The organism is Kouleothrix sp. (genome assembly GCF_046328425.1).
In the GTDB taxonomy this organism is placed as follows: Bacteria; Chloroflexota; Chloroflexia; order Chloroflexales; family Roseiflexaceae; genus Kouleothrix.
Window position 1 is genome coordinate 115,343 of sequence record NZ_JAXLWP010000014.1, and the last position, 57,671, is coordinate 173,013.

47 protein-coding genes (2 of these 47 running past the window's edge) are annotated in these 57,671 nt (G+C 65.8%); 11 read left to right on the plus strand and 36 right to left on the minus strand.

Annotation, left to right across the window (positions count from 1 at the left end; genetic code table 11):
* Positions 1–709, minus strand: the beginning of a protein-coding gene (locus tag U0177_RS14570; protein WP_409571369.1) for a protein kinase domain-containing protein. Its footprint begins 1,196 nt before the window's first position; only the first 709 of its 1,905 coding nucleotides appear in the window; it begins with the start codon at positions 707–709; its stop codon lies beyond the left edge, outside the window.
* A gap of 163 nt (positions 710–872) precedes the next feature.
* Here U0177_RS14570 and efp point away from each other — a divergent pair, with 163 nt between their 5' ends.
* The 6 genes from efp (at position 873) to U0177_RS14600 (ending at position 6,771) form a co-directional block, all read left to right on the plus strand.
* Positions 873–1,430 (plus strand): elongation factor P, encoded by a 558-nt coding sequence (gene efp / locus U0177_RS14575; protein ID WP_409571370.1) that lies wholly within the window; start codon positions 873–875, stop codon positions 1,428–1,430.
* 126 nt (positions 1,431–1,556) lie between these two features.
* A complete protein-coding gene (accB, locus tag U0177_RS14580) occupies positions 1,557–2,132 on the plus strand; it encodes an acetyl-CoA carboxylase biotin carboxyl carrier protein (RefSeq protein WP_409571371.1) in 576 nt (191 codons plus the stop codon).
* Positions 2,133–2,276: 144 nt separating this feature from the next.
* The gene (gene xseA / locus U0177_RS14585) at positions 2,277–3,488 is read left to right on the plus strand and encodes an exodeoxyribonuclease VII large subunit (RefSeq protein ID WP_409571372.1); all 1,212 of its coding nucleotides are present in this window, start codon (positions 2,277–2,279) and stop codon (positions 3,486–3,488) included.
* Between the two features lie 416 nt (positions 3,489–3,904).
* The gene (gene xseB, locus U0177_RS14590) at positions 3,905–4,129 is read left to right on the plus strand and encodes an exodeoxyribonuclease VII small subunit (RefSeq protein ID WP_409571373.1); all 225 of its coding nucleotides are present in this window, start codon (positions 3,905–3,907) and stop codon (positions 4,127–4,129) included.
* Positions 4,130–4,132: 3 nt separating this feature from the next.
* Complete coding sequence (locus tag U0177_RS14595; RefSeq protein WP_409571374.1) at positions 4,133–6,061, plus strand: hypothetical protein; 1,929 nt, start codon at positions 4,133–4,135, stop codon at positions 6,059–6,061.
* A gap of 125 nt (positions 6,062–6,186) precedes the next feature.
* Positions 6,187–6,771, plus strand: coding sequence for a hypothetical protein (locus U0177_RS14600; protein WP_409571375.1), 585 nt, complete (start codon positions 6,187–6,189; stop codon positions 6,769–6,771).
* 119 nt (positions 6,772–6,890) lie between these two features.
* On the opposite strand, the gene U0177_RS14605 is transcribed toward U0177_RS14600, so the two are convergent.
* From U0177_RS14605 to U0177_RS14650, 10 genes are all read right to left on the minus strand, one after another.
* Complete coding sequence (locus U0177_RS14605) at positions 6,891–7,274, minus strand: hypothetical protein (RefSeq protein ID WP_409571376.1); 384 nt, start codon at positions 7,272–7,274, stop codon at positions 6,891–6,893.
* A gap of 258 nt (positions 7,275–7,532) precedes the next feature.
* On the minus strand, positions 7,533–8,342 hold the full coding sequence (locus U0177_RS14610) for a hypothetical protein (RefSeq protein ID WP_409571377.1): 810 nt from the start codon (positions 8,340–8,342) through the stop codon (positions 7,533–7,535).
* A gap of 98 nt (positions 8,343–8,440) precedes the next feature.
* Positions 8,441–9,370, minus strand: a complete 930-nt coding sequence (locus U0177_RS14615) for an AEC family transporter (RefSeq protein ID WP_409571378.1) — start codon at positions 9,368–9,370, stop codon at positions 8,441–8,443.
* A gap of 192 nt (positions 9,371–9,562) precedes the next feature.
* Complete coding sequence (locus tag U0177_RS14620) at positions 9,563–11,236, minus strand: spermidine synthase (protein WP_409571379.1); 1,674 nt, start codon at positions 11,234–11,236, stop codon at positions 9,563–9,565.
* A gap of 178 nt (positions 11,237–11,414) precedes the next feature.
* Positions 11,415–11,681 carry a YggT family protein gene (locus U0177_RS14625; protein WP_409571380.1) on the minus strand — a complete coding sequence of 89 codons (267 nt, stop codon included), beginning with the start codon at positions 11,679–11,681 and terminating at the stop codon, positions 11,415–11,417.
* A 225-nt stretch (positions 11,682–11,906) separates the two neighbouring features.
* Positions 11,907–13,247 carry a histidinol dehydrogenase gene (gene hisD, locus U0177_RS14630; protein ID WP_409571381.1) on the minus strand — a complete coding sequence of 447 codons (1,341 nt, stop codon included), beginning with the start codon at positions 13,245–13,247 and terminating at the stop codon, positions 11,907–11,909.
* Between the two features lie 238 nt (positions 13,248–13,485).
* Positions 13,486–14,193 carry a lactate utilization protein C gene (locus tag U0177_RS14635; RefSeq protein ID WP_409571382.1) on the minus strand — a complete coding sequence of 236 codons (708 nt, stop codon included), beginning with the start codon at positions 14,191–14,193 and terminating at the stop codon, positions 13,486–13,488.
* Positions 14,183–14,959 (minus strand): TerC family protein, encoded by a 777-nt coding sequence (locus U0177_RS14640; RefSeq protein WP_409571383.1) that lies wholly within the window; start codon positions 14,957–14,959, stop codon positions 14,183–14,185. Before U0177_RS14640 ends, U0177_RS14635 begins: the two co-directional genes overlap by 11 nt.
* 8 nt (positions 14,960–14,967) lie before the next feature.
* Entirely contained in the window at positions 14,968–16,386 is a 1,419-nt protein-coding gene (locus tag U0177_RS14645; RefSeq protein WP_409571384.1) for a LutB/LldF family L-lactate oxidation iron-sulfur protein, read from the minus strand.
* Between the two features lie 131 nt (positions 16,387–16,517).
* Entirely contained in the window at positions 16,518–17,264 is a 747-nt protein-coding gene (locus U0177_RS14650) for a (Fe-S)-binding protein (RefSeq protein WP_409571385.1), read from the minus strand.
* 305 nt (positions 17,265–17,569) lie between these two features.
* Between U0177_RS14650 and U0177_RS14655 the strand changes: the two genes are divergently transcribed.
* Complete coding sequence (locus U0177_RS14655; RefSeq protein ID WP_409571386.1) at positions 17,570–18,499, plus strand: ABC transporter permease; 930 nt, start codon at positions 17,570–17,572, stop codon at positions 18,497–18,499.
* 139 nt (positions 18,500–18,638) lie between these two features.
* Here U0177_RS14655 and U0177_RS14660 read toward each other — a convergent pair whose 3' ends face one another.
* From U0177_RS14660 to U0177_RS14755, 20 genes are all read right to left on the minus strand, one after another.
* The gene (locus tag U0177_RS14660) at positions 18,639–19,706 is read right to left on the minus strand and encodes a HEAT repeat domain-containing protein (RefSeq protein WP_409571387.1); all 1,068 of its coding nucleotides are present in this window, start codon (positions 19,704–19,706) and stop codon (positions 18,639–18,641) included.
* 403 nt (positions 19,707–20,109) lie between these two features.
* The gene (locus U0177_RS14665; protein WP_409571388.1) at positions 20,110–21,894 is read right to left on the minus strand and encodes a glycosyl hydrolase; all 1,785 of its coding nucleotides are present in this window, start codon (positions 21,892–21,894) and stop codon (positions 20,110–20,112) included.
* A gap of 95 nt (positions 21,895–21,989) precedes the next feature.
* A complete protein-coding gene (locus tag U0177_RS14670; protein ID WP_409571389.1) occupies positions 21,990–23,045 on the minus strand; it encodes a Gfo/Idh/MocA family protein in 1,056 nt (351 codons plus the stop codon).
* 15 nt (positions 23,046–23,060) lie between these two features.
* Positions 23,061–24,260 carry a vWA domain-containing protein gene (locus U0177_RS14675; RefSeq protein WP_409571390.1) on the minus strand — a complete coding sequence of 400 codons (1,200 nt, stop codon included), beginning with the start codon at positions 24,258–24,260 and terminating at the stop codon, positions 23,061–23,063.
* A 69-nt stretch (positions 24,261–24,329) separates the two neighbouring features.
* Positions 24,330–25,220 (minus strand): AAA family ATPase, encoded by an 891-nt coding sequence (locus U0177_RS14680; RefSeq protein WP_409571391.1) that lies wholly within the window; start codon positions 25,218–25,220, stop codon positions 24,330–24,332.
* Between the two features lie 258 nt (positions 25,221–25,478).
* Positions 25,479–26,234 (minus strand): hypothetical protein, encoded by a 756-nt coding sequence (locus U0177_RS14685; protein ID WP_409571392.1) that lies wholly within the window; start codon positions 26,232–26,234, stop codon positions 25,479–25,481.
* A 355-nt stretch (positions 26,235–26,589) separates the two neighbouring features.
* Positions 26,590–28,566 carry a glycosyl hydrolase gene (locus tag U0177_RS14690; protein ID WP_409571393.1) on the minus strand — a complete coding sequence of 659 codons (1,977 nt, stop codon included), beginning with the start codon at positions 28,564–28,566 and terminating at the stop codon, positions 26,590–26,592.
* A gap of 141 nt (positions 28,567–28,707) precedes the next feature.
* Positions 28,708–29,649, minus strand: coding sequence for a glycosyltransferase family 2 protein (locus U0177_RS14695; protein ID WP_409571394.1), 942 nt, complete (start codon positions 29,647–29,649; stop codon positions 28,708–28,710).
* Positions 29,633–30,601, minus strand: coding sequence for an NAD-dependent epimerase/dehydratase family protein (locus U0177_RS14700; protein WP_409571395.1), 969 nt, complete (start codon positions 30,599–30,601; stop codon positions 29,633–29,635). The genes U0177_RS14695 and U0177_RS14700 overlap by 17 nt, the downstream gene beginning before the upstream one ends.
* A 3-nt stretch (positions 30,602–30,604) precedes the next feature.
* On the minus strand, positions 30,605–31,591 hold the full coding sequence (locus tag U0177_RS14705; protein ID WP_409571396.1) for a glycosyltransferase: 987 nt from the start codon (positions 31,589–31,591) through the stop codon (positions 30,605–30,607).
* Positions 31,579–33,786 carry a glycosyltransferase gene (locus U0177_RS14710; RefSeq protein ID WP_409571397.1) on the minus strand — a complete coding sequence of 736 codons (2,208 nt, stop codon included), beginning with the start codon at positions 33,784–33,786 and terminating at the stop codon, positions 31,579–31,581. Before U0177_RS14710 ends, U0177_RS14705 begins: the two co-directional genes overlap by 13 nt.
* Before the next feature lie 38 nt (positions 33,787–33,824).
* Entirely contained in the window at positions 33,825–35,150 is a 1,326-nt protein-coding gene (locus tag U0177_RS14715; protein ID WP_409571398.1) for a glycosyltransferase family 4 protein, read from the minus strand.
* 24 nt (positions 35,151–35,174) lie between these two features.
* Complete coding sequence (locus U0177_RS14720) at positions 35,175–36,326, minus strand: methyltransferase domain-containing protein (RefSeq protein ID WP_409571399.1); 1,152 nt, start codon at positions 36,324–36,326, stop codon at positions 35,175–35,177.
* Between the two features lie 77 nt (positions 36,327–36,403).
* On the minus strand, positions 36,404–37,552 hold the full coding sequence (locus U0177_RS14725) for an acyltransferase family protein (RefSeq protein WP_409571400.1): 1,149 nt from the start codon (positions 37,550–37,552) through the stop codon (positions 36,404–36,406).
* Positions 37,553–37,759: 207 nt separating this feature from the next.
* Positions 37,760–41,662: a glycosyltransferase gene (locus tag U0177_RS14730; RefSeq protein WP_409571401.1), complete on the minus strand. Its 3,903-nt coding sequence runs from the start codon at positions 41,660–41,662 to the stop codon at positions 37,760–37,762.
* A gap of 82 nt (positions 41,663–41,744) precedes the next feature.
* Positions 41,745–43,010, minus strand: coding sequence for a glycosyltransferase (locus U0177_RS14735; protein ID WP_409571402.1), 1,266 nt, complete (start codon positions 43,008–43,010; stop codon positions 41,745–41,747).
* Entirely contained in the window at positions 43,007–44,203 is a 1,197-nt protein-coding gene (locus U0177_RS14740) for a DegT/DnrJ/EryC1/StrS family aminotransferase (protein WP_409571428.1), read from the minus strand. Before U0177_RS14740 ends, U0177_RS14735 begins: the two co-directional genes overlap by 4 nt.
* Positions 44,187–44,777, minus strand: a complete 591-nt coding sequence (locus tag U0177_RS14745) for an acyltransferase (protein ID WP_409571403.1) — start codon at positions 44,775–44,777, stop codon at positions 44,187–44,189. The genes U0177_RS14740 and U0177_RS14745 overlap by 17 nt, the downstream gene beginning before the upstream one ends.
* Before the next feature lie 6 nt (positions 44,778–44,783).
* Entirely contained in the window at positions 44,784–45,221 is a 438-nt protein-coding gene (locus U0177_RS14750; protein ID WP_409571404.1) for a class I SAM-dependent methyltransferase, read from the minus strand.
* Positions 45,222–45,316: 95 nt separating this feature from the next.
* Positions 45,317–46,591, minus strand: a complete 1,275-nt coding sequence (locus tag U0177_RS14755) for an ABC transporter ATP-binding protein (RefSeq protein WP_409571405.1) — start codon at positions 46,589–46,591, stop codon at positions 45,317–45,319.
* A gap of 538 nt (positions 46,592–47,129) precedes the next feature.
* Here U0177_RS14755 and U0177_RS14760 point away from each other — a divergent pair.
* Positions 47,130–48,131, plus strand: coding sequence for an epimerase (locus U0177_RS14760; protein WP_409571406.1), 1,002 nt, complete (start codon positions 47,130–47,132; stop codon positions 48,129–48,131).
* Positions 48,132–48,366: 235 nt separating this feature from the next.
* On the opposite strand, the gene U0177_RS14765 is transcribed toward U0177_RS14760, so the two are convergent.
* Positions 48,367–48,795, minus strand: a complete 429-nt coding sequence (locus U0177_RS14765; RefSeq protein WP_409571407.1) for a YjdF family protein — start codon at positions 48,793–48,795, stop codon at positions 48,367–48,369.
* Positions 48,796–49,272: 477 nt separating this feature from the next.
* Here U0177_RS14765 and U0177_RS14770 point away from each other — a divergent pair, with 477 nt between their 5' ends.
* A complete protein-coding gene (locus tag U0177_RS14770; RefSeq protein WP_409571408.1) occupies positions 49,273–50,235 on the plus strand; it encodes a universal stress protein in 963 nt (320 codons plus the stop codon).
* A gap of 162 nt (positions 50,236–50,397) precedes the next feature.
* Positions 50,398–51,336: a cation diffusion facilitator family transporter gene (locus U0177_RS14775; RefSeq protein ID WP_409571409.1), complete on the plus strand. Its 939-nt coding sequence runs from the start codon at positions 50,398–50,400 to the stop codon at positions 51,334–51,336.
* Between the two features lie 172 nt (positions 51,337–51,508).
* On the opposite strand, the gene U0177_RS14780 is transcribed toward U0177_RS14775, so the two are convergent.
* Complete coding sequence (locus tag U0177_RS14780) at positions 51,509–52,408, minus strand: universal stress protein (protein WP_409571410.1); 900 nt, start codon at positions 52,406–52,408, stop codon at positions 51,509–51,511.
* Positions 52,409–52,411: 3 nt separating this feature from the next.
* Entirely contained in the window at positions 52,412–54,949 is a 2,538-nt protein-coding gene (mgtA, locus tag U0177_RS14785; RefSeq protein WP_409571411.1) for a magnesium-translocating P-type ATPase, read from the minus strand.
* A 267-nt stretch (positions 54,950–55,216) separates the two neighbouring features.
* Here mgtA and U0177_RS14790 point away from each other — a divergent pair, with 267 nt between their 5' ends.
* Positions 55,217–55,738 carry a universal stress protein gene (locus U0177_RS14790; protein ID WP_409571412.1) on the plus strand — a complete coding sequence of 174 codons (522 nt, stop codon included), beginning with the start codon at positions 55,217–55,219 and terminating at the stop codon, positions 55,736–55,738.
* Between the two features lie 71 nt (positions 55,739–55,809).
* Here U0177_RS14790 and U0177_RS14795 read toward each other — a convergent pair whose 3' ends face one another.
* Positions 55,810–56,268, minus strand: coding sequence for a ubiquinol-cytochrome c reductase iron-sulfur subunit (locus tag U0177_RS14795; RefSeq protein ID WP_409571413.1), 459 nt, complete (start codon positions 56,266–56,268; stop codon positions 55,810–55,812).
* A 316-nt stretch (positions 56,269–56,584) separates the two neighbouring features.
* Positions 56,585–57,671 carry the 3' portion of a regulatory iron-sulfur-containing complex subunit RicT gene (gene ricT, locus U0177_RS14800; RefSeq protein ID WP_409571414.1) on the minus strand. The gene runs 227 nt beyond the window's last position, so only the last 1,087 of its 1,314 coding nucleotides appear in the window; the start codon falls outside the window, past its right edge — the gene reads right to left on this strand; the stop codon is at positions 56,585–56,587.

Here is a 57,671-nt window from a genome sequence, read left to right on the forward strand (position 1 = left end):
GCTCGGCGCCTGCTGGCGGCGGCTCCTCGCCCAGCAGCGTGTGGTACAGCACCGCGCCGAGGCTGTAGAGATCGTTGGCCGCGCTCGGCTCGCCCGACACCAAGCTCTGCTCCGGCGCCGCGTAGGGCGTCAGGTAGTCGGCCTCTTCGATGCTCGAAAGGTCGGGCGTGTCGGGCGCGGCAGCCAGGCTGAAGTTGGTGAGGTAGGCATTGCCCTGTGGCGTCAGCAGAATATTTGCCGGCTGCACATCGCGGTGGATGATGCCCTGCCCGTGCAGGTAATCGAGCGCGGCGCCGATCTGCGTGAACACCTTCAGCGCCGTCAGCACGTCGAGCGGGCCGGATTTCAACACCTCGCTCAGCGGCCGCGTGTCGAGCCGCGGCGTCACCATATAATCGCCGTAGTGCTCGTCGTGCCCGGCGTCGACAACCGGCAGTATGTTTGGGTGGCTCAGGCGCGCGGCCAGCTTGGCGGCCAGCTGAAACCGGCTCGACGAGATCCAGTCGGTGCGGCGCAGCATGTGCACCTCGACCGGCCGGTCGAGCGTCAGGTGCGTCGCACGGTACACCGTCGCCAGCTCTTCCTGGCCGATCCGCTCGATCAGGCGGTAGTTCAGCAGCTCGTGCAGCTCGGCGGGCTTGCGCGTGGCGCCGCCAGCGCTGCCGCCGGTTGCCGCCCGCGCGCGCGCATTGGGCGTTGGCGTTGGCATTCGACCGTCCTTGTCTGAGCACGAATGCGAGCAGTATAGCGTCGAGCGCGACAGCGCGCAAGCGCCGGCGGGGAAATGAAAGTCATTTTAGCACATTTGTTCACATTTTGCAAGCTATGTTATAATGCCTGCTTGGTGTAGTTCAAAAGGAGCGTCCAGCAGCATGATTTCCACCGGCGAGCTGAAAAAAGGGCTGACGATCATCTACGACAACAACCTGATGCGGATTGTCGATTTTCAGCATGTCAAGCAGGGGCGCGGCAGCGCCTACGTGCGCCTGACGCTGCGCAACGTGCGCAGCGGCGCCACGGTGAACACCACCATTCAGGCTGGCGAGAAGTTCGCGGTAGCGCAGCTCGAAAAGCAGACTGTGCAGTTTCTATATCGCGAAGACGATACCTTCTACTTCATGAACACCGCGACCTACGACCAGCCGGTGGTTGGGATAGACATCATCGGCAGCGCCGCGAGCTTCCTCAAGGAAAGCGCCGAGATCGACCTGCTGACCTACAAGGGCGAGGTGCTCGACGTAGCCATGCCGCCGAATGTGGTGCTGCGCGTAGCGCAGACCGAGCCTGGCTACAAAGGCGATACCGCGTCGGGCGCGGTGAAGCCGGCGATCATGGAGACGGGCCTGCGCGTGATGGTGCCGCTGTTCATCAGCGAAGGCGACGACCTGCGAGTCGATACGCGCGACGGCAGCTATATCGAGCGAGCGTGACACAAGCCAGGGCCAGGGCTGTGCTATTGCCGCAATCGGCACGATGGCGCAGAGCCAGCGCACTCTGCATTACGGCCCCTGGCTTCTGCATGGTAAGCCCTAATTCTCACAAGGGAGACCAGCGACATGACCAATGGTGTAGGCGATCGCGGCGAGCATGCAAGCGACGATGAGTTCGGGCTTGGCGCACTGCGCGAGGTTCTGCGCCTGATTAGCGAGACAGACATCACCGAGATCAAGATCGAGCGCGGCGGCTCGAAGCTGCACATTCGCCGCGGCCAGTCGCAGGCGCCACACGCTGCCGCCGCGCCATTTCTCGTTACGCCCTCGCTCGCGGCGGCAATGCCACAGCACCACCTGCACTCGCCGCTGCCGCCGGTCGCGCCATTCCACCAGCACGGCACGATCGCGCACGCCGCCAGCGATGCCCCCGCGCCCGAGCTTGGCGAAAGCTTGCCGGCCGGCGAGCCAATCACCGCGCCGATGGTCGGCACCTTCTACAACGCACCATCGCCCAAAGACCCGGCGTATATCCAAGAGGGCGACATCATCCAGCCCGGCGACCGCGTCGGTATCGTCGAGGCGATGAAAATGATGAACGAGATCGAAGCCGAGATCGGCGGCCGGGTTGCGCGTATTCTGGTGAAAAACGGCCAGCCGGTTGAGTATGGCCAGCCGCTGATGATCGTCGAGCCTCTATAAGTTACACGAGCTACGCGGTGGGGTTCGGGGGCGGCTTTGCCGCCCCCGAAAACTTCCTTTTTGGCGGTCGCGGCCAGCCAAAAGAGTGATTTTGGAGGGCCGGCGCCCTCCAAGCCTCCCACGCGGGAGGACACCGCGTAAGTCGTGTCAAAACTTGCTATGCTGAATATCCTCACAGTCTCCCAGCTCAACACCTACCTGCGCGAGCTGCTCGACGCCGACGAGATCGTGCGCGATATCTGGATCGAGGGCGAGGTCTCGAACTTCGTGCGCGCCAGCTCGGGCCACTGCTACTTCACACTCAAGGAGGGCGAGGCGCAGATCCGCTCGGCCTGCTGGCGCTCGTCGGTGGCGCGTATCCCCAGCATGCCCGGCAACGGCGACGCAGTGCTGGCGCACGGGCGGGTCGCATTCTACGAGGCCAACGGCCAGGTGCAGCTGTACGTCGACATGATCCGCCCCGCCGGAGTCGGCCTGCTGTTCGCGCGCTTCGAGCTGCTCAAGGCCAAGCTCGACGCCGAGGGCCTATTCGACCAATCGCGCAAGCGCGCACTGCCGCCGCTGCCCCGCCGGATCGGCGTGGCCACCTCGCCCACCGGCGCGGCCCTGCAAGACATCCTCAAGGTGCTGCGGCGGCGCTACCCGCTGGCCGAAGTGCTGCTGGCGCCGTGCCGCGTCCAGGGCGACGGCGCGGCTGAGTCGGTGGTCGAGGCGCTCTACGCGCTCTACGAGCAGCCGCTCGACCTGATCATCGTGGCGCGCGGCGGCGGCTCGGCCGAAGACCTGTGGACTTTCAACGAAGAGATCGTGGCGCGCGCCGCCTTCGCCAGCCCGGTGCCGCTGATCAGCGGCGTCGGCCACGAGACCGACACCACGATCATCGACTACGTCGCCGATGTGCGCGCGCCGACGCCTTCGGTCGCCGCCGAGCTCGCCACGCCCGACGTGGCCGAGCTGGCCGGCGGCGTGGCTTTGCTGGCCGAGCGCCTCGACGCCAGCATGCGCCGCCGGCTCGACGACGCGTTCGGCGGGCTCGACAGCCTGCAGCGCCGGCTGGCACAGCAATCGCCGGCCGCGCGGATCGGCCGCGACCGCCAGGCAATCGACGACCTGACGCGGCGCGCGGCCACGCGCATGGCGCACAGCACCGCCCTGCGGCGCGCGCAGCTGGCCGGCGCCGGCGCGCAGCTGGCCGCGCTCAGCCCGCTCGCCACGCTTGGCCGCGGCTACGCGGTGGTGCGCCAGGCCGGCAGCGGCCAGATCGTCAGCGATCCTGGCCAGCTCGCCGATGATGCCGAGCTGAGGGTGACCGTGCGCGGCGGCGAGTTCACCGCCGTTGCGCGCACCGAAACGTGACTTTTGGGCCATTGCAGTGCGCTGCGCGCGTGCATACAGTATGAGCAGCGGTTTGAAAAGGGTGGTCTGGCGGGGCGACGTCCCGCATACTCACCTCTTCAGACAGGCGCTAGTAGAGCGATCTTTCAGAAGATCAACAAGTAACCTGCTGCCGCAGGCTCAATCTCCTCCCGTGAGGAAGCCGAGTCACGCAAGTGAATAACTTCTAAGAGGCTGTTTGAAAAGCCAGTTTACCACCAAGGCACCAAGCGCTCATTCGCTGAAAAAGCACCAACACGACATACTGGATCTTGGTGTCTTCGTGTCTTGGTGGTTACTTCTCAGACAATCTCCAAGATGATCATCGTGCCTACGCCAACGATCGGTGTGGATGGTACAGCCTGTATCTGATCGCTCTATAAGCATATGGGAGTCGCATGACGAAACCAACCGAGCCGGCAACCTACGAGGCGCTCTACGCCCGCTTGCAGGCGATTGTCGCCCGGCTCGATGCCGGCGAGCTGCCGCTCGACGAGGCGCTGGCGCTGTACGAAGAAGGCGTCGCCACGGCGGCGGCCTGCCAGCGCCTGCTCGACGACGCCGATCTGCGCATCCAGGAACTTCAGGCCGGCGGAGCGCGCGGGGAGGCATGGGAGGACTAGCCCATGGTTGCCGAGCAGATCCACCGCTACCCACGCTGGATCATCTGGCTGTTCGAAAGCCTGAGCGCGCTGGCCGTCGGCGTCGCCGCGCTTCAGCTTGGCCGCGGCCTGCTGCTGCTGATCTGGAGCGCCCTCGGCATCGACACCTCGCTGCTTGGGCGCGTGCCCTACCTGCCCGAGCTGGTGCTTGCCATCAGCAACGGCACGACCCTACCACGCCGCGAGGCCTCGCTCGGGCTGGCCGGCGTGCTGATCGGCGCGCCCGCGCTGCTGCCCGCCCTGGGCTGGCTGGCGCTGGCGCTGCTGCTGGCGCTGCTGCTGCGCAATAGCCTGCCAACCGTGCGAACCAGCCCGCGCGGCATGCTGGTGGAGTTCGCCGGCGGCTGGCTGCCCATCCCCTGGGAGTCGGTGCGCGCGATCAAAGTGACCGAAGACGTGGCCGCCGAGCGCTTCGTGCTGCTGGCCGAAACCGACGCGCAGCAGCTGACCGGCTGGCACCGCTGCTACAGCCTGCTCTACCGCTTTGGCTTCCGCCGCAGCTTTCTGATCACCTCGGCGATCAGCGACTTCCAGGCGCTGATCAAGACGCTGCTGGCCGAGACCGACCGCGTCGCCAAGGTGCTCGACAATATCAAGCCGGCCCGGCTGCAGGAAGAAGCGTCGTCGCCGCTGTTCCGGCTGGTGCTGAGCCCAGCCTCGTTCTTCAGCCGCCGCAGCAAAACCGAAGACGCCAGCCAGCTCGCGGCCGAGCCGCCGCCCAGCGTCGCCGGGAAAGCCCCGCTCGGCGGCACCTACCCGCGCCGCATCCAGCTGGTGTTTATCTGGGCAGGCCGCCTGCTGGCGCTGGCGCTGCTGCTGCGCTACGCGGTGTACTGGCTTAAATTCCTGGCGCTCACCTTCCCGGCCCTGCAAACTCAGCCGCTGTTCGACCGGCTGGCCCTGCGCCAGCTGCCGGCCAACTGGTGGCTGCTGGTGGCGGCGCACGTGCTGCTGCTGCTGCTCGGCTGGCTGATCGCCGGCGTGTGGAACCTGCTGCCGGCGGTCGAGGCGCGCGCCGATGGGCTGGCGGTGAAACACTTCGGCAGGTGGCAGGTGGTGCCCTGGAATGCGATCAAGGCGATCAAGGTCACCGAGTTTTCCGAGCAAAGCCGCGTGGTGCTCATCCAGGCCAGCCGCGGGCTGGCCAGCTCGAAGCGCCTCAGCAGCCTGCTCTACGAGGGCAGCGCCACCCCCGGCGTGCTGCTGACATCGGCGCTCGCGAACTTCGAGCAGGTGCTCCAACGCGTGGTGCTCGAGGTCACACGCCAGTCGGAGGGCCAGCCGCAGGCCAACCAGCCCATCCTTCAGAGCGACGCGCGCTCGCGGCTGCTGCTGTTGAGCTTCCGCTCGAGCGCAACGATCGACCAGCTCGTGGCCGAGGCGCGCGACAACTCGGACACCAAGCGGATCGACGCCCGGCGGCTGCTCGGCCTCGCCGGCACCGTGGCCTGCCTGGCGCTGCCGCCGGCGCTGCTGCTGCTCTTCGACCGGGCCATCCAGCAGGGCGTCCTGCCCGGCCCGACGCTGCTCGTCAGCGTGGTGGTGCTGTTTGTGCTCGGCCTGGTCGAGTGGCCGCTGGTTGGTATTGTGCTGACGACCATCGACGAGATGAGCGGCGGCGGCGAAGAGGGGAATCGCGCGCTGTACCTCTACCCGATCAGCCAGCTGCCGCGGCTGCTGCCGCAGGTGGGCGCGCTGGTGCTGGTGCTGCTGGGCGTGCCGTTCCTGCCAGTGCTGCTGTGGCTCGGCGCAATCGTCTGGTCGTTTCTGCTGGCCGCGGCGCTGTGCGGCGAGCTTTACGATTGGCGCGGCGCCCAGCTGATCGGCGGCGGCCTTATCCCCGTGGTGCTGCAGCTGCTGACATTACTGGTGTACCTGTTCGTCAGCCGCTAAGGGCTGCCCGAAACGCTAGACCCGCGCATTGCCGAAAACGCGCCTTGCCGCCATGGCCCAACTTCGCTACAATACGTCGTAGTGCATGATTAAGCCCGCAGGGCGAGCTTCGTACGAGAGCATCAATGCAACGGGTTTCCGAGCATGTTGACGCGGCATACCTCGAGCAGCCCGCGCCGCGCCCCATCCCGCCGGGCGTGATTCTCAACCTGCTCAACGACTACGCCTTTGAGCAGCCGCTGCGCACGTTCCTCCACCCGATCATTCTGATCTCGCTGGGCGTGCTGATCGCGCTGTACCTGCTGCGCGCCAGCCCGCTGGTGCGCGCCCTGCCGGTGCTGCCGATCGCGATCCAGCTGGGGCTGGCATTCCGCCGGATCTGGCGGCGCGTCCACGACGACCTGACGCTGCTGCGCAACGGCCTGACGATCCGCGCGCACGTGCTGCGGCTGCGGCCACACCGCGCGCCCACCGGCGAGCTCGAAGGCGCGCTGCTCGACTGCGCGATTCCAGTAGCGCCGCGCCGCACGTACATGGGCAGCATCTGGCTCTCCGACGGCGAAGAGGCCCGGCGGCTGGCCAACCAGGGCCGCCTGGCGGTGCTGTGCCTGCCGCGCACCCCCGGCACCTGGCGCATACTCGAAACGATCAACGCCGATGTGCGCTACGACCGCATGGGGCCGATGCAGGCCATTCCCTCCGACGCATAGGGGGCCGGAGGCGGCTTCGCTCCCAAAATTTCTGCTTGGCATGCCCTGCCCGGATTCGCCGCGCGGGGCATACCAAGCAGAAATGATCAAGGCGTGAGGCCGCTCGGCTGGGGGGCGTGCTAGCTTTCGGGCGTGCTTGGGCGCAAGAAGGCCGCGCGCACAGCTGGCTGGAGCATATACACCGCGACCGCCACCAGCAACAGCACCTGCAGCAGCGCGTTGCGGCCCAGCACCAGCGCGGACTGGAACTGGTAGAACATCAGCACGGCGCACATCAGCAGCGTGGCGACGTAGGCCCAGCGCCTGCCGCTCCACAGCCCGTAGCCAACCACCAGGAAGTAGCCGCCATACAGCAGGTATACATACCACGGCACAGCGGCGCTGCCCAGCACCGGCAGCGCCACCGACGCCAGCAGCAGCGCGCCGCCGGCCAGAAACATCAGCACCGCCAGCGCGTACACGCCGCGCGGCAGCTTGCGATCGGGAACTGTTGGTTGCGACATACTAGTATCCTCACGGCCCATTCGCCGAAGCTCGTACAATACTGGCGGCTATTATAATACCAACTCCGTTTGATTACTTTTGATCACTTGAGAGCGAAATTACGGGCGAAGCCACGTAGTGCCACACAAAGAGGCCGGGGCGGCTTTGCCGCCCCCGCGCCCCTGACCGGCAGGCTCAGCCTTCGGCAGAGCGCTCCTGATTTCGTAGATGTGGTATACACTGCGCGCCAGCGCATCGCCCATTCCCCTCAAGCAGGGCTAGCGCCGGCGATAGAGCTGGCGATGCAGCGTCGCGCCGGCGGCGATAAGCGCGAGGCTACCGGCGAACAGCAGCCAGCCGGCGTTGGTGTCGCCGGCGCCGGTGTTCGGCAGCTGCTGTGGCTGGCTCTGCGCAGTGGGCTGCGGCGTCGGCTGGGGGTTATTGACCTGGCTGCTGGTGGCGTAGCCCGCCATGGTCTGCTCACCGGCGGTGGCGGGAGGCAGCAGCGCGCCGACAGGCATATACAGCGTCAGGGCCTGCTGCGTGGTATTTACGACCGTGAGCGTGCCGCGGCCGTAGAAGTTATCGCTGGCCGCGCCGATCGGCACCTTGGCGCCGATTGGCTGCCACGAGGCCACCGTCACGCTCACCTGGCCGGCTTTGGCCGCGTCGATCAGCGAGGTGCCCTGCGGGTTGGCCGGCGCGGTATTCGCGGCGGCCACCACTGCCTGCGCGTCGGCGCCGCCAGCTGGGCTGCCGGTCGCGCCGCTCAGCTGCCAGATCGCGTACTGCGCCTCGAGCGCCTTGTTCTGGTCGGCTGAGATATTATTGCCCTGGATGTAGGCCAGTGCGCCACGAAGGCGATCGGGCGCTACGGCGTTCGGCGCCTGCACCGACTGTGGGAACTTCTGGCCGAAGTTCGTGCAGAATGCCTCGAATGTGATCGTGGCAGTGCCGTTGGGCTGAAGCGTGAAGGTTGGCGTGGGCTGGCCAGTTTGGGCCAGAGCCGCGCCCGCGCCGAGTGCCAGCGATGCCAGCAATACCAGCCCAAGCAGGGCTATAGCGCGCGTGCCGCGTGTGATTCGCATGGTGCTCTCCTGTTTCTTCCCTCGTCGGTTGGCCGGGCGCGTGCGGCGCCGCTGACCTTGCGGCGTAATTGCACGTTTCTTGCCATCGAACTGCGGAATCAGCGAAACAGGGCGATCAGCAGCGTCAGCGTCGCCAGGCTGCCGAGGGTTGTCACCACCACGCCGTTGCTTACGAACTCGGGCCAGGCGTCGAACTCGACCGCCAGCACCACCATATTCACGGCGGTGGGCATGGCCGCCTGCATGGTGCCAATGTACAGCGGCAGCCCGCCGAGGCCCAGCAGCAGGCCCGCGCCATAGGCCAGCGGGATCGACAGCACCAGCCGCAGCAGCGCCGCGCTTGCCAGCGGCCCGGCCGAGGTGATCGGCTGGCGCTGCGTGAGCTGAGTGCCCAGGTTCAGCAGCAGCACCGGCAGCGTCGCGTCGGCCACCAGCCGCAGCCCGCGGTAGATGCTGGCCGCCACCACGCCGTTGGTGTCGTCTAGCGGCACGCCCAGCAGGCGCAGCGCCAGCGCCAGCAGCACCGCGTAGATCAGCGGCACGCGGAACACCTGCCCCAGCGCCGCGCGGCGGCTCTGGTGCCCGGCCGAGGCCAGGTAGATCGCCAGCGTCTGCGACAAGATCGTCTGCGTCAGGTAGCCGACGATCGCCAGCTGGAAGCCCGGCTCGCCATAGGCGAAGCGCGACACCGACAGCCCGTAGTTGCCCGAGTTCATGAACGTCGAGGTCAGCAGCATGCCACTGCGCTGCGGCCCGCTCAGGCCGAAGAAGCTGGCGGCCAGCGCCGCGAGCAGGGTAGTGGCCAGCATCACCAGCAGCATCTGCAGCGCCAGGCGGCTCGCGGTGCCCCCGGCCACGTCGGTGCGCAGCAGCGTGACGAACACCAGGCACGGGCTCAGCACATACAGGCTCAGCCGGTTGAGCGTGCGCGCGTCGATCGGGAATGCGCGGCCGAGCAGGTAGCCCAGCGCGATCACCACCGCGACCGGCAGCAGCACTTCGGTGAAGGCGTAGAGAAGATCGACCATAGAAGTTTTGAGGTTTCAGTTACAGGGCGTACGCGGTGCCCCGCGTCGAGCTGATTTTTTTGCCTTCGGCAGAGTGGTACTTTTCATCTATAGTGCTTGGTTTTCCGCGCTGCGCGCGGAAAACCAAGCACAGAAAACGATCGAGTACCATGCTGCCGCAGGCAGTGCAATCTCGCTAGCCGCGCTCAAACCTTACTTGATCTGGTCGAAGATCAGCGAGTCGATCAGCTGCTCGACTGGGGCTTTGTCGTCGGTGAATGGCGTGTAGCGCGCGTCGGTGGGCAGGAACTCGCGCACCGGCGCGGCGCCCAGATGCAGCGACCAGTCCATCACAGTGCGCAGCACCGGCACCTGCATGCGCTCGTAGTTCTTCTGGAAGTTGAGCGCGCCGTCGCCGACGGGCCGGCTCACGCCCACGACGATCTGGTTGCCGAAGCCGGCCGTGTCGATCACGAACACCTGCGGGAACACCTGGCGCATGGTGCCGGCCAGCGCCACGCCCAGCCGGTCGTCGCCGTCGGGGCCTTTGCCTGCGTTCACCACCGCCACGCCGTCGGGCGTGAGGTGAGAGCGCACCAGCTGGAAGAACTCGACCGTGGCGAGGTGAAACGGGATGTACGGCTGGTGGTAGGCGTCCATGCCGATCACGTCGTAGCTGCCGCCCGAGTTCGCCAGCCAGTAGCGCGCGTCTTCGGGGTGGGTATGGTAGTTCGGGTGGGTCGGGTCGTCGCTGGCGTCGCGCAGCTGAAAGTGCTCGCGTCCGAGCGCGATGATCTCCGGGTCGATCTCGACCGCGTCGATCGTCGTATTCGCGCCATAGATCGCCAGGAACTGCTTCGGCACCGTGCCGGTGGCCGAGCCAAGCATGGCCATGCTCTTCACCGAGGCCGGGTCGCGGCCGGGGAAGAAGTAGGGCGTGACGCTGAAGTAATCCCACGGTCCGCCGCCGGTGAGCAGATCGAGCGGGTTCTGGCTCTGCTCGAAGCGCGGATGGTAGATCGAGTGGATCGCCTGGCCCTCATTCAAGATCAGGTTGACCTGCGGGCCGTAGAATTTGCTCTCGCTGGTGGCGATCTGGATGTAGTTATACGCCGACTCGCGCTCGTCGATCAGCGTGCACCCGGCGCAGTCGGCAACCTTGATATTGCCGCGCGTGGTGGTGGTGTAGAAGAACAGCCCGCCGACGATCAGCAGCAGGATGAGGTAGCGCCAGTCGCGCAGGCCGATCAGGCCCACGACGATCAAGAACACCGCGATCAGGTAGGTGGTGCGCGCCGTGCCGATCGTCGGGATGAGGTACAGCACCGTCAGGAACGTGCCGACGATCGAGCCGACAGTCGAGAGCGCCGAGAGCGAGCCGGCGGTGCGGCCGGCCGCCGCGATGCCGGCCTCGACGCGCTTGAGCTGCAGGCGGATGGCAAATGGGCTGACCATGGCCATGAGGATCACCGGCGCGGCGAACAGGATCAGCACGCCAAACAGCGCGCCGAGGAAGCTGCCCACCGCCACGCGCGCGATCGTGCCCTGCGAAAAGCGCAGGATCGGGTCGGCCAGCAGCGGGATGAAGCCAGTCACAAACCCGGCCCAGGTGATGATCTGGTACAGCACCTTTTCTTCGGGCCGCCGGTCGGCCAGCGAGCCGCCCAGCCGGTAGCCCAGCGTCAGGTAGATCAGCGTCAGGCCGATCACCACCGCCCAGATCGGCTGCGAGGTGCCGAAGTACGGCGCCAGCAGGCGCGAGGCGATCATCTCGATGCCGAGCGTGCCGATGCCGGCGAGGAATACCACCAGGAGCAGAAACCGGCTGGAGCTTTGCGCCGCCTCGCGCTGCGCGGCTTGGGGCTGCGCGGGGATCTCGTGTTCCATCAGATAACCTTTACAGTCCGCTTTCGCTTGAACATACCGTTTACGCGGCGGGGGTGCGGGGCGGCGAGGCCGCGACCAGCTAAAAAAATACGGCTCGGCCGAAGGCAAAACGCCTACTGCGTAGCTCGTACAGCGCGCGTGGCGCGCTCGGCTTTCGGCCGAGCGCGCCATAGCAATACTAGCGTACCAGCGCGCCCAGCAGCAGCTTGCCGAGCGCCTGCAGCAGCAGTGTCGCGATGATTGGCGAAAAATCGAACATCATGGTGCCGGGCATCAGGCTGCGAATAGGCGCCAGGATCGGCTCGGTCAGATCGCGCAGGATCTGGGTGATCCGGTTGTTCGCGAATGGGTCGACCCACGAGGCGAGCACCCGGCCAAAGATTGCCAGCGTCAGCACGTTGAAGAGAATATTAATAAAGCTGGCCAGAAACGATGACGCAGACATGGACGCCTCCTTAGCGCGCATGGCAACCGAGTTGCCGTATTATACCAGATCAGGTTGATGGTTCATTAGACTTAATCGGAAATAAGGGAGCCGGAGGGGCTTTGTTCCTCCAAACCTCCCTGGCGGCGTATGGATCGTAGCAAAGCTACCATCCATACGCCACCAAGAGAGGATTCTTGGGGCCTGCGGCCCCCAAACCCCCACGATTGTTATTTCCAATAAAACCTATTGGCGCTCCGAGAGCCGCGCGCGCACTGCGGCCGCGTGAGCCGTTAGGCCCTCGGCGTCGGCCAGGCGCGCCGCCGCCGGCCCGATCCGCCGCAGCGCCGCCTCGTTCAGCCCCACCAGCGAGATCACCTTGCGGAAGTCGTCGACATTCACCGGCGAGGCGTAGCGCGCGGTGCCGCCCGTCGGCATGATATGCGACGGGCCGGCGACGTAGTCGCCCAGCACCTCGAACGAGCGCTCGCCCAGAAAGATGCCGCCGGCGTTGCGCACCTTGCCCACATGCTGCCAGGGTTCGCTCACCAGCAGGCACAGGTGCTCGGGTGCGTAGGCGTTGGCCAGCGCGAAGGCCGTGTCGAGGTCGGGCACCACCACGATCCCGCCGCGCTGCGCGATCGACTGGGCCGCCACCTCGGCGCGCGCCAGCTGCTCGAGCTGGCGCGCCACCTCGGCCTGCGTCGCCTCGGCCAGCGCGCGGCTCGGCGTCAGCATGATCGCCGAGGCCACCACGTCGTGCTCGGCCTGCGCCAGCAGGTCGGCGGCGGCCAGCTGCGGGTCGGCCGTATCGTCGGCGATCACCAGCGTCTCGGTCGGGCCGGGCAGCGCCTCGATGCCCACCACGCCGTACACCGCGCGCTTGGCCAGCACCACAAACAGGTTGCCCGGCCCGGCGATCTTGTCGACCTGCGGCACGCTGGCGGTTCCGTAGGCCATCGCGGCGATCGCCTGGGCGCCGCCGAGCGCGAACACCCGGTCGACCCCGGCGACATACGCGGCGGCCATGACGATCGTGTGCACCTCGCCAGTGTCGCGCTGCGGCGGCGAGCAGACGACGATCTCTTCTACGCCGGCCACGCGCGCCGGTATGGCGGCCATCAGCAGCGACGACGGCAGCGGCGCGCTGCCGCCGGGCGCGTACAGGCCCACGCGCTGCAGCGGGACGACGATCTGCCCCAGTGCCCCTTCGACGTTGAAATCAACCCACGAGTTGCGCGCCTGGTGGCGGTGAAAGCGCTCGATCTCGCCGGCGGCAAGCCGGAGCGCCGCGAGCAGCTCGGGCTCGAGCGCCTCGGCGGCCTGCTGCAGCCGCGCGCGTGGCACCTCGATCGCGCCGCCGCGCGCGCCGTCGAGCCGGGCGCCCCACTCGTGCAGCGCCGCGTCGCCGCGCTCGCGCACGTCGCGGATGATCCGCTCGACCGCCTCGGCCGGCGTGAGCCGCGCGCCAAACAACCGCTCGATCGAGTCGCGCAGCGACTCGGGCACGCTCAGCTCGTCGAGCGGCACGCGCCGCAGGATCGTGCGGCTGGCTTCGGCGATATCGCCAAATAGAGGGATAGGCATAGGTTTCCTTTTGGTGATTGGGATGTTGCGGCGACAGTATACCATCGGTTGCCGAAGCCTATTTCGGCCGGGGCGAGGGGTAGGGTTGGGGGGAACAGCGCCGGTGGCGGCGCGAGCGCTGGTAGCGCATGCCTCAGGGCAGCACGGCACGTGCAGGTACGCCCTGAGGCATGTGTTCACCACGCCAGGGCTGGCACGGCCTGGTTTCAGCCAGCAGAAAGGCCAGCGGTGCGCCGAGCTACGCGGGCGGCGCGTCGATCAGGATCACGTGGAGGGTATTCGGGCCGTGCACGCCCAGCACCAGCTGCTGCTCGATATCGCCGGTGCGGCTGGGGCCGCTGATCAGCGTCAGGCTGCTGCTGTCGGCGAAGGGGTCGGGGCCGTGGCGGCGCGCGACCAGCTCAAGCGCCTCGCCGAGCCCGCGCACGATCTGCGCGCGGCGTAGCACCGCGATATGCACCGGCGCGAGCAGCGAGGCCAGCCGGCCCTGGCCGGGGCCGCCGCGCACCAGCAGCGTGCCGCTCTCGGCGATCGCCGCGTCGGCGCCGGAAATGCAGATCGGCGCCGGGTCGAGCCGGCGCAGCGCCTCGGCGCGGCGCTCGCCCCCGATCCGCGCGTCGAGCACCGCGACGCCGCGCTCGGCCAGCAGCGCCGCGAGGCCGGGCAGGCCGACGCGCGGCAGATCCCAGGCGATCAGCTGGCCGGCGCCGTGCTGGCCGAGCAGGCCGCCGATCAGCTCCAGCGCGCCGGCGTCGTCGGCGCAGCGGTGCGCCGGGCCGGCCAGGCGCGTCAGCTCGGCCACAAACTGTGCGGCGATATCGTCGTGCGGTGGGTGCACGAACGGCGGCGCCTGGCCGGCGTCGGCAGCCTGGGCCGCCAGCCATGGCCCGTTTGCGGCCAGGCCGGCGCGAACGCGCGCCAGCACGCGCGCGCGGCTATCGGACATCGCTCTTCACCTCATGGGCGCGGTTCGCGCTCACCCAGCCGTACACCCGCGCGACAATCACGGTGAGCGCCAGCACGGCCAGCGAGATCGCGAACTTCAGCAGGTCGTTCAGCTCGACATGCAGCCAGTGCTCGAGGATCAGCTCGCCGCCGATCGCCACCAGCAGCAGGTAGGCTGCGTGCTCGAGCGCCGGCTCCCAGGCGATCAGCCGCGTGAACAGCGTGGCGGCGAAGCGGATCACCACAATGCCGATCGCCACGCCGGCCACCACCACCCACAGCCGCTCCGAGAGCGACACAGCGGCGACGACGTTGTCGAGGCTAAACGCCAGGTCGGCCAGCTCGATCGTCAGCACCACCTGCCAGAAGCTCTGTGGCTTGGCCGGGCGCTCGCTGGTATCGTCGGCGCGGCGCTGCTGCTGGTGGTGCTGGAAGCGCTCGACAAAGTGCTTCAGCGCCAGGTAGATCAGGTACAGCGCGCCGAGGATCTGCATCCACGGGTTCTTAATAATAATGCTCGCCAGCGCTAGCATGACGATCCGGCCGGCATAGGCGCCGAACAGGCCGACTTTCAGCGCCGACTCGCGCTGCGAGCCAAGTAGCTTATCGAAACGGCCGAGGATCGGCTGCAACATCGCCGGCCACGGCGTCCGCTTATCGTTAGGCAGCTTTGTAACCATAGCGCCAATCACGGCGGCATTATCGATCGAGAGAATGCACTCAAGAAAAATCAGCTGCGCGATAATGGTTATAATTCCTACATCCACGGTTGACCTCATTCTCCATCATTGGAGGTATGCTGCTGCGCCTCCCACAGCTCGGCGAATGATCGCGGCGCGAAGGCGGGAAAGTCGCGCGCGCGCGTCCAGGCGTCCAGTGGTGGGGGCAGCCGCTTGAGCATGCCGCCGCGCGCGGCCAGGCGGGTCGCGGCGGCGGCCAGCATCCCGCCGGCCCGATACAGCGGCGGGTGGTTCATCATAGTTCGCCAGCCGGCGATCGCCGCGCGCTCGGCGGGCGAGCTGCTGGCGGCCGCGTCGGCGCGCAGGCGCAGCAGCATGTCGGGCAGGGCGATCCGCACCGGGCATGCGGCCTGGCAGGCGCCGCACAGGCTGCTGGCGTGGGGCAGCTGGTAGGCGTCGGGAACCTCGGGCTGCAGCAGCGGCGTCAACACTGCGCCGATCGGGCCAGAGTAGACGCCGCCATAGGCGTGGCCGCCGATCGAGTGATACACCGGGCAGGCGTTCAGGCAGGCGCCGCAGCGGATGCACAGCAGCGCCTCGGCATAGGGGCTGCCCAGAATGCCCGACCGGCCGTTGTCGAGCAGCACCAGGTGAAATTCGTCGGGGCCGTCGGGCTCGCCAGCGCGCGCCGGGCCGGACACGATCGTGGTGTACACCGAGAGGCGCTGCCCGGTGGCCGAGCGCGCCAGCACCTGCAGCAGCACGCCCAGGTCGGCGAGCGAGGCCACCACGCGCTCGATGCCCATCACCGCCACGTGGATGCGCGGCACGCTAGTGACGAGCCGGCCGTTGCCCTCGTTTGTCACCAGCACCACCGCGCCGCTCTCGGCAACGCCGAAGTTCGCGCCACTGATGCCCATGTCGGCCTTTAGAAAGCGCTGGCGCAGCGCCTGCCGCGCAACCTGGGTCATGGTCGGGATGTCGTCGGTGGGAGGCATGCCCAGGTGCTGCTCGAACAGCTTCGACACCTGCTCGCGGGTTTTGTGGATGGCCGGCGCCACGATGTGCGATGGCGTCTCGCCGGCGAGCTGGACGATATACTCGCCCAGGTCGGTCTCGACTACCTCGGCGCCGGCCTGCTCGAGCGCGTGGTTGAGCTGTATCTCCTCCGAGACCATCGACTTGGATTTGACGATCGTCTTCACGCCCCGGTCGCGCGCGAGGTCGGCGATATAGCGGCAGGCCGCCGCGCCGTCCTCGGCCCAGCACACCTGGCCACCGCGCGCTGCGACGGTATCGGCCAGCTGCTCGAGCAGGGTATCGAGCCGGGCCAGCGCGCCGGCGCGGATCGCGCGCGCCTGGTCGCGCAGGGCATCGGGATCGGCCAGCGCGGCCAGCGCGGCCGAGCGAGCGCCCACGAAATGGTTCGCGGTGCGGCCCAGCGCAGTCTGGAGCGTCTGATCGTGCAGCGCCCGGTCGACACGCTCGTAGAATGGCAGTGGCTGGCTGGTCATCGGTGTTAGCGCCTTGCCTCACTGGTATCGCCCACACGGCGATGCGAATCCGGCCCGCTGCGACGCGGGAAGCAGTGTGCCCGGCCGAGTGGCCTGGCGAGGATGCACCTGCGCGCCCTCGCGCGGGGGCGCTAGTGGGTGCCGAGCATATTCGCCAGCAGCTCAGCGATATGGCAAACACGCACTGGCGATCCGCGGCGGCTCAGACCGCCGGCGATCTGAGTCATGCAGCTGGCGTCGCCAGTCACCAGCAGTTCGACGCCGGATGCCGCAATATTGTTGAGCTTCCGGCCGAGCATCGACTCGGAGATCGCGGGCTGCTTGATCGCGAACAGGCCGCCAAAGCCGCAGCACTCGTCGGCCGCCGGCAGAGGCACCAGCTCGGCCCCTTGCACATGCCCAAGCAATGTGCGTGCCTGCGCGCCCAGGCCAAGCCCGCGCAGGCCGTGGCAGGCGTCGTGGTAGGCCAACCTGCCCTGGTAGCGCGCGCCGACATCGGCCAGGCCAAGCACATCCACCAGGTACTCCGTCAGCTCGTAGGTGCGGCCGATCAGATCGTGGGCGGCGGCCTGGTGTGGCGTGCCATCGAACAGCTCGTGGAAGCCGTGGCGGATCATGGCGCAGCACGACCCCGAGGGCAGCACCACGTCGCCCTGGCCGCGCAGCAGCTCAAGCGTGCGGCCGGCCACGGCGCGCGCATCGCCGCGGAACCCGGCGTTAAAGCCCATCTGGCCGCAGCACGTCAGGCCGCGCGGCACATGCACATCGCAGCCGTGGGCTGCCAGCAGCCGCGCCGCCGCCATGCCGATCGACGGGTAGAGCTGGTCGACGATACATGTAGCAAACAGCGCGACACGACGGCGAGGTTGGGCAGCCACCACGCCTCCTTACATGCTATTCGAGCGGGCGATACTGGCATTATAGCAGAGACTCGCGCAGGCGTCTCTGCTATAATTGACGCGAGCTATGCGGTGGGGGTTCGGGGGCGGCTTTGCCGCCCCCGAGAACTTCCTTTTTGGCGGTCGCGGCCGCGGTGGCCGCGACCAGCCAAAAAGAGTGATTTTGGAGGGCTTGCGCCCTCCAAGCCTCCCACGCGCGAGAACACCGCGTAACTCGTGTAATTGACGCGAGCTACGCGATCGAGCGGGCTGCGGCCCAAGAAAAGAACACAAGCGAGCGAACCATGGCCGAATTCAACCCGGTGCTGGTGAAAGAGCTGCGCAGCCGCATGCGCGGCGCGCGGGCGTTCGTGCTGCTGACGATCTACCTGCTGATCCTGGGCGGCGTGACGCTGCTGTTCTACGCGGCGATCGCCGACATCTCGGCCTCGGATCTCAACAGCGGGCGCACGATCGGCAAGAGCATGTTTCTGCTGATCGGCGCGGTCGCGCTGATCGAGGTGTGCATCATCACGCCAGCGCTCACGGCCGGCAGCATCGCCGGCGAGAAAGAGCGCCAGTCGTACGATCTGCTGATCGCCTCGCTGCTCTCGCCCTGGCAGATCATCTGGGGCAAGCTGGCGGCGGCGCTCTCGTTCGCGCTGCTGCTGATTGTGTCGATTGTACCGATGATGAGCCTGGCGTTTCTCTTCGGCGGCGTCAGCCTGGCCGAGGTGTTGGTGGCGCTGGCGGGGCTGGTGGCCACGGCGTTGTTCTACGCCTCGATCGGCGTGTTCTGGTCGTCGGCGCTGCGCACCACGCTCGGCGCGAACAGCATGTCGCTGGGCACGGTGCTGCTGATGCTGCTGGGCATCCCCTTCCTGGCGCTGATCTTCACGGTGATCTTTGGGCGCGATCTGTCGCCGGACTGGATCAACTCGATCCTGTTTAAATTCGCCGCCGGCGCGTTTTTGTACCTGCACCCGTTTATCGCGCTGCAGGCCACCGAGGTGCAGATCGCCAGCGGCGGAAGCATTTTGTACACGCGCGTGCCGATCGGCGCCGACGCGCTTGGCGGCAGCATTGTGGTGCCGAGCCCGTGGCTGGCGTATGTGCTGCTGGCGCTGCTGCTGAGCCTGGTGCTAGTGTTGCTGAGTGTGCGGATGCTGCGCCCAGGCCAGGAGGGCGCGGCGCGCCAGCGCCCCCGGCGCGAAAAGGAGCAGGCTGCGGAGTGATACGACACCCGGCTGATCACGTGCTGTATCGTGAGGGTTCGGGGGCGGCTTCGCCGCCCCCGAATTTCTTTTTGGTATGCTCTGCCCGGCAAGCCGGGCAGAGCATACCAAAAAGAAAGCGATCAAACGGAGATTAGCATTACGGGGAAGCCACGGCCAGGGCGCTGGCGGGGCGCAGGTCGGCCAGCCGGTCGAGCGCGTCGCTGGCGGCCTCGTGCACGGTGATCTCGTCGTCTTCGACCGCGCGGCTGAGCGCGGCCAGCACCTCGGGCGTGGCCGCGGCCGTGCCGATACGCCCAAGCGCGCGCGCGGCGGCCTCGCGGGCGTACGGGTCGATGTCGCTCAGCAGGCGCGCCAGGTTTTTGATCAGCAGCGGCGCGCTGACCATATCGCCAAGCTCGCCCAGCACCAGCGCCACCGCCGAGCGCACAAAGCTGTCGTCGCTGAACAGGCAGGCCGAAAGCTGATCGAGCAGTTGGGGCGAAGTCAGGTATTCGCGCAGCATGCCGATCGCGCGCGCCGCCGCGACGCGGGTTTCGGCGTCGGAGTCGTGCAGCGCGACGCGCACCAGCGTCTTCTGCAGCAGCGCGCCGGGCGGCTCGGCGATCAGGCCGAGCATACGCGCGGCGGCGGCGCGCACATGCGCGGCGCTATCGGTCAGGCCATCGTGGATCAGCACCAGGTCGGCGGGGGTGTAGCGGCCCTTGCGGTTGCGCAGCGCCCGCAGCGCCTCGGAGCGCGTCTGCCAGCCAGGGTCGCTCAGCGCGCGCCGCAGCTGGCCAAACTCGCCGACGAACATCTCAAGCTCGCGGTCGAGCATGGTGCGGGCCCACTCCTCGCGGCCGCCGTTCAGCCGCTGGCGCACCAGCGCCACCGTCTGCAGCTCGAGCAGCAGCTGCTCGGCGGCGACGCGGATGTCTTTGCTCGATCGCAGCTCGCGCTCGATCTGCGCGGCCGACTGGTAGCGCAGCCGCGTGGCGCGCTGGACGATCTGGTCGGCGCCGGGGGTATGCGTGATCGCGGCCAGCGTCAGCACCGCCGCGATCGGCTCGCGCTGAAATGCCTCGAGGAATGGCGCAAGCGTGCGGGCAACCAGGTACGAGAGCAAGCTGGGCGCGCCGGCAAGCTGCATCTCCTGGCGCGGGTTGCGCGCGAAGCCATTCAGTTGTTCGGCGATCTGCCGCCGCCAGGTTGCCTGATCGAACATGGCTGTTTCGCCAGAGCTAGTGCTTCAGTGTCGGAATTATAACACGGCGCGCTATGAAAAATCTATGATGCGCTTCACAGAAGCGTGACTCTTCGATCATTCCGGGTATGGTACTCTGCGCTATCTTTGAGTGACACGAGCTACGTGGTGGGTGTTCGGGGGCGGCAATGCCGCCCCGAGAACTTCTTTTTTTGGCTGGTCGCAGCCACGGCGGTGGCCGCGACCAGCCAAAAGAGTGATTTTGGAGGGCTTGCGCCCTCCAAACCTCCCGCGCGAGAGGACACCGCGTTTCTTGTGTGAGTGAGCGGTGTTTCCGCGCTTCGCGCCGAAACCCGCTCACGCGAAGGTGAACAAGCGCCTCGCACCAGCAAAGCGCGACTTCGTTGCTCCAAGAAGCAGGCTCTCAGCCCCCAGAGTGGCGCACAAAGATCGGGGCAGGGCCAAGCGCGAAGGAAAGCTTGCCGCTCTCGGCGAGGGCAGTGCTGGCCGCGCCGCCAAGCGCGGTGACGGTAGCGCCGGTGGCGCGCGTGCGAATGGCGGCGCGCTGGCCCTCGGGCGCCCACAGCACGTCGATCGCCTCGTCGCCGCGGCGCAGCTGCATGTCGTAGGCTTCGGGGCCGCTGATCGCGATCATGTCGTCGAGCAGCACCGTCCCGCCGCCGATAAACTGGTCGTCGCCGTCGTCGAGCACGATCGCCACAAGGCTTGCGGGAAAGCTCAGCTGGCCATCGCCGCCGGGTGTAATGCGGTTCCAGGGCGCCACAGGCCCGCCGAGCGGCGCCTCGAGCAGGCGCCAGCCGGGCGGCCCAACCGCGCCAAGCGCGTACTGCAGCAGCTCGCCCTGAGCATCCTGCAGCCACACCTTGAGCTGGTGGCCCGACCCATCGCCATACACCCACATGCCCAGCGCGTAGGGCGTGCCAGGGATGGCCGCCGGCCGGTCGCGCCGGAACACCACGTAGTCGTTGCCATTTGAGGGGAAGCTGTAGTCGAGCCGCGCGGCGGCGCGTCCGCTATGGGTACGCTGGCCGGTGAGTGTGAGCGTACCATTTGGCTGATCGCCGCGGCGCCACGCGCCAAACGCCTCGAAGTCGAGCACCGTGCTACGGCCGAACAGATCGCGCAGGCCCACGAACTCGGCGCCGGCCGTCTGGCGCGCGAGTGTCTGGAACGCGTAATACGCCGGCTTGAGCCTGCTGTAGTCGGCGCGGCCCGCGCCTAGTGCCACCAGGCCATAGGGGTTATTCAGGTCGTCTTTCAGCGTGTACCAGAAGATCCGCTCGACGCCAGCGCGCCACAGCAGCAGCAGACCGCGCGCCAGCATATTCGCCTGCGCGGCCTCGTCGATCGTGCCGGTGGCGTCGTGGTCGCTGGGGCCGCTGGCCCAACCCACCTCGGTAACCCAGATCGGCTTGTCGCCCCACTGCGCAGCCAGCGCGCGCACGCCATCGGCAGCGGCCAGCAGGTTGCCGCGCTCGGGTGTGGAGGGGTCGATATACGGGTGGATCGCCAGGATATCGAAGCTGCCCCAGGCGCCGGCCTGGGCCACCTGGCGCAGAAACGCCGTGTTGAAAGGGTTGACGCCGCCAATCAGCACGCGCGCGCCTGGGTCGGCGGCGTGTATGGCGATGCTGGCGCGCTTGAGCAAAGCGGCGTAGGCGGCCGGGTCGGGCGCGGGCTTCCAGAACAGCGGGTTATCGGGCTCGTTCCAAATTTCCCAGTGGTGAATGTAGTGGCCGTAGCGCTGCACCACCGCCGCGGCAAACGCCGCGAAGCGCTCGGGGTCGGGCGCGGCGAACGACAGATCGCTGGCGTTATCGGTGGCGTCGGGGGTGGCCCAGCCGGGCGGGTGGCCCAGCACGCCCACGATGCTAATGCCGTGGGCCAGCAGCGCGCCGAACGCCGCGTCGGTGTAGCTCCAGTCCCAGGTTTCGGGGCTGGGCTGCACGCGCCACCACTGGATGTCTTCGCGCGCCCAGGCCGCGCCGGCCTGCGCCACCAGCCCGGCCGGCACATCCATGCTCGCGATGTCGGTGTAGCGCGTGGCGAGGTGGGTGTTCAGCCCAAACGGCGTATCGGCGAGTATGGCCGGCAGGCGCTCGGCGGCAAGCGGCGCGGGGCGCGGCACGGCCGCCCACGCCAGCAAAACCGCACAGATCAGCAGAATGTTGATTCGGCGTTGGCGCACCACAACCCAGCCAGCTCGTACTCAGACAAATGTTCCGCGATTATAGCCGAGCGGTTGGCGCCTGTCGAGCACATGCGGGTGACGATATCGTCACATTAGCCGACTGGCTGGAAGCCGCCGCCCTGTCGGTCGGACGCGCGGGCGGCGTCGAGCACCTGCTGGGTATGCAGGCCATCGACGAATGTCGCGGCCGGCGCAAGCGCCGCGCGGTCACCGGCAAAAAACGCGCGCAGCGCGTGGCCCAGGTACAGCGTTCCTTGTGGAAAATCGCCGCCGCGCAGGTCGGCGGGGGTTGCGTGCTCGTAGGCCGGCGTAATATCCTCGGGCGCGCCGTCGGGCGGGATATGCAGCAGCTTGCCGCCGACCCAGCGCAGCGTGCCGGCCGCGCCATACAGCGTCACGCTATTGGGCTCGTTGGTGCGGGTGATCGAGCTGCACTCGATCGTGGCCAGCGGCCCGCGGGCGAAGCGCAGCCGTAGGCTGTAGTAGTCGTCGCTGGTCACCGGGCGCGGCCCGTCGGCGGCATTGCGCTCGGCCACAAACGTGTGAAGGCTGGCCGCCACCGCCGCGACCTCATCGGCCAGCAGGTAGCGCAGCAGGTCGACCTGGTGCGAGCCGAAAGCGCCGAGCGCGCCGCCGCCGCGCGCCGTATCGCTCCACCAGTTCCAGGGGCGCGCGAGGTCGGCGCGCGAGCTGCTGATCACCTGAAACAGCACGTGCCGCACCGCGCCGATCGCACCATCGGCCAGCATCTGGCGCGCGCGGATGAGCGCCGGCAAAAAGCGCAGCTCGTGGTCGATCAGCGCGAGCTGGCGCGGGCGCTCCTGAGCGGCGGCCAGCATCGCGCGGGCCTGCGCGGCATCGAGCGCGGTGGGCTTCTCGCACAGCACGTGCTTGCCGGCGGCCAGCGCCGCCGCCGCCATCTCGCGGTGCAGGTCGGGCGGCGTCACGATGCTCACCAGCGCCACGTCGGGGCGCGCCAGCACCGCGCGCCAATCGCCCGTGGCGAACGGCACGCCCAGGTCGCCGGCGATCCGCTCGGTCTTGGCCTGGTCGCTGCCGGCGAGCGCCACCACCTGTAGCCCGGCGGCGCGAAACGCCGGCACCTGAATGCGCGCGCCCCAGCCCGTCCCTATGATTGCGATGCTCATTGGCGCTCCTCTTCTCTACTCAGCCAGAAGTGGGCGTTGGCGCCGCTCGGGGCGCCGGTCGCCGATCGCCGAAAGGTGCGCGCCCAGCTGCTCGAGGCTGAGCAGGTTATGCACCGGCAGGAAGTCGTCGACGAACGGCAGGGCGGCCTGGATGCCGACTGTCAGCGGCTGGTAGTCGCGGCCGCCGAGCAGCGGGTTGAGCCAGATCAGCCGGTGGCACGAGCGCTGCAGCCGGGCGATCTCGCGGCCGAGCAGCTTGGGATCGCCGCGGTCCCAGCCGTCGCTGATCAGCAGCACCACCGCGCCGCGCCCGAGCACGCGCCGGCCCCAGCGAAAGTTGAACTCTTTCAGCGTTTCGCCGATGCGCGTGCCGCCCGACCAATCGACCACCTGCTTGCTGACCATGCCGACGGCGTCGTCGATATCGCGCTCGCGCAGCAGCCGGGTAACGCGGGTGAGCCGGGTGCCGAACACAAACGCCTCGACGTCGTGCAGGCCATTTGAGATCGTGTGCACGAACTGCAGCAGGATGCGGCTGTAGCGATCCATCGAGCCGCTGATGTCGCACAGCACCACCAGCGGGCGCTGGTGCATACGCGGCGCGCGCCAGGCCAGCTCGACCGGCTCGCCGCCGTAGCGCAGGTTGCGGCGCAGCACCCGGCGCATGTCGATCTGCGTGCCCACGCGGCGGGTGGCGCGCTTGCGGCGGGTCTTGCGCAGCTCGATACGCCACTGCATGGTCTTCAGCAGCGCCTTGCAGGCCTGCACCTCTTCCCAGCTGAACGTGCCGAAGTCTTTGCTGCGCAGCGCCTCGCCGGGGCTGTATGAAAGCAGGATCTCGATCTGCTCCTGCTCTTCGCGCGCGTTCTCGTCGGCGGGCGGGGCGTCGCCGCCGGGCGGGCGGCGCAGGCGCAGTGGCTTGGCCGGCATCTTCATCACCGGCAGCGCCATCATCAGCGGGTCGGACGACTGGACGCGCCAGAAGAAGCCGAACGCGGCGTCGAACAGCGGCAGGTCCTCGCGGCGGCGGATGAGCGAGCAGCGCGCGGCGGCGCGGAAGTCTTCGCGCTGGCCGATCGGCACGTGCTCGAGCGCGCGCACCAGCTCGAGCGCCTGGCCGGGGCTCACGTCGACGCCCATCTCGCGCAGCAGGTAGGTGAAGGCCAGCACGTGCTTGAGCAGGTGGCCGCCTTCGAGCGGCTTCGGGTCGTTCATCAGTCTCTGCCGATCTCACAGCGGGCCAGGGGACGCGAGCCTCCGTGCCCCTGGCTGCTTGTTTCGTAGCTAGCGCCGGGCCTTCTCGACCAGCGACTTCACGGCGCCGGCGCGCACCTGGTTGATGTCGTCCTGGTACTTCAGGATCGCGCCGAGCGTATCTTCCACCGAGCTGATCGACAGCTCCTGGGCGTCGAGCGCCACGAGCGCCTGGGCCCAGTCGAGCGTTTCGGCCACGCCGGGCAGCTTGTACAGGTCGAGCTTGCGCAGCTCCTGCACGAACACCGTCACCTGGCGCGAGAGCCGCTCGGAGGCGCCGGGCACCTTGGCGGCCACGATCTGCTGCTCTTTATCGAGCGCGGGGTAGTCGATCCAGTAGAACAGGCAGCGGCGCTTGAGCGCGTCGTGCACCTCGCGGGTGCGGTTGCTGGTGAGGATCACCGTGGGCGGGCGCGCGGCGCTGATCGTGCCGATCTCGGGGATGCTGATCTGCCAGTCGGAGAGCAGCTCGAGCAGAAATGCCTCGAACTCCTCGTCGGCGCGGTCGAGCTCGTCGATCAGCAGGATGGGCGGCTGCTCGTCGTTGGCCTCGATCGCCTGGAGCAGCGGGCGGCGGATCAGGAACTCGGGGCCGAAGATCTCGTGCATGGCCTGGCGCGCGTCGGCGGCGCCGATGCTTTCGAGCAGGCGGATCTGCAGCATCTGGCGGGTGTAGTTCCACTCGTAGATCGTTGTGCTGACGTCCAGGCCCTCGTAGCACTGCAGGCGGATCAGCCGCCGCCCGGTGAGCGCGGCGAGCGTTTTGGCCACCTCGGTTTTGCCCACACCGGCCTCGCCCTCGAGCAGCAGCGGCTTCTGCAGCTTCAGCGCGAGAAAGATCGCCGTGGCAAGCGGCCGATCGGCGACGTACTGGTTGTCGGCGAGCGCCTGCTGCAGCTCATCGATGGTTGCGAAGTTCATGGTCACGCGGCCCTATCTACAAAATCGGATGGGCCTTATTGTAGCATACTCACCTGCTGCCGCAGCGCGGCCCGCCGGCAGCATACGCTGTTCGCTTGATCACGTGATTGCGCGCCACGAGGCATGCGCCACCGGCCTTGCAGCGGATGCCGGCATTGTTTGTTCCACAGAGTTTACGCCGCAGCAGAAAAAGCAAGCCGGGGGCGGCTGCGCCACCCCCGGCCTGTCCGGGGCAAAAGAGCTAAAGGTAGGCCCGCGCTACTGGATGTTGAACACCTGATCGTCGGTGTACGAGCCCCAGCCGAACTGGTTGTAGGCCTTGATCTTCCAGGTGTACTTCTGGCCGGGCTGCAGATTGTAGACCCAGAAAGTCGACTCCTTGCCGTCGACGTATGCAGTACCCGAGCTAAACGTTCTGCCGCTGCCATCGACCATGCGCAGGCGGTAGAGCAGCGCGCCCGGCACGGCCTTCCACTTCAGCAGCACGCTGTCGCGGCGCATCGACGAGTTGTTGCGCGGGTCGGTCACCGTCACCACCGGCGGCAGCACGCCCGCGTCGGCCGCTGGCGTCGAGAAGAACTGCTGCTGGGCAAACACGTAGCCGCTGGGCGTCTCGACGCCGACGCGCCAGTAGTACACCGTGCTCGCCTTCAGATTCGACGTCACCAGCGTGCCAACCTGGTCGGTGACGGGCTTCGAGATGTCTTTGGTCGCGCTGACGACGATCGTCGAGATCGGGTCAAACAGGCCATTGCTCGACACCTGCACCAGGTAGCTGCCCAGCGTCGTCGGGTTCCACAGCAGGGTTGGCGCGAGCGAGGTGATCGCCTCGCCGTTGCCAGGGTAGCTCATGCGCGGGATCAGATCAAAGCCGGCGGTAGGAACGAACGTTTTGCAGCCCTCGGGCGCACAGGTAGCGTCGACGAGATGAGCAGCGCCGCGCGGCGCACCTGCGACAAGCCCAACCGACAGCACGAACAGCAGCACAATGCTGCACAACCGAATGATACGCATGGATCAATACTCCACTTTTTCTTTGAACCAACGAAGGTGAGGTTTATTGTAAAAAGTGGAGATGAACATTATGTGACGCGGCGGCCACTTCCGGCCGGCGCCATGACCAAGGCGCACCAGCGCGCAGCGCCGCGCCGCGAGAATATATCTCAGCCCGATGAACGCGGGCCGCAGCGCCAACGAGCGCAGCTTTGGCCCAGCCATCGGCGGCGGCGGCCTTTGCAAGCTCTAGGCGCTCGCAGAGCGCAAGAGCCCGCGCACGCGCAGCTAAAGGAAAGATGAAGGTAAACTAATGCGCGCATATCGATTGAATGACGTTTTGTTCACCCGCCCTACGGCGCATCAAAGCGCGTGATCAGCTCACGGCCGAGCAGGCCCAGCAGCACCTCGTAGGGCGTGCCGGCATTCTCGGGGTGGTACTCAAGCGCGCGCGCTCGAAGTACTGCACGGTATACTGCTGGCCGGTGTCGGGGCGCGTGGCCGCAAACGGCTCGGTGATCGGCAGCCCCAGCAGCGGCAGGCCGCCAAGCTGCTCCCAGCGCGCGCGGAACGGCGGGCACAGCGAGTGGCCGCTCTCGGCGAAGAAGCGGCAGCCGGGCGCGGCACCGCCGACCTTGGGCTGGGCCTGCCAGTCGACGCCGAAGCGGCTGAGCAGCGCCACGCCCAGCAGGCCAAGCTGCACCTCGTAGGGCGAGCCGGCGAACTCGGGGAAGTACTCGAAGCGCGCGCGCTCGAAGTACTGCACGGTGCGCGGGCGGCCGGTGCCGGCTTCCGGCTCGGTCAGCTCCTCGGTGAGCGGGTAGCCAAAGCGCGCCAGGCCGCCGTTCGCCTGCCAGAACGCGAGGAACGCGCCGCGCAGCGCGTGGCCGGTTTCGGCGAACACCCGCCCGCCCGGCGCGGCCGGCGGATCGTACTCGACATACACCGGCGCGCCCTGCTCGTCGAGCCGCAGGTTCAGCACGCCATTCTCGGGAAAGATCAGAAAGCGCGTGCGGCCGTTCCAGTGGCGCACCAGCGCCTCGCGGCAGCCGCAGGGGATCTGCACCACCTGGTTGCCGGCGTCGGTGTTCCACAGCACGTCGACGCGCCGGCTGCCGGCAAAGCGGTACCAGTAGGTATTCGGCATATCGCCGCGCCGCCCATCGGCCGGCACCTCGGCAGCCACCAGGCCGGCCAGCGCGCCGGTGAGCGCGCGGTAGGCCAGGAACGCCGGCTTGCGCAGCGACGGATCGTTCGGGTCGAGCGGGAACGTGCGGCGCAGCAGGCCGTAGTGCAGCTCGTGAAATGCGTCGTTGTACACCGGCTGGTCGTACGGCGCGCTGGGGATGGTGTCGTTGCGGAAGTCGTACCAGAAGACCTTCTCGATATTCGGCTGGGCCATGGCCATTACGTACAGCCGCGCGAGAAACTGGGCCTGGCGATCTTCGGGCACGCCCGGCCAGCCGCGGTTGGTGGGCCAGCCGATCTCGGTGAGCCACACCGGCTTGGCGCCATAGCGCCCGATCAGCTCGTCGAGCCGGCGCATCTCCTCGGGGAACGTCTCGGGATGATCGCGCCGCAGCGGCTGGCCTTCGGGCGAGTCGGGGCGGTAGGGGTGCACTGCAACTACGTCGAAGCTGGCCCACGCGCCGAGCTTGCCGAGCGCGTCGAGGTAGTCGAAGTAGTCGTAGGTGGTTGGCGAGGGCGGCACGCTCCACACCGAGGCCAGCCCGCCCAGCACGATTGTGGCCTCGGGGTCGGCGGCCTTGGCGGCGTCGTGGGCTACGCCGAGGATGCGCGCGTAGTCGCCGATCTCGTACAGGCCGCTCGAGTAGCCCGAGCCGGTAAGGTTGGGCTCGTTCCAGATCTCCCAGTGCTTGATCTGCCCGCTGCGCCCGTAGCGTACTACTGTCTGGTAGACATAATCGCCCCAGTCTTTGATCCAGGCGTCGAGCGGCGGGGCCTGGCCCTTGAACCAGGCCGGGTTATAGTCGAGCAGGCCAAGGATGTGGATGCCGGCGGCGGCCTGCGCGCCAATGCTGCGGTCGTAGTCGTAGAAGCCGCTGCCGTCGCCATTCCACGCGAACGGGCCGCCCGGCTGGCGCTGCACGCGATCCCAGAAGATCTCTTCGCGCACCCACTGCACGCCGGCCTCGCGCAGCAGCGCGACATAGCGGTCGACCTCGTCGGCGCGCACGCGGTTGCCGATCGCCGTCACCATGCCGAAGGGCGAGCCTTTGTCGCGCGCGGGCGGCTGGGCGCGCGCAAGCGGCGCCGCCGGCAGCAGCGCGGCGGCCAGCACGGCGGCAAGCAGCAGCGCCGCAGCGGCACGTGAAGCATTACGGTGCGGCATAGGGGTCTCCTTTATCTGTGCTGCGCGGGCGTGGCCTGCGGCAGCATGGTACTTGTCGATCTTCTTGTGTGCGGTTTGTCCACGCGGCGCGCGCACAAACCGCACACAATTGAAATAACAGTACCGCAAAAGCGTAGGGCATTAGCGGCTGACGCGCAGCAGGCGCGCGAGGCTGCGCGCGGGGCCCTGGCGCGCGGCGGGCAGGCGCACAAACAGCGGCCGCGCGAGCGTCTTTGGCAGCAGATCGGGGCGGTGGCGCGCGACCAGCGCCACGTAGCCGGCGAAGGCGCGCCACCACTGGCCGGCCGAGCGGAACGCACCGCCGGCAGAAACGCCCGGCGCGCGCGCCGCCCGCGCCCACGCCACAAAATCGCGGTGGTACAGCGCCGGGTGGTTGAGAACCAGCTGGGCGCGCAGCTCGAGGTCGTGCCGGCGGGCGTTGGCCAGCATGCTGCCATTGCTGCGGCGGTAGCGCGCCAGCGGCCGGGCGATATGCAGCCCCTGCCAGCCCGCCCCAGCCAGCGCCAGCCAGAAGTCCCAATCTTCGTAGCCCTGCGGCCACAGGTTGCTGCCGAAGCCGCCAACCTGCGCCCACGCGGCCTTGCGGAACAGCACGATCGGCACGATCGGGCAATCGAACAGCAGCTTGCCTAGGCTGTAGGCCCCGCCCGACCAGACGCGCTCCTCGGCGCCGAACATGCGCACGTCGGTGTACACAAAGCCAACCTCGGGGCTGGCGTCGAGCGCGGCGACGGCTGCCTCCAGCATCGCCGGCTCAAGCAGGTCGTCGGCGTCGAGCGTAAGGACGTACTCGGCGCGCGCGGCCGCGATACCGCTGTTGCGCGCCGCGCTCAGCCCCAGGTTCGGCTGAGCGGCCAGGCGGATGGCACGGCCGGGGTAGGCGCCGATCAGCGCGCGCGCCACCGCCGGGCTGTCGTCGGTGCTGCCGTCGTCGACGATCACGATCTCCCAGGGCGCGAATGTCTGCGCGGCCACGCTCGCCACCGCGCCAGGCAGAAAGCGGCCGTGGTTGTAGCAGGGTATCACCACGCTCACGCGCGGCGCGTCAGTCGCCTCGGGCATCGAATTCCTTCCGCGCCTCCCAGGCGCTGCTCCAGGCCACCGCGCGGCGGATGCCCTCGTCGAGCGGCACCTGCGGCTGGTAGTCGAGCAGCTCGGCGGCGCGGCTAATATCGGCGATGTAGCGCGTCACCTCGCCCACGCGCTTGGAGGGCTCGACGGTGATCTGGCCGGGAACATCCAGCGCCTCGGCGATCAGCTCGGCCATGCGCACCAGCGTGTTGCCCTGGCCATAGGCCAGGTTGATCGTCTGGTTGCGCACCTGGCCGCTCAGCAGCCGCTCGATCCCGGCGACAATCCCGCCGACGCAGTCGTCGATATACGTGAAATCGAGCGTCTTCTCGTGGCCGTACACCGTGACGGGCAGGCCCTGGCGCATGCGCTGGATGAACAGCGGGATGACGCGCTCCATGCGCTCGATGTCGTTGTCGTAGCGGCCGTACACATTCGAGAAGCGAAACACCAGGTAGCGCAGGCCATAGCAGCGCGCATACGAGTACACCAGCGCCTCGCCGGCCACCTTGCTGGCCGAGTAAGGGCTCTCAGTGAACGAGAAGTCGGCGTGCTGCTCTTCGGTGATGTAGCGGTGGATGTCGCCATACACCTCGCGCGACGACGAGAAGATCAGCGGCAGATCGTTGTGGCGGCAGTACTCGAGCACGTTGAACGTCAGCGCGATGTTCTCCATGGCCCGGTGGGGGAACTGCACCAGCTCGTGCACTTTGGCGTTGGCGGCCAGGTGCACCACCAGGTCGGGCTGCGGGTAGGGCACTCCGCCGATGCCGCCCGCGAAATCGCGGTACGGCGCCGCGAGATCTTGCAGCATCGTCACGACGCGGTCGGTCCAGCTGTTCAGGCGCTTGTCGACGCCAAACACACGGTGGCCGGCATCGAGCAGCCGCAGCGCCAGGTTCGTGCCGATCTGCCCGCTCGACCCGGTGATGAGGATGTGCACAGGCTACCTTTCTGCCAGAAACAGCCACGGCGCAATCGAGCGCAGTGCCAATTGGCCGCGGCGCAGCCAGCATTTTACCCGAAAACGCAGCGCAAATGGCACCGCCCGCACTAAACGGCGGCGTAATGTCACGCGCGGGCGCTGCTGCGGGGCCGCGAACAGCGTAGCGGCAACCGTGGCGCCGGGCGTGATCTCGTGAGCCTGCGGCAGCGGCGCAGGCTCACGCCCAGGCTGCCGGGCCAGCCGGGCGCAAGCCCAGGCCACTAATCGCGGGCCATACAGCTGGGGATGCTTGCGAATGATCTGTGCGCGCGCGTCCCATTCATGCGCCACGCCAGCGCTGCTCAGGCTTGGCCCATGCCGGCGATACGACACCAGCGGCGCTGCGATGTGCGCGCCTAGCCAGCCCGATTGTACTACGCGCAGCCAGAAGTCCCAATCTTCAAAGCCGTGGGGAAAATGGGCCGCATCGAAACCGCCAACCTGCTGCCATGCCTTGGCCCGTACCAGCGCATGCTGCGGGATAAAATTGTCGAGCGCCAGCCAGCGCAGATCGAACGGCACGCTGGGCCACACGTGGTCGTCGTCGCCGATCATGCGCATGCCGGTGTACACAAAGCCCAGCTCGGGGCGCGCTTGCAGCTGCGAAACCGTCCGCTCAAGAAATGCAGGGTCGAGCAGATCATCGGCGTCGAGAAACACGAGCAATTCGCCCTGCGCCGCGCGCGCGCCGGTGTTGCGCGCCGCCGCCGCGCCGGCGTTAGGCTGGTGGAACAGGCGGATCTGCCGTTCGGGGTAGGCCACGATCAGCTGCTGTGCCACCGCCAGCGTGGCATCGCGGCTGCCGTCGTCGACGATCACAATCTCCCAGGCACTATATGTCTGCGCCACCACGCTGGCCACCGCCTCGGGCAGAAAGTGCGCGTAGTTATAGCAGGGTATGATCAGCGATACCACAATCGGCTTGGATTGAACGTTTACTGCTGCCACTTTGGTGGCCTTCCGCCATAGCGAATGCGCCGCCAGGCCGGCCGAAGCCGCAGCCGCAATGGGTAGCTGCGCCGCACCAGCCGCTCACGGGCCGCGCGGGCCTGGCCAACATAGCCGCCGCCGGATCGCTTCCACCATTCCCATGCGCCGACGGCAATGCGAAAGCGGTGATTACGCTCGTACTGGCGCAGCTCTTCAATCGCGGCCGACGCCGCGACCACGCCACCGTCGCTGCTCCACACGGCGTCGCGCCGCGCCGCACGCGCGCAGGCCAGGTCTATCTCTGCGTCAAGCTGCGCGCCCATCTGCTCGATACTAAACTGCTCGGCGATGCGCCTGCGCGCGGCGGCCTGCATGGCCGCCAACTGGCGCGGCGCGCGCAGCAGCCACTCCAGCGCCGCAACATAGCGCTGCTCTTGGTGCTGATCAGGCTTCACCAGCACGCCGCTATCGGGTGTTACCAGCTCACGCTGCCCGCCCGAGTCGACCGTAACGGGCACAACGCCGCAGGACATAGCCTCGAACAGCACCAGTGCCAGCCCCTCGTAAGCCGAGGGCAGAAACAGGATATCCGCCGCCGCCATGAGATCGCGCACCCGCGAAGCTTCCACGGCACCCAGCAGCAGCACCCGCTCGCGCAGGCCGTGGTCGCGCACAAATGCCCGCAGCCACGGCAGATCCGGCCCATCACCAGCCACCACGCAGCGAAATGGCAAGCCTGCCCGCGCCAGCTGTAGCAGCACGCGCGCCAGCACCTGCGGCTGCTTCTGCGCGGTGATGCGTGCGGCATGCAGCAGCACCCGCTCGCCCACGCCAATCGCCAGCTCGGCGCGTACGCGCGCGCGCGCGGCTGGGTCGGGGCGCCAGCGCGCCACATCGGCCGAAGTATAGACCACAGCGCACTGCTCGGGCGGCGCTCCATGCTCAACAATCCAGTCGCGCAGCTCGGCCGAGCTGGCAAGCTGCCGATCGAGCAACAAGGCGTACTCGGCGCTGAAGCCAGGGTTGCCCTGGTTGGCGCAATCGGGGTCGCGCATATGCGTGTAGTCGAGCAGTGCGACGCGCGGGTGGCGCGCGCGCAGCCAGGGCAGCAATCGGTAGCCCAGCACGCTATTGCTGATCAGCACTGCGTCGGCCCGGCGCGACTCGATCAGGTAGCTCAGAAAGCACGGGATGTCGGCGCGGCGCAGAAAGTGCTCGGGGACAAACACATCGGCGTATTGCTCGAACTCGGCGAGCAGCGGGTGCGATCCTGGCATCGTCGCGCACACCGTGCAATGGTAGCCACGCGCCGCCAGCTGCTGAAGCAGCGCCAGCGCGAATGTGCTGACACCGCCCATATCGAGCCGGGCCATCAGCAGCAGCAGGCGGCGGCGCCCCGGTAGCGCAAGAGGGTTCGTGAACGGCGGCTGCAGTCCAATCGGCGCAAACGGCCGATCGTCGTGCGGCGGTAGCTGTGGCAGGCCATCGCGAAAGAGCGCGGGGTAGCGCTGGCGCATTTCGCGGCGGAATGCTGCGTAGTGGCGCGGATCATCGCGCACAGCCCACGTATAGCCAGGGTACTGCTGGGGATGCTTGCGCCGCTGGTGCACCAGGAACTCCGCAATATCGCGGCCCCAGAAGCCCTGCGCCGCGCAGCGCAGCCATAGCTCGTAATCTTCAAGGCCGCGCGTGCGTGCCTCATCGAAGCCGCCAACCGCTTCGAACACGGCGCGCCGGATCATCACCATCGGCGTCGCCATATTCTCGAATAGGAAATGATCGCGCGTGCCAAAACCGCGCGGCCAGCGTAGCTCTTCGGCCCCAAACACCGTGCTCCAGCTTGTGGCAAACGCCGGACGCTCGTCGCTATGCAGCAGCCAGGCCAGCTTCTCAAGCGCAGTTGGTGCGATCAGGTCATCGCTGTCGAGGAAGAACAGCAGCGGCGCGCTAGTGGCAGCCACGCCAGCGTTGCGCGCTGCCGGCAGGCCGCGGTTGGGCTGGTCGATCACGTGGATGCGCGCGTCGCCGCCGCGCAGAGGATCGAGCACGCGCAAGGCAGCCGAATCAGTGCTGCCGTCGTTGACGATCACCCACTCCCAGTGTTGCAGTGTTTGCCGCCGCACCGCAGCAACGGTTTCCTCGAACAGCACGCCGGTGTTATAGTAAGGCGTGATAATTGCAACGGCGGGCACAGGCGGTTTGTTTGGGCTCATAGCCATCGGTTTCACACAGCAGCTACCGGCAGCGCACCTCAAACGGTGTGTCCAGCCGACTCGGCGGCAATTTGCGCGTACAGCCGGTACACCGCGCGGCCTATCGCCTCCCAGGTGTAGCGCTCCAGCACCTTGCGCCGCCCAGCCGCGCCAAGCGCGCGGGCGAGATCGGGGCGGGCCAGCAACTCGGCGATCCGCACGGCCATATCGGCTGCATTATCGCACACAAATCCATCGGCGCCATCGGCAATCAGCGCGGCGCTGGCGTGGCAGGCGCGGTTCGCGATCACCGGCTTGCCGCGCATCCAGGCTTCGAGCAGCACAATCCCAAAGCTCTCGTATTCCGAGGGGTGCAGCAGCAGATCGCAGGCATCGTAGGCGTCGAGCAGCTCGGCGCGCGGCAGCTTGCCCAGGTACAGCACCCGCTCTTCGTCGATCGGCCGGCCGTCGGCGTCTTCGCCGATCATAACCAGCACCGGCCGCCGATCCGGCACTGCGCGCACTGCTTCGATCGCCATATCGTAGCGCTTCGACGCGGCCTTTCGCCCAACAAACAGCACCAACGGCCGGTCGCCCAGGCCATGGCGTGCTCGGAAGCGCGCCCCATCGATCGCCGCATCACTCAGCTCGGCCGGGTCGACACCTGCGCCTATCTCGAGCGGCCGCGACATCGGCCAGAGCTGCTGAAACAGCGCAGTGCTGTACGATGTCTGGCTGAGAATTGCCCGCGCCCGCGCGAAGCTGTGGTAGTGCACCCGGTGATGGTGGTAGGCGTCTTCAGGATGAAACAGCGGCAAAAGCACGATAGGCGTGCCGCGGCGCTCCGCCAGGCGGCGCACCTGCCAGGTCAGCGCCAGAGGCATAAAACCCACCAGCACAACATCGTAGCCAGCCACCGCGCGAGAAAGCTGGGCTAGCAGCGCCGGCGACCAGGGCCCTAGCCCGGCCATCATCATCAAGTCGTAGGCAATCGGGCGGGCGCTGGCGCGGCGGTAGTGCTGCTCGGCCGGGCTTTGCCCAACCGGCGGCTGTGCTGCCTCGCTGCGCCAGCGGCGCAGCACCAGTCGCGAAAGCAGCCGGCCCAGCGGGCGCGGCATCGAGAGCGCGGGGAAGCGAAAGATTGCCAGCCCATCAGTGTGCTCGGATGCTGGCAGATCGGGGCCTTCCCAGCGCAGCGACAGCCATGAGGACGAGCGAAAGCTGCGCGCGCGGGTGGTAAGAACATCAACCTGTACGCCAAGCGCCGCCAGCTGCCGCGAAAGCTGGTAGGCATAGTATTCCGAACCATTGGTCAGCTCGCGGCCAAACAGCGGGAAGACATGGAGGGCGCGCAAGCGCTGCCCTGGCGGTGGAGTCGTCAGCATACGGCGATATTCGCCACAAGCAGCCTAGCACAGCTTGGTAACGTAGTAGCAGAAGCCAACCCAATCGTCGCCAGCCGCGCTGTTCTCGCGCGACCCGATCACCCGGCCGTTGTGCGCCTCGACCAAGCTATAGATATCGGCTTGGGGAATGCCGTGCATCTCCATATGCGGAATAATGCCCTCGTCGTTGGCTTGTGCCGGCCGCGCGCGCCGAAACAGGCGATCGTAGATCGAAAACTGCTCGCGCACCTGTACAGGGATCCGCAGCGTTGGCGAGCCTTTATTGCCAAACCAGGCGATCAGCTCCTGCACCAGATCGAGCTCAAGAATATAGCTACCGGCCTGCGGCGGCGTGTTGATCGTGAGCGGAACGCTCACAGAACCTCCTGGTGGCACATCTTGCTCAATCAGCGTGCGCCCATCATCGAGCGACACGACATTGCCATGCCGATCGAGCCAGTGGTTGGCCAGCTTCAGCGCATGCACCGCCTGCGCCATCCGCTGCGATGGCCAGTGCTCCGGGCTATTATTTTTCACCACTGCCGTCAGCACCAGTGTTTGGTTTGGCTGGGTTACAATCGTGCTGCGATCAATCGATATCTGCGCCAAAAACGCATCTGCGGGCAAACTGCTTGCCGCCGCAACGTCAGTAGCGCTGGCCATCACCTTCGGGTGGCTGGGGATCTGAAAGATCAACAGCCCGCCTGGCTCGAGAATGCGCATAAACTCTTTGATATAGTTCCGGCTGTATTCGGGGCTGATATGCTGCAACACAATATTTGAGTAGATGAAATCAAAACTCCCCGTCTCAAATATAGCCAGGTCATCGCGATCGTTCAGAAAATACTGGCATTTTGCACCATGGCGATTATATTTTCGCGCCAGATCGATCATTGTCTCGGCAATATCGACGCCGCAGCACTGGTCGAAATAACCGCACAGCGCCTGGGTCAGGCGGCCAACGCCACAGCCGAAATCCAGCGCGCGCTTGGTAGGCCGGGCAATCCCCTGTTGATCAACCGAGGCCATAACCTGGGCAATTTCGTCTTCGCCGGTTTTAAAAAACTCGGCCAGCTCCCAGCGCCGGTTGCGCTTTTGCGGTGAGCTTAAAATCGCCCACAGCGGGTCGCGCTTGCCAAATTCATTCCAGTGTTTCTGTAGCTCTTTCAGATCCATAACAACCCTTCTACCCGCACACACGGAATACCAATCGGCCAACCAGGCTCATCCACGCGTCTGGTGGCATAGTACGGCTACGGTGCAGTCGCTTTCTTTGGCCGCTCTCGCAGCTGAAACGCATGCCAATGCTCCAGCATCGCGCGGGCCGCAAGCTGAAATGGCCGTTCGATATAGCGCCAGGAGGCATAGCTGATCGCCGTGACACCGCTAAACGCCACCACCAGCGCCGCGCTGAAACCAATGTATGGGTACATAATAGTTAGTAGTAAGCTGCCAGTATGCCCATGATTGAGGTACATCGAATAGCTGATCTTGGAGTAAAATTTAAGAATCCTCGGTATGACTATTCGATCGTTCAAGAGCAGTGCAATGACGAATAGCAAGTATGCATACATCGTCGATATTGCATACGAGTTAGTTACCGGGTAGAAATTAACGTGAATATGCCGAAGGCCATAGACAAACAAACCATAATTCAATAACAGTAAAGCGCCAAACTCAAGCTGTGTTATGCGGCCCGACCAGCGAAAGAATGTTGCCTGGCCTATCAGTAGCAGTGGAATATATGCGCTTGAGGCTGCAAAGAGAAAAAAGTTATCGCCAAGCGCGCGGCTGAGCCGAATAATGACTAGAACGATGATCGAGCACGCCAGGCTCACCACGCGCGGTTGGCTTTTCAGCCATGGCAGCAGTATAAAGCTGATCGCATAGAATATTTCTTCGATCACGAGCGACCAAGCAACACCATTTACTACGTTTTGCGGCAAGAAAAAGTAATTCCACAGCGTCATAGAAAAGAGTATCTGCCGCCAGTTGAGCTGCCTGATGTCGGCAAAGCTATTGCTCTGCGTCGCCCAAGTATAGATATATGATGTAGCGACAATCAAAAAAATCGAAGCTATCAAAGGTGGGTATATACGCAGTACTCGCTTGACGATAAATGCAGTTCGTTGTTCGCGCTGAGCTACATATGTGATAATGAAGCCACTGACAAAGAAAAAAATTGCGACCCCAAAATAGCCGAAGTCTTGAATAATACCAAGTGGCTTGGTTATATACTCGCGCACAATATACAGCGGCAAAAACTGCACAGCATGAGAGTCGCCCCAAATAGCCACAAGGTGATCCCAAACGACAATCAGGCTCGCGATGCCGCGCAATAGCTCGATAAATACAATATGCGATGGCGTATTGCCATTGGCAGGAGATGTTGTCGTTTCCATATCGCTACATGCCCAGAGTGCTGCCGTGCCGCCTGGTATTGTTGTACAGCTAGGGCTTACGCAGCTGGCGCGCCCGGCCTTCGGCAAGTGTGTGGGTTTCGGCGCTCCGCAGTGGCGCGGCAGGCTGCAATCTCGCTGTCGTGCGATGCGGAACAGCGCAGCCGCGCAGCCCGAACAACATCAGGCACCGCCCATGTACCAAAAAGCCTAGCGATGCGCGAGCTCGTCAGACCACTCCAGCAAGTCTATCACGCCTTGCGCCCTGGGCGGCTGTGATAGGATATGCTGGTAGAAGCGCCATACGCGCTCGGCTACAGCGCTCCAGGTAAACTGCCCGGCACGTGTGTTGATTGCCGCAACCTGCTGGCGCGCGGCTTCAGGGTCGGTCAGCAGGCACCAAGCTACGCGCGCGCCTTCCGCCGGATCCATGCGTTCCAAAAATAGCGGCGCATCGCCCAATACTTCTGCCAGAGCGGTCGCGCGCGATGTCAGCGCTGGCACATTCACTGCGGCGGCCTCAAATGGCACAAAGCCAAAGCCTTCGTAGATCGAGGGGTACAGCACCAGCGCGGCGCGCTCGAGCAGCCAGCGCTTTTCAGCTTCGCTTATGGCCTTGAAATCGCATACGCGTGCCGACAGTTCGGGCTTGCGGCGCAGCTCCGCGAGCTCGTCGTCTTCCGAGCCGCCAAAACGAATAGCGGACCCTACAAACACGACCCGCCCTGGCCACTGATATTGCACAATGAGCTCGTGCAGCAATCGCAGCGCATAGACGCGATTCTTATGCCGGTAGTTGGCGCCAATCACCAGAATAAACGGCTGATCGGCCAGCGCCTCAGCCTGAGCCGGCGGCTGGGCAGCCACGCGGGTGTCGTAGTATTGCTCGACGCCATTATACGCGATCAGGCCGCGATCAGGCGCTATATCGAGCCCCTGGTGCTGCGCATCGGCAAGCACGTCGTGGCTGTTGAAAGCAATCCCATCGGCGATATCAAACAGCAGCTGATTGGTTTTCCGAAGGTGGTGCCAGCTCGCGATATCCGGCGCATAGCTCGGGTTGGCAAACGCAATACAATCGAGCTGCGACACCACGAGACGCCGCGCTGCCTGCTGGAGAAAGTGTAAGTGGCCAATTTCGGCGACCTGAAATGGGCGATGGATCAGGTCGAACTGCGGTTGCTTAAACGCCTCGACATCTGATACACGAAGAACCTGGTCGACGAGCCGATCGACGCCATCCAGCGCACCAAGCGGCACTCCATCCTTGAGAATAAGCGTCAGCTGGTTTGGCCGCTGCAAGGTTGCCGCTATTGCACGGATCAACCCCAGTGTGCCCACGTGTGTACCATTAGGCGTCCCATCGATGCATGTTGCATCGATCGCGATCTTCGCGCCAACAACTGCCTGGCGTACCTGTTCAAGCGCCTGTGCTAGGTGGCTATTGCGGTCGCTGCTCTGGGCAAGCCAATCGGCATACCAGTGGTAGCGTTGGGCCAGCACCTGGCGGGCAAGGTCGCGCTCGGCGCTCGCCTCGGCGCGGCTGTCGGCTGGCGCTGCTATTCGCCTGCCCACGAAAAGATCATCGGCAAGCACGTGGCTGAAACTGATCGCGACGGCTTGCTGGGCAAAATCGGCCAGGCCATCGTCGAGCGCGCTGTATAGCCGATCAAAGCCACCGATCAGGTCAAGCGCGCTTCGCTTCAAATAGACGCAGCTAGCCGATGGGGCTGGGATGATCGGCCGCAATCGGCGGGCGTGCGCCTGAACACGCGCATCGATCTCGGCAAATGATAGGCCACCTGACTGCGCACCCGCCTGGATGCCGCGGAACCACTCGTCGTTTGAGAGTGGCGTAGCCGAAACAACGGTCGATCGCACATACGCGGCCGCGCGCAGCCGTGGCAGCCAGCCAGGCGGCAACTCGACATCCGCGCCGAGCAGCACAATATCGCGCGGCGCACACCAAGCACATACGCAATTTAGCGTATCAATGGCTTCGGCTCCGCCAGGCAGAGCAACGTACAGCGCGCCGTGCTGCTCGATCAGCGTATCGAGCGAGCTCGGCCCTAGGCGCTCACCAATCAGCAGCAGCGGCGTCGCGGGCTCAAGCGTCGCAAGCGCCTGCTCGATCAGCGCGCATGGATTGTGCAGCCACGCGCCCAGCGGGATAGCCACCACCGCTGCGTCGGCGGGGTACGTGGCCAGCCAGCCGCCCACCTGCGCCTGTAGCGTGTGTTCAGCTTGCAGCGCCGTGCCGCCTTCCGAAACCGCCGGCCGGATACGCCGCAGTGCTTGCTCGGCGCTGGCACCTTCGGATTTCACGCCATTTTGCTGGTGCGCCTCGCGCGGCACGAACACCATGTGGTATGGAAGGCTCGCGGCATTACGGGTGCGCGCCTCGGGCGGCAGCGCCGACTGCTCGACCATACGCTCATATAGCGTATGCACACGTTGTTTGCCGATCATACGCTTAAGCACCGTGTGTAGCCCGGCGCGGCGCAGTGGGTTACGCACGGCATAGTACAGCCGGCGCTGCAGCGTCGGCCGCCCACGCAGCGGCGCTTCGATAATCACTGGCCGCGAGCGCTGGCGCGCCACCGAGGCATATAAGGCGTCGACCAGGCGCGGGCCTAGCAGGCGTTTGATCGGGCCGTTGAGCCCCAGCCTGCGTAGTGGCGCGCGAACAGCCCGATACAGTAGCCGGCTTTGGGCGGGCGGTTGGCCACGCTCAACGCTCACAGGCACCTCGGCCGCCGCTGGCTCAGCAGCCGGCGGTCGGGTATCGACCGCGCTGAGGCTGGTGCGCACCTGATCGACAAACAGATCGTCGAACTGATGTTGCGACTGTGCCGATTCGGCAAACCAGCGAGCATAGGCCTCGCGGTGAGTTTCGAGCACGTCGGGGAAGGCCTGCTGCAGATCCCAGCGCTGCCGGTACACCTCAATTGCCAGGTTGCTGATCAGCGCGCCTTGCTTCACGCCGCTGTGCGCCTCGCGGTTCAACCAGTGAAAAAAGCTATCGGCGCTATCTGCCGCAAAAGGACGCGGCCAGCGTGTTTCGCCATTGAGGTTACGCCACAGATGCCGCGCCATATCTGGAATATTCACGCCGTTATCGAAGCGGCCATACGCATATGGCCAGCGCTTGACCAGGTCATGCCCATTCGCCAGCATCCGGTCGCGGTAATCGACAAACAGCGGTTTCAGATCGGGCAAGTCGGCCAGCGAGTATCGATCTTGATGTTTCGAGATCGCCGAGATCTCGTTGAGCGGCAGCCCGCTGAAATGGTAAAAGAACAGCGGCTTGCCATTCACAAGCAGCTCGCCGTCGCGCTGGTGCACAGTGCGATGATTCAAGTTCCAGTAGGCGACATTAAAACCCGGCTCGCGCAAAATTGCCACACGATCAAAAAAGCCAGGGATCAGATCGATCCAGCGCTGATCGACAAACAGCCCGCGCGCGATATCGACCACACAATCTTTGAGCAGGCGGCGTTGCCACCAGCGCAGCAAACGCTCAAGATCCGGCCCCTGCGCAAGGCCGATAAACCCAAGATTGTACACGCCAGCACGCAGGATGTAGGGTTCGTCGGGCAGGTGGCTATCTTCGATCGGCGCAAGCAAATGCGGCGTCAGCACGACACTATTATGCTCAAGCAGGTCAAAAATCGGTGTGATTGGCCGATAAAAATAGATATCCGGATCAAAGTAGCACAATGAACGCAGCTGATATTTGCTGAATAAATACTCGAGCAGAAAAGGCTTTACGGCAGTATTAAATTCAACAACCGTATAGCGGAATGCCATTTGATCAAAATCTGGAATCTGGAGGTCGTGAGCTTCAAGCGTGATAAACTGCTCTTGAGACGGATCAAAGAAGCCATCGCGCCGGTCGGCAAGTAGCACAAACACTTGCCCATCGGGGTGGTGTTTCAAGAACGACTCGGTCAGGCAGCGCGCCTGAGCCAGGTAGTTCTTAGCGACGATCGTACAAATCGTGGGTCTATCCATATCAACCTTCTTAGGGCTTACGCAGCTAGCGTGCTCAGCCTTCGGCAGAGCGGTACTACAGGTGTATTGTGTGCGGTTTTGCCGCGCTCGGCGCGGCAAAACCGCACACCGAGCCGCCGCAGGCGAAAACGCGTAGCTTGAGGAAGCCGAATCACGCAAGTGCGTAAATCTTACTTCTCAGTTAGTGATACGAGCTGCCATTTTTAGTTTGCTGGCGTCCTGGAAGCCGTTTATGCACCTCGGCCAGCTCAGCCTCACGCGCTTCAAGCACCTGCTTAAGCGAGGCAACATATGCATGCGCGTTGGCAATTTCGCTCTCACGTGCTTCAAGCACCTGCTTGAGCGAAGCGGCATACTCTTGCGAAGCCGCTATGTCGCGCTGAAGACGCTCGATGGTCTGATACAGCTGGCTACGATCGGCGTCGATCGCCTGGGCATACTGTGCTGTGTCTTCGATTGTATGCCGCGTAGCCTCGACATACTCACGATGTGCTTGGTCGAGCAGGGTCGTCTGGCCGTACAACTCAAAGGCGATCGACGCAAACGCAAGTAACAACTCGCGGCTTGCCGCAGTGTCCAGCGCCGCCAGCGCGCGGCCCAGCACCAGCGCACGATCGCCTTCGGCTGGCTCATCGAGCATATGCCAGGCGACCGCTCGCTTCTGTTGGATGATCAGCCAGGCCCATCGCACAAACATTTCGTGCTTGGTCTGACGAATCATCGCGTCGTAGCGCCCTTCAAAATAATCGTTCACAAAATCGAGCATTGCGCTCGTATTCTGCACAATTGCTGTCTGCGATATCGACGACCACGCGCCAGCGGCGTGAATGCGATACGTGCCCATGATCTCGTCGATATAGCCGATCTGGCCGTGCTGCGCATGCATCAGATGCAGCGCCCAATCGCCAATCTTCAGGTCGTAGAAAGCCGCCGGAAATGCCGGAATGAGATTGTTGCGCACCACCACCGAGCAGGTAGCCATCGGGTTCGCTTTTAGCAGCATATCGATCGTCGAGACCCGCGGAAATTCACCAACTGGAAACAGGTGGCGTACTTCGGGAAATTGCTCGTACACAACCTCGGCCCGATGAAAGCACAACACGCACTCGCGATGCGCGTCGAGGAAATCGGCCTGGCGCTGCAGCTTCAGCGGCGAAGTCCAGAAATCATCGCCTTCGAGCAGCGCGATATATTCGCCCCGGCAGTCCTGAAATGTCTGAACTAGATTGCGCTGCATTCCTATATTATGTTCATTGAGCCGCAGACGGATGGTATCGGGAAATTCGCGCTGCAATCGCACCAATATCTCGCGCGTACGATCAGTCGAGCAATCTTCGCCGATCACAAGCTCGTAGCTGAAGTCGGCCACCTGGGCCATCACGCTCCGAACAGCTTGTTCGATGAACTGCTCGTGATTATAGGTAATCATACAAACGCTGAGTTTCACGTCAGTTCCTTCTGGCGAATTTCGTGGCTGTGGCTGATTGCGAAGCGAATGATCTGGCAGATGCCGTCGATATCGTCGTCGCTCACGGCAGTTCCGTTAGGCAGCTGCATTGTGCGCAGGCTGAGCGCCTCGGTGACGGGCAATTGCCGGCCGGCGTGCGGGAAATACGTGCGATATGGCTCCATGCGATGGCAGCCGGGGTAGAAATAGCGCCGGGCCAGAACCTGCTCGGCCCAGAGGATCCTGGTAAGCTGATCGCGCGTCAGGCCGGTGACCTCGCTGTCGATCTCGAGCACAATATACTGATAGTTGTGGCGCTCGGCTTCGTCGTATGTCACAAAGCGTACGCCTGCGATATCGCCGAGCTGCTCTTGGTAGCGGTGGTAGTTGTGGCGGTTTGTGGCAATGAAATCGTCGAGGCTTTCGAGGCTCGTAAGCCCCATGGCCGCCGCGATCTCGCTCATTTTGCCGTTCGTACCGATATACTCAACTTGATCGTAGTTGACAAAGCCAAAGTTTTTCATCAATCGAATGATGTGCGCTAGCTGATCATCATTCGTCACTACCGCGCCGCCCTCGAATGTGTTGAGGAATTTGGTAGCGTGGAAGCTAAACACTTCAGCATCGCCAAAATTGCCAATCATGCGCCCGCCCCACGAGCACGCGAAGGCATGCGCGGCATCATAGAGCAGCCGTAGCTTATGGCGGCGAGCTATCTCTTCCAGCGCCAGCAGGTCGCAGGTGTTGCCCCACACGTGTACGCCTACTATGCCGGTCGTACGCGGCGTTATCAAGGCCTCAACCCGAGCCGGGTCAATATTGTGCGTATGTGCGTCCACATCGCAAAACACTGGTGTGATCTGCTGCCACTGCAGCGCATGCGCGGTCGCAATAAAAGTATACGACGGCACGATCACTTCGCCATGCAGGCCCAACGCTCGAATGGCAATTTCAAGCGCGACGGTAGCATTGCACATCGCGATGCAGTGCCTGACGCCAAGCAACGTGGCGATACGCTGCTCAAATTCCTGCACATACCGGCCGTTATTCGAAAGCCAGCGTCGGTCGAGCATATCGTTGAACCGGGCGAGCAACTGCTCGCGGTTACCGATATTTGGCCGTCCGACGTGTAGCGGCTCGTCGAACGCGGGCCTGCCGCCAAACAGCGCAAGTTGCTCAACTGCCTGCTTCATGTGTATTCCCATCAGCTGTTGCGCCCCCGCCTTGCGGCGATACGGCCGCAGACTGGTGCTCGCTCTGGTACGCGGCGTAGTTCTGCAGGATGCCCTCGCGATCACGATCGCGGACTCGCCGGTTCCCAATGTACACGCCCCACGGCGCGAGATCGCGCGTCACCACCGACCCTGCGCCAACCGCTGCTCCTTCGCCAATACGGACATTTGGCAGAATTACCGCGTTGGCGCCGACGATTGCAAACCGGTCGATCTGCACTGCGCCGCGCGCCACGTGGCGATACGGCTCAGGCACGGTTGAGTTGCCGAAGCCCCAGCCGGTGTAGTCGTCGGAGCCAGTGAAGACGCGCACGCCGGAAGAAAGCGTCGTAAAATCGGCCATATCCAGCGTGCCGCCGCCACTAATCGATGTAAAAGAGGCAATATGGATATGGCTGCCAAATCGCATACGGTTCGTGGCATAGATGAACACGAAGTCGTCAATAATAATGTCGGTGCCAAACTCGATCAGATCCAGCCCAACAATTTTGGTATACTCAAACGTGCGCACACCAGGGATAGAATATCTATCCATAGCAACTCACTTGCTTGCTTCCACGATCAGGCGCGAATCCTTACGGGTTTCACGGGCGCGCAGCGGCGCGTATGGGCTCCGATTCAGGCGCGCGCGCTTGATCCGGGTGAAGCCTGCCTCGCGCAGCCGCCGCGACAGCTCTTCGGCATCGTAGACGTGTTTATGCTGCCATTCGCGCATCACCAGGTTAACCATCTCGGCCGGGGTCTTCAGCCAGGCATAGCCGTAGCGCTCGATCCAATCCTGGTGCCGCCAGCCAAAAAAATAGCGAAACAGCACATACCGCAGATCAACCGTGGCGATCCGTACAACACCTGCCGGCTTCAATACACGATAGCACTCGCGTAATGTAAACAGGCCCTCATCGATCGTCAGATGCTCGATAAAATGCTCGCTGTAGATATAGTCGACGCTGCCGTCGCCGAATGGCAGCGGCTGGCGCATATCGTGGAGCAGATCGGCCTTTGGCGAATCCAGGTCGATATTCACCCAGCCTTCCAGGTGAACATCGCCACAGCCAATATGCAACATCAGCATAGCTACTCGGCCTCGTAACGTACAACCTGCACCTGGTTGGCCCAGTGTACCCCGCCGTAGAGATACGATATCTGGCGTGGCGCCACCGAGAACTGTAGCGCCAGCGGCACAAAATCACAAAAGTCGACGAGCGAGCCCGACAGGTTGATAGGCACCGAGAGCACCACGGCGACATTATAGTTGCCATGGCGCAGTGCCATGCGAAACGTCCAATCGACCACGAAGCGGCTGCCTTTGGCCGATACTGGGATGTCAATATTCTCTATGATGCTGTCGGAGTATACGATATCGACGCCATTGCTATCGCGGATGTGGTAGCCGCATGCCAACGCGCCATCGAGCTCGCCGGTTACCTCTACCGCCATCCGCAGCGTGACCAACTGGTCGAACTCGACGTATTGAATATCTTCGCCCGCCTGGTTCAGCATTCGGACATTCACGAAATTGGCTTTGCCGTTGCGGATGCGCTGGAACTCCGCGCGCTTCAGGAACTCGGCGTTGCGTGTAAAATCTTCTGGCAGGTTCGCAGGCAGCGCCGGCGCCCCCGATAGCCCAGCAGCGCCCGGCGCGACCTGCTGCTCGCTCTTGACTTTCAGAGCGAAATAGTGCTCGATCACCTCGCCTGCATCGCCCTGATCGCGCACCTCTCCATGGTCGAGCAGTATTGCCCGGCGGCACAGGCTTTTCACCGAGCCTGCATCGTGGCTGACAAACAGAACAGTGACGCCATCGTCGATCAGCTGGCGCATACGCGCCATACACTTGGCCTGGAAGAACATATCGCCGACGGCAAGCGCCTCGTCGACGATCAACACTTCTTTTGGCAGCAGCGCCTGAACGGCAAACGCCAGGCGCACCACCATGCCACTGGAATACAGCTTGACTGGCTGATCGAGAAAATCGCCGATATCGGCAAAGGCCGCAATATCATCGAAACGCTGGTCGACTTCAGCGCGGTGAAAGCCTAGAATCGCGCCGTTCAGGTGCACGTTTTCGCGCCCTGTGAACTCGGGGTTGAAACCACTACCAAGCTCAAGCAGCGCAGCAACCCTGCCTTGAACCTGCACCTCCCCTTCGGTTGGCGCCAGCGTGCCGGCAATAATCTGGAGCAGGGTACTTTTGCCGCTGCCATTGCGCCCGACAATCCCAAGCGTCTCGCCGCGCGCTACTTCAAACGACACGTGCCGCAATGCCCAGAACTCGTGCCCATACTGGCGCCGACCGCGCCAGAGCATTTGCTTAAGGCGATCCTGCGGGCGATCGTAGATGCGGTACATCTTGCCAGCATTGCGTACGCTGATCGCAACCTGTGGTGCTGTTAGCGGCGGCGCAGCCGCTGGGGGTTGCTCGAGTGTCTGTGCCCGATCAACTAACATGATCGACCATATATCGTGGTGAGCGTACTGCTTTGGCGTATAGGCAGGACTGGTGCTGCCAGAGGAATTTATGGCCAGTATGTGTAACTATCAACATTTCCGCAGGCATCTCTCGCGCGGAGGTTTGGCGGGCAGAGCGCACCATTGCCACCTTCTTAGCTAACTGTGGCTACGGCGGTAACTACAACCGAGCAAACCAGCGGTTTTCAGGGGCGATTACGATGCACCCAAACCCCTAAGAGCCTGTTTGAAAAGGGGTGCGCGAGGGGCTATGCCCCTCGCACTTCCCTTCTGGCGGGTGGCGGCCACCCGCCAGAAAAGTGGAAACTTGGAGGGACTTTGTCCCTTCAAACCACCCTTTTCAAACAGCTTCTTAGCCTGGCGTGGCCTGCTCGAAGATTCTGCAAGAGATTCTGCAAGAGGATAGGAACGAAGGATAATGACCGACGCAAAACGGGTTGTTGTTACGGGCGCAACGGGCATGATTGGCCGTGCGCTGTGCCAGCGGCTGGTGGCGAGCGGCTACGCGGTGGTAGCTTTTTCGCGCGATCCGCAGCGGGCACGCCGCGAGGTGCCGGGCGCGGCCGAGTACCTGGCGTGGTCGCCGGCCGAGGATGGCCCGTGGGCCGAGGCGGTCAACGGCGCGCACGCGGTGATCCACCTGGCCGGCGCGTCGCTGTTTGGCAAGCGCTGGAGCGCGGCCTACAAGCGCGAGATCATCGCGAGCCGCGAGATCGGCACGCGCGGTATTGTCAACGCGATCGAGAAGGCCCGCGTGCGCCCCGCGGCATTCGTGAGTATGTCGGCGATTGGCGTGTATGGCCCGCATGGCCCCGAGCCACTCGACGAGAGCGCGGCGGCCGGCGACGATTTCCTGGCGCGCGTGTGCAAGATCTGGGAGCGCGAGGCCGCGCGCGCCGAGAGCCTGGGCGTGCGCACGGTGATCTTCCGCAGCGGCGTGGTGCTGAGCGCGCCCGAGCGCAAGGGCCTGCCGATCGACCTGGCGAAGATCGCGCCCGACCGCCCCGGCCTGGTGCTCGACACCGAGGCGGGCGCGTTTCCGCTGCTCCAGATGCCGTTCTTCTTCTTTGCGGGCGGGCCGATTCTGCCAGGCACGCAGTACCTCTCGTGGATCCACCTGGACGACACGGTCGGGCTGCTGATGCTGGCGCTCGAAGACGCGCGCGCGCGCGGCCCGCTGAACGCAACCGCGCCTGAGCCGCAGACGAACCAGGCGATTGCGCAGACGATCGGCCGCGCGATGGGCCGCCCGGCCTGGCTGCCGGTGCCTGGCTTCGCGATGAAGCTGATGCTGGGCGAGATGGCCGATATGATCACCACGGGCCAGCGCGTGCTGCCGAAAAAGGCTCAGGGGCTGGGCTACCAGTTTCGCTATGCTACGAGCGAGCAGGCGATCCGCGCGCTGCTGGCGGGGCGGTAGCGCGTGAGCGCCGGCGACGCAAAGCCGAAGGTGTAGGGGTTCGGGGGTGGCGAAGCCGCCCCCGAATTTCTTTGGGTCTTCTGCAGTTGGCGGGCTCAGCCTTCGGCCATCGTGTTTTGTATGCAGTTTTCCGAGCGGAGCGCGGAAAACTGCATACAAAAGATGGAGAAGTACCATGCTGCCTCAGGCAAAAGCGCCCGATTGAGGGAGATGGTCAAGGCAACAGGAGTTGGCTTCAGGCGTGGCCGCGATGGCGCGCTTTGGCCTTGCGCAGCTTGATTGCGCGCCGGTAGTCTTCGGCGGCGGCGCGCTCGGCGCGGGTGTCGGCGGCGCGCTCGCACTTGTTCTGCTCGATCTGCAGCCGCATCGCCTCGTGCGCCTGTGTTGAGCCGCCGCGACTCGCCAGGGCGCGGGCTGCCTCGCGCGCGGCGCGCTTAGGGTTGCGCGGCCCGACGGCGGCCACGCCAGCCACCGCCGCAGGCGTAGCCTGATCGAGCAGCGCCAGCAGCCGCCGCTGTACGAATTCCAGCACCTCGCCCGGCAGCGGCTCGGCGCCGAACAGGTGGCGCGCTGCCTGGATGCGCTCGCCCTCGCAGCGCTCGACAACCCCGACCCAGAAGGGATCTTCAAAGTACACCGTGAGCGTGATCGTGCTCGTGGCCATAGTATTCCTCTCTGTTGGCTTGGCGCGCACCGGACATCCCGAGAGGAGAAGGATACTGACGCCGGCGCTGCCGGCGCGCCCGGACTACCAACCGGGCAGTGATTTCGCACGCGCTGTTCTGTTCGATACGCGAAGTATAGCGCATATGCCGCGCCAGGCCATCGGCACCAGGGCGTATCTGCGCGCTAGCGCGGTACTTTCGCAGCAAAGGCGTTGCTAAACAGCATCGCGGTGTGAATATTTCTTCCCGGCGCGCGCCACCGCTCGTGGTAAGCTCTAGAGTGAGCTATGATCGCATTTGCGCTTGCGCTGTCTGAAAAGGGCGGTTTGGAGGGACGAAGTCCCTCCAAATATCACTCGTTCTGGCGGGTGGGGTCACCCACCAGAAGGGAAGTGCGAGGGGCATAGCCCCGCGCGCACCCCCTTTTCAAACAGGCTCTAAGGCTCTTAATTCGGCTCGAATGCACGCGAGGGCATATGGAACCATACCGCGCTATGCTTGTGCCGCTCGACGGCTCGCCGCTGAGCGAGCAGTCGCTGCCGCTGGCGCTTGGCATCGCGCGCCGGCTGGCGATACCGATCTACCTGGCGCGCGTCGTCGAGGCCGAGTCGGGCCTGGGCGACGCGGTGGCCGAGCGCGTGCATCACGGCCGCGCGTGCGCCGAGCGCGATCTTGAGACGCTGGCGGCACGCCTGCGCGACGAGGTGCGGCTGCCGATCGCGACGGCGCTGCTCGACGAGCACGACCAGGCCGGCCACGGCGTGGCTGCCACGCTGTACGCCTTCGCGCAGGCGATCGGCATCGGCCTGATTGTGATGAGCACGCACGGCCGGGGCGGCCTGACGCGCCTGTGGCTCGGTAGCGTGGCCGACGCGCTCTTGCACTTGGCTACGCTGCCGCTGCTGCTGGTGCGGCCCGACAGCGCCGCGCCCACGCAGGCCGAGCGGCTGCTCGACACCATTCTGGTGCCGCTCGACGGCGGCGCGCTGGCCGAGCATGCGATCGAGCATGCGCTGGCGCTCGGCACCCCCGGCCGCACGACCTACATCCTGCAGCAGATCATCAGCCCGCTCCTGGCCGAGCATACCGTTCCGCCGTTCTCGGGCGGGCCAACCAGGGCCGAAGCCGAGGCGCTCGTGGCCGAAGCGCGGGCCTACCTGCTGCGCGCGGCGCAGCTGTTCGGCGCGCAGCAAGGCCAGGTTCGCACCCAGGTGTGCGTGGCCGACCCGGCCGACGCAATTCTGGCGGCCGCGCGCGAGCAGCACGCCGACCTGATTGCCATGGCGACGCACGGCCGCGGCGTGTTGGCGCGCACCGTGCTGGGCAGCGTGGCCGACCGGGTGGTGCGCAACGCCGATGTGCCGGTGCTCGTATACCGCCCCGCCGCCCAATGGCCCGAGCCGGCTCGCCCGGCGGGCTCTGTGGCGCTGGCGCTGTAGCGCGGCACGCCGCCGCTGGTGCTATTCTTGCAATGCTGGTTTGGCAGGACGAAGTCTTTCCAAAGGTCAGTATTTTAGGCGGGCCGCGGCCCGCCTGAAAGGGATGCGCGAGGGGCATAGCGCTCGCACTCCCCCTTTGCATACAGCCTTTAAGGACACTCAATGACGAATGTACCCGTGGCCGATGCGGCGCTGCCGGCGCGCCGTTACGCGTTTTTGTCGCTCGGCGCCGCCGCCGCCACCATTGCGCTGAAGCTGGCGGCCTACTGGCTCACCGACTCAGTCGGCCTGCTCTCCGATGCGCTTGAGTCGATCGTGAACCTGGTGGCGGCGCTGGTGGCGATCTGGGCGCTGACGCTGGCCAGCCGCCCGCCCGACGACGAGCACGCCTACGGGCATTCAAAGGCCGAGTACTTTTCCAGTGGCGCCGAGAGCGTCATGATCCTGCTGGCGGCCGGCGGTATCGCGCTGACGGCGATCAATCGGCTGCAGAACCCGCGCCCGATTGAGAATGTCTGGGTTGGCCTGCTGGTGTCGGTGGTGGCGGCCGGCATCAACGGCGCGGTGGCGCTGACGCTGCTGCGCGCCAGCCGGCGCCTCAGCTCGATCACGCTGCGCGCCGACGCGCACCACCTGCTTACCGATGTGTGGACCTCGGGGGGCGTGGTGCTGGGCGTGGTGCTGGTGAACCTGACCGGCTGGCTGCCGCTCGACCCGCTGATTGCGATCGCCGTAGCGGCAAATATTGTGTGGGCCGGCTGGCGGCTGCTGCGCGAGACTGCCGACGGACTGCTCGATATTGGCTGGCCCGCCGAGCAGCGCAGGCAGGTCGAGCAGCTGCTCGAGCCGTATCGCAAGCAGGGCCTGCAGTTCCACGCCATTCGCACGCGTATCGCCGGGCAGCGGCGCTTTCTTTCGCTCCACGTGCTGGTGCCGGGCGAGTGGAGCGTGCAGCGCGGCCACGCGCTGTGCGAAGAGCTTGAGCTGCGCATTCGCGCCGAGCTGGCCCGCACCACGGTGTTTACGCACCTCGAGCCGCTCGAAGATGCCAGCTCGTGGGACGACCAGACGCTCGACCGGGTGGCTATGGTACGCGATTGAGCCTGCGGCAGCATGGTACGTGTTCATCTTCTGTGTGCAGTTTTTCCGCGCGGAGCGCGGAAAAACTGCACATGTCCAAGTTGAGCACGCCAGCTGCGTAACTCCTAAAGAAATCTTCGGCGGCGGCGAAGCCGCCCCCAAACCCCCACGATAAGCCTAGGTGCGCGGCCGCTCACGCGGCGTGGCACACCAGCACAGGCACCCCTGCCGTCTGCACGACCCGGTCGGTGACGCTGCCCAGCAGCAGCCGCGCCGCGCCGCCGCGCCCGTGCGAAGCTATTGCGATCAGGTCGATCGCGTGCCACTGTGCGTACTCGGCGATCGTTGGCGCGGCGGCGCCAACCGCCACGCGCGGCTCGGCGGCTATGCCCTGGGCGCGCAGCCGCGCCGCCACCCCGCCCAGATATTCCTGGGCGATCTCGCGCCACTGCTCGAGGATCTGCTGGTCGAGCCCGGCGGCCTGCGCGGCCGGCGCATAGCCCAGCATTGGCGGCTCGATCGCCTGGAGCAGCACGTACGCGGCGCCCATTGGCCCGCCCAGCTCGATCGCCGGCTCGAGCGCCTGCTCGGCGAGCGGCGACCCATCCAGCGGCAGCAGAATACGCCCAAACGGCGCGTCGTCGACTGCCTCGAGCAGATCGAGCGCCTCGCCGTGCGGCCGCGCCAGCAGCACCGGCATCGGCAGGGTGCGCGTCAGCGCGTGCGCGACGCTGCCCAGCCACACGCGCGAGAGCGGCCCGTAGCCGTGGGTTGTCAGCGCCACCAGGTCGGCGCGCTGATCGGCGGCGGCGGCGCGCAGCGTTTCGGCGGCAGGCCCGCGCAGCACCGCAGTGCTGATCGGCAGCTCCCAGGCCTCCGATAGGATCGTGGCCAGCTGAGCCAGGTAGCGCTGCTGGCGCTCGGCGTCGGGCGCGGCGTTGCTGTGCTGGCCGAAGCGCGGATTGCTTGGCGGCTCGATCACGTGCACCAGCCGCACCGCAGCGCCGGTGCGCCGGGCAATGCCCAGCGCCAGCGGCAGCGCGTGCTCGCCAAAGGCCGAGCCATCGAGCGGAACCATTATTGATCGGAACATGGCCTAGCTCCTTTCGCGTATCGACGCGTAGAAGACGCGCTTGGCGACCTCGGCCGCCGCCACGTACAGCCCGGTGATCGCCAGCACCAGCGCCATCAGCGCCGGCGGCAGCGGCGTAAACCCAAGCAGCCGGTCGGTCGGCAGGTAGGGCAGCGCGAGCGTCACTATCAGCACCAGCGCCGTCGAGGTCGCCAGCAACCGGCCGGGCCGGCTGCGAAAACATAGCTGGCGCGTGCGCACCACCAGCGCGATCACCAGCTCGGTCAGCAGCGACTCGACAAACCAGCCGGTGCGGAACAGCACGGCGTCGCCGTGGGCGAGCAGCAGCAGCGCGCCAAAGGTCAGGTAGTCGAACAGCGAGCTGAGCAGCCCGAACACCACCATAAATCTGCGGATGAACGGGATGTCCCAGCGCTGCGGCCGCTCGATCCACTCGCGGTCGACGTTGTCGCTGGCGATTGCGGTTCCCGGCAGATCGGAGAGAAAGTTGTTGAGCAGGATCTGCTTGGCCAGCAGCGGTAAAAACGGCAGAAACAGCGATGCGCCGGCCATGCTGAACATATTGCCGAAGTTCGCGCTTGTGGTGGTGAACACGTACTTGAGCGTGTTTGCAAATGTTCTGCGGCCTTCTTCGATGCCCTGGCGCAGTACGTCGAGGTTCTGCTCCAGCAGCACGAAGTCGGCGGCGTCTTTGGCCACGTCTACCGCCGTGTCGACCGAGATGCCCACGTCGGCGGCGTGCAGCGCCGGGGCATCGTTGATGCCGTCGCCCATGTAGCCCACCACGTGGCCGGTCTTGCGCAGCGCCAGGATGATCCGCTCTTTCTGGTTTGGGTCGACGTCGACGAACAGGCTGGTGTGCTCGGCGCGCTGCCACAGCGCCTCGTCGGGCATGGCGTTCAGCTCGGCGCCGGTGAGCACACTCTCGGCCGGCAGGCCAACCGCCGCAGCTACGTGGCGCGAGACGCGCTGGTTGTCGCCGCTGATGATCTTCAGCTGCACGCCCAGCCGCGCCAGGTCGCTCACCGCCTGGGCCACGCCGGGCTTGGGCGGGTCGGCGAAGAGCAGAAAGCCCAGCAGTGTCAGCCCGGCCTCGTCGGCGGCGCAGTAGCGTGGGCGCGGCGCGATCTGCCGCGTGGCCACGCCCAGCACGCGCAGGCCGCTCGCGCTCCATTCGGCGAAGCGCGCCTCGATCTGCTGGCGCTGCGCTGCGTCCAGCGGCGCGCTGCCGCCGCCCGCGCTCACGTGCTCGCACACCGCCAGCAGCTGGGCCAGCGCGCCCTTGGCGATCAGCTCGGGCGGCTCGCCTGCGCCGCGCGCGATCACGCTCACGCGCTTGCGCGTGAAATCGTAGGGGATCTCGCCAAGCTTCTCGAGCTCGCCGGCCGCGCAGCCGTGCGCCTGGGTATAGGCGGCGATCGCATCGTCGAGCGGGCTGCCCAGGCTGTTCTGCAAGCTGGCATTCGCCAGCGCGGCGCGCAGCACCGGGGCGGCCGGCTGGCCGGCCGGGTCGACGGCGGCTTCCAGCCGCACGACGCCCACCGTCAGCGTGCCGGTCTTGTCGGTGCAGAGCACGTCCATGCTGCCGAAGTTCTCGATCGCGTTGAGCCGCCGCACGATCACGCCGCGCGCCGCCATTGTCTGCGCGCCGTGCGCGAGGGTTATGCTGATGATCGCCGGCAGCAGCTCGGGCGAGATGCCCACCGCCAGCGCGATGGCGAACAGCAGCGAGTCGATCGCCGGCTTGGCGGCAAACACGTTGATCGCGAACACCACCAGCACGAGCGCCAGCATGATCTGCGTCAGCATGGCGCCGAAGCGGTGGATCCCGCGCTCGAACTCGGTTTCGGGCGGGCGCAGCTCGAGCCGGCGTGCGATTGCGCCGAACAGCGTGCGCGGCCCCGTGTTCACCACCAGCATGCGCGCCGTGCCGCTGCGCACCGAGGTTCCCTGGAACAGGCAGTTGTCGCGCTCGGTCAGCGGCGCGCCGGGCGCGGCCAGGCCCGGCTGCTTTTCCACCGGCAGCGACTCGCCGGTGAGCACGGCCTGGTTGACGAAGCAGCTGTTCGCTTCGACGAGCAGCCCATCGGCGGGCACGAGGCTGCCGGCCGCCAGCAGCACGATGTCGCCTGGCACGATCGCGCGCGCCGGCAGGCTTTGGGCCTTGCCGTCGCGCAGCACGCTGGCCTTCACCGTCACGCGATCGTGCAGGCGCGCGACGGCGGCGCCAGCGCGATACTCCTGCACAAAGCTCAGGGCCGCGCTGCCCAGCACGATCGCGATGATGATCGCGGCGTCGAGCCATTCGTGCACAAACGCCGAGATCGCGGCGGCGAACACCAGGATCAGCACCAGCGGGCTTCGGAGCTGCGCGAGGAAGAGCAGCAGCGCGCCGGCGCGGCGCTGGCTGTCGATCGCGTTCGGCCCGCAGTCGCGCAGCCGCGCCTCGGCCTCGGCCGCGCTCAGCCCGGCCGGGCTGCTGCGCACATCGGCCAGCGCCTGCTCGATCGGCTTGCTCCAGAATGGCTGCTCCTGATTCATCGGCCTGCCCTGCCTGCTGGCCGCTCGCCGCCGTGTAGCGGCCAGCCGCTGCGACACCGGCACGCGCTGCGGGGCTCGTGCTGCCTCTAGCATACACCGCCGGGCGCGCCCGCGTGAAAAGGAACGCTACCGCCAGGTAGCGGTTTGGCATCGTCGGTGCTATGTCGTCGAGATCACCACCGAGCGTGAAGGGGGCGTAACGCGCGCGCGTTGCCGATCTGCTATGCTGTATTCGGGATATCACGCTGCAAGCAATGGAGGTATGTGATGCCCAAGCGAACAATGATTGTTCCAATCGACGGCTCGGATTTCAGCCGGCGGATCGTGCCGCAGGTGAGCCGCCTGTACAGCCCTCGCGATTACGCGATCATTCTGCTGCGCGTGGCCGAGCCGGCTGCGAGCATCATCGGCGCGCCGCCGCGGATGATGTCGCTCTCGTGGATGAGGCCAATGTTCGATAGTGCCTGGGATATCGAGTATACTCAGCACCCGATCTACGCCGATCAGATCGAGCAGAGCGAGCGCTCGCTGTTCGAGCAGGAGCTGCTCGAAGATCGGCACCTGCTCGAGGCGGCGGGCTTTGAGGTGGCGGTGGAGGTGCGCTTCGGCATCCCGGCCGAAGAGATCGCGGCGGCGGCCGAGCAGCACCGCGCCGACGCGATAGCAATGGCCACGCACGGCCGCAGTGGCCTACGGCAGCTGCTGATGGGCAGCGTCGCCGAGCGCGTGCTGCGCCGGGTCGACATTCCGGTGCTCATGCTGCGGCCGTTTAAGGCTGTGGAGAACTGAGCGGCGCGGCGATACCAACCGAGCGCGCCGGCCTGCGGGCCGGCGCGCTTGTGTGTGCTGGTGTTGCCGGGCTACGGCCGCGCCGGCCCGGCGGCGGCCTGGTTCAGGTTGACCTCGACGGTGCCGGCGTTGACGCGCGCCTCGAAGCGATCGAGGCCGCGCGGCGATGGCCCCGAGACGTAGCTGCCGTCGGCGCGGTAGCGCGAGCCGTAGCACGGGTCGACGAAGCGCTGCTCGGCGTCGGCCCACGTCACCACGCAGGCGCGGTATGGGTCGCGCGCGTTCAGCGCGAGCGGCGCGCCGCCGCTGCTCAGCAGGTATACCACCTGGCCATCAAGCTCGAAGCGCTGTGGCGCCTGGCCCTGCAGGGTTGCGGCCGGGCCGAGCGGCTGCCAGTTCGGCTCGCGGCCCCGCGTCAGCGCGGCGTGCGTCACAAATGCCACCGCGAAGATCGTCGCCAGGATGACCGTGAGCAGCGCGAACAGCAGGAGGTTGCTGCGCGTGCGCCGAAGCGGAACCGAGATCGACATAGAAAGCCTGCTCCTTGTAGCACCAATACATTCGGGCTTACGCGGTTGCCTTGTCCGGCTCCCTCAATCGGGCGCTTTTGCCTGCGGCAGCATGGTACTCAGCCATCGTTGTGTGCGTCCGCCCGCGCGGAAAAACGCACACCTCTACAGAATCAGGAACCGCCGAAATAGCCACAAAGGCACAATATGCGGCAGCAGCGCGCCTTCGAGACTTTGTGTCTTTGTGGCAAACGCCTATGCTCAGCGTATTTGAAAGATATTGCCTTTAGCACCTGCTGAAAAGGGCGAGTGCAAGCGGCACAGCCGCTCGCGCACTCTATTTGTCGCGCTTGCCACGGCGGCGGCGCTGGCGCTGCGCGCGCGAGTCGTTTGGGCGCTGCGGCTCGGGCCGCGCGGCCGGCTCGGCGGGTGGCCCGCCCTCGGCGCGCGGCGTCTCGGGGCCACGCGACGGCTCGGGGCCACGCGGCGGCAGGCGCCGATCGGGCGGGCCGGGCATACGCCGGGGCATAGCCGGGCGCGGCGGCATCTCGGGCGCCTCGGTGCGCGGCTCGGGCGGCGGGGCGCTCGGGCGCGGCGCGGGCTGGCGCTCGGGCGGCGGGGCGCTCGGGCGCGGCGCGGGCTGGCGCTCGGCTGAGCGCGCGGCCTGGCGATCTTCGCCGCCTTCCTCGAGCATCGCCAGCGCGTCGAGAATATCGGGATCCATAACTTCGTCGCGCAGCAGGCGGCGCTCGCCGCTATGCTTGGGCTCGCGGCGCGGCGGCGGGGCGCTCGGGCGCGGGGTGATGCCTTCCTCGGCGCGGCTGCGCGCCACCTGGGCCACGCGCTGGCCGGCGTCCGAGAGCTGGTCGGGCCGGAATTCCTCGTGGACTCCACTGCCGGCCAGCTCGACAATCACCGTCTCGCGCACGACATTCACCGTCACCACCTCGCCAGGGCCGTCGGGCGTCTGCACCCAGCTGCCCTTGCGCGGCAGCTCGGCCTTGATCAGCAGGTACTGGTCGTGCTCGTACGAGAGGCAGCAGAGCAGCCGGCCGCATACGCCGCTGATCTTGGTAGGGTTGAGCGGCAGATCCTGGTCTTTGGCCATCTTGATCGACACGCGCGCGTAGTCGGGCAGGAAGGTGGCGCAGCACAGCAGCCGGCCGCATGGGCCAATGCCGCCCAGCAGTTTGGCCTCGTCGCGCGGGCCGATCTGCCGCAGCTCGATGCGCGTCTTGAAGGTGCGCGCCAGGTCGCGCACGAGCAGGCGGAAGTCGACGCGCTTTTCCGATGTGAAGTAAAACGTCAGCCGCGAGCCGTCGAAGCTGTACTCGGCTTTCACCAGGCGCATGGGCAGGTTATGCTCTTGCACCTTTTCGGCGCAGCGCGCCAGCACTTCGGTGTGGCGCTCGCCCAGCAGGCGC

What these genes read in the sequence shown, in the direction of transcription:
- efp (WP_409571370.1), top strand. Translation starts at nt 873, where the DNA reads ATGATTTCCACCGGCGAGCTGAAAAAAGGGCTGACGATCATCTACGAC.
- accB (WP_409571371.1), top strand. Translation starts at nt 1,557, where the DNA reads ATGACCAATGGTGTAGGCGATCGCGGCGAGCATGCAAGCGACGATGAG.
- xseB (WP_409571373.1), top strand. Translation starts at nt 3,905, where the DNA reads ATGACGAAACCAACCGAGCCGGCAACCTACGAGGCGCTCTACGCCCGC.
- U0177_RS14595 (WP_409571374.1), top strand. Translation starts at nt 4,133, where the DNA reads ATGGTTGCCGAGCAGATCCACCGCTACCCACGCTGGATCATCTGGCTG.
- U0177_RS14600 (WP_409571375.1), top strand. Translation starts at nt 6,187, where the DNA reads ATGCAACGGGTTTCCGAGCATGTTGACGCGGCATACCTCGAGCAGCCC.
- U0177_RS14605 (WP_409571376.1), bottom strand. Translation starts at nt 7,274, where the DNA reads ATGTCGCAACCAACAGTTCCCGATCGCAAGCTGCCGCGCGGCGTGTAC.
- U0177_RS14610 (WP_409571377.1), bottom strand. Translation starts at nt 8,342, where the DNA reads ATGCGAATCACACGCGGCACGCGCGCTATAGCCCTGCTTGGGCTGGTA.
- U0177_RS14615 (WP_409571378.1), bottom strand. Translation starts at nt 9,370, where the DNA reads ATGGTCGATCTTCTCTACGCCTTCACCGAAGTGCTGCTGCCGGTCGCG.
- U0177_RS14620 (WP_409571379.1), bottom strand. Translation starts at nt 11,236, where the DNA reads ATGGAACACGAGATCCCCGCGCAGCCCCAAGCCGCGCAGCGCGAGGCG.
- U0177_RS14625 (WP_409571380.1), bottom strand. Translation starts at nt 11,681, where the DNA reads ATGTCTGCGTCATCGTTTCTGGCCAGCTTTATTAATATTCTCTTCAAC.
- hisD (WP_409571381.1), bottom strand. Translation starts at nt 13,247, where the DNA reads ATGCCTATCCCTCTATTTGGCGATATCGCCGAAGCCAGCCGCACGATC.
- U0177_RS14635 (WP_409571382.1), bottom strand. Translation starts at nt 14,193, where the DNA reads ATGTCCGATAGCCGCGCGCGCGTGCTGGCGCGCGTTCGCGCCGGCCTG.
- U0177_RS14645 (WP_409571384.1), bottom strand. Translation starts at nt 16,386, where the DNA reads ATGACCAGCCAGCCACTGCCATTCTACGAGCGTGTCGACCGGGCGCTG.
- U0177_RS14655 (WP_409571386.1), top strand. Translation starts at nt 17,570, where the DNA reads ATGGCCGAATTCAACCCGGTGCTGGTGAAAGAGCTGCGCAGCCGCATG.
- U0177_RS14660 (WP_409571387.1), bottom strand. Translation starts at nt 19,706, where the DNA reads ATGTTCGATCAGGCAACCTGGCGGCGGCAGATCGCCGAACAACTGAAT.
- U0177_RS14670 (WP_409571389.1), bottom strand. Translation starts at nt 23,045, where the DNA reads ATGAGCATCGCAATCATAGGGACGGGCTGGGGCGCGCGCATTCAGGTG.
- U0177_RS14675 (WP_409571390.1), bottom strand. Translation starts at nt 24,260, where the DNA reads ATGAACGACCCGAAGCCGCTCGAAGGCGGCCACCTGCTCAAGCACGTG.
- U0177_RS14680 (WP_409571391.1), bottom strand. Translation starts at nt 25,220, where the DNA reads ATGAACTTCGCAACCATCGATGAGCTGCAGCAGGCGCTCGCCGACAAC.
- U0177_RS14685 (WP_409571392.1), bottom strand. Translation starts at nt 26,234, where the DNA reads ATGCGTATCATTCGGTTGTGCAGCATTGTGCTGCTGTTCGTGCTGTCG.
- U0177_RS14690 (WP_409571393.1), bottom strand. Translation starts at nt 28,566, where the DNA reads ATGCCGCACCGTAATGCTTCACGTGCCGCTGCGGCGCTGCTGCTTGCC.
- U0177_RS14695 (WP_409571394.1), bottom strand. Translation starts at nt 29,649, where the DNA reads ATGCCCGAGGCGACTGACGCGCCGCGCGTGAGCGTGGTGATACCCTGC.
- U0177_RS14710 (WP_409571397.1), bottom strand. Translation starts at nt 33,786, where the DNA reads ATGAGCCCAAACAAACCGCCTGTGCCCGCCGTTGCAATTATCACGCCT.
- U0177_RS14715 (WP_409571398.1), bottom strand. Translation starts at nt 35,150, where the DNA reads ATGCTGACGACTCCACCGCCAGGGCAGCGCTTGCGCGCCCTCCATGTC.
- U0177_RS14720 (WP_409571399.1), bottom strand. Translation starts at nt 36,326, where the DNA reads ATGGATCTGAAAGAGCTACAGAAACACTGGAATGAATTTGGCAAGCGC.
- U0177_RS14725 (WP_409571400.1), bottom strand. Translation starts at nt 37,552, where the DNA reads ATGGAAACGACAACATCTCCTGCCAATGGCAATACGCCATCGCATATT.
- U0177_RS14740 (WP_409571428.1), bottom strand. Translation starts at nt 44,203, where the DNA reads ATGAAGCAGGCAGTTGAGCAACTTGCGCTGTTTGGCGGCAGGCCCGCG.
- U0177_RS14745 (WP_409571403.1), bottom strand. Translation starts at nt 44,777, where the DNA reads ATGGATAGATATTCTATCCCTGGTGTGCGCACGTTTGAGTATACCAAA.
- U0177_RS14750 (WP_409571404.1), bottom strand. Translation starts at nt 45,221, where the DNA reads ATGCGCCAGCCGCTGCCATTCGGCGACGGCAGCGTCGACTATATCTAC.
- U0177_RS14755 (WP_409571405.1), bottom strand. Translation starts at nt 46,591, where the DNA reads ATGTACCGCATCTACGATCGCCCGCAGGATCGCCTTAAGCAAATGCTC.
- U0177_RS14760 (WP_409571406.1), top strand. Translation starts at nt 47,130, where the DNA reads ATGACCGACGCAAAACGGGTTGTTGTTACGGGCGCAACGGGCATGATT.
- U0177_RS14765 (WP_409571407.1), bottom strand. Translation starts at nt 48,795, where the DNA reads ATGGCCACGAGCACGATCACGCTCACGGTGTACTTTGAAGATCCCTTC.
- U0177_RS14770 (WP_409571408.1), top strand. Translation starts at nt 49,273, where the DNA reads ATGGAACCATACCGCGCTATGCTTGTGCCGCTCGACGGCTCGCCGCTG.
- U0177_RS14775 (WP_409571409.1), top strand. Translation starts at nt 50,398, where the DNA reads ATGACGAATGTACCCGTGGCCGATGCGGCGCTGCCGGCGCGCCGTTAC.
- U0177_RS14780 (WP_409571410.1), bottom strand. Translation starts at nt 52,408, where the DNA reads ATGTTCCGATCAATAATGGTTCCGCTCGATGGCTCGGCCTTTGGCGAG.
- mgtA (WP_409571411.1), bottom strand. Translation starts at nt 54,949, where the DNA reads ATGAATCAGGAGCAGCCATTCTGGAGCAAGCCGATCGAGCAGGCGCTG.
- U0177_RS14790 (WP_409571412.1), top strand. Translation starts at nt 55,217, where the DNA reads ATGCCCAAGCGAACAATGATTGTTCCAATCGACGGCTCGGATTTCAGC.
- U0177_RS14795 (WP_409571413.1), bottom strand. Translation starts at nt 56,268, where the DNA reads ATGTCGATCTCGGTTCCGCTTCGGCGCACGCGCAGCAACCTCCTGCTG.